Origin of the sequence: Nocardia sp. NPDC057663 (genome assembly GCF_042799895.1) — a bacterium.
In the GTDB taxonomy this organism is placed as follows: domain Bacteria; phylum Actinomycetota; class Actinomycetes; order Mycobacteriales; family Mycobacteriaceae; genus Nocardia.
On record NZ_JBHVHX010000027.1, the window covers coordinates 1 to 57,671 of the forward strand.

The 57,671-nt window shown below is 69.5% G+C and carries 44 protein-coding genes and 1 tRNA gene (1 of these 45 running past the window's edge); 28 read left to right on the top strand and 17 right to left on the bottom strand.

Features of this window, described 5'->3' with window-relative positions; genetic code table 11:
* The first annotated feature begins 190 nt into the window (after positions 1-190).
* The 3 genes from ACFVAV_RS32380 (at position 191) to ACFVAV_RS32390 (ending at position 3,432) form a co-directional block, all read left to right on the top strand.
* Positions 191-892 (top strand): enoyl-CoA hydratase-related protein, encoded by a 702-nt coding sequence (locus ACFVAV_RS32380; RefSeq protein WP_379039395.1) that lies wholly within the window; start codon positions 191-193, stop codon positions 890-892.
* Positions 893-940: 48 nt separating this feature from the next.
* Entirely contained in the window at positions 941-2,143 is a 1,203-nt protein-coding gene (locus tag ACFVAV_RS32385) for a M20 family metallopeptidase (protein ID WP_379039396.1), read from the top strand.
* Positions 2,144-2,268: 125 nt separating this feature from the next.
* Positions 2,269-3,432 carry a M20 family metallopeptidase gene (locus tag ACFVAV_RS32390; RefSeq protein ID WP_379039444.1) on the top strand — a complete coding sequence of 388 codons (1,164 nt, stop codon included), beginning with the start codon at positions 2,269-2,271 and terminating at the stop codon, positions 3,430-3,432.
* Positions 3,433-3,552: 120 nt separating this feature from the next.
* Here the strand turns inward: ACFVAV_RS32390 and ACFVAV_RS32395 are convergent, their stop codons facing one another.
* Complete coding sequence (locus tag ACFVAV_RS32395; protein ID WP_218717701.1) at positions 3,553-4,014, bottom strand: gamma-glutamylcyclotransferase; 462 nt, start codon at positions 4,012-4,014, stop codon at positions 3,553-3,555.
* A 208-nt stretch (positions 4,015-4,222) separates the two neighbouring features.
* Between ACFVAV_RS32395 and ACFVAV_RS32400 the strand changes: the two genes are divergently transcribed.
* The 4 genes from ACFVAV_RS32400 to ACFVAV_RS32415 all read left to right on the top strand — a co-directional run bounded on the left by ACFVAV_RS32400 (position 4,223) and on the right by ACFVAV_RS32415 (position 9,640).
* Entirely contained in the window at positions 4,223-5,623 is a 1,401-nt protein-coding gene (locus ACFVAV_RS32400; RefSeq protein WP_379039397.1) for an NAD(P)H-quinone dehydrogenase, read from the top strand.
* Positions 5,624-5,941: 318 nt separating this feature from the next.
* Positions 5,942-6,946: a hypothetical protein gene (locus ACFVAV_RS32405; protein ID WP_379039398.1), complete on the top strand. Its 1,005-nt coding sequence runs from the start codon at positions 5,942-5,944 to the stop codon at positions 6,944-6,946.
* 70 nt (positions 6,947-7,016) lie between these two features.
* Entirely contained in the window at positions 7,017-8,378 is a 1,362-nt protein-coding gene (locus ACFVAV_RS32410; RefSeq protein WP_379039399.1) for a hypothetical protein, read from the top strand.
* 92 nt (positions 8,379-8,470) lie between these two features.
* Complete coding sequence (locus ACFVAV_RS32415; protein WP_379039400.1) at positions 8,471-9,640, top strand: PLP-dependent aminotransferase family protein; 1,170 nt, start codon at positions 8,471-8,473, stop codon at positions 9,638-9,640.
* Positions 9,641-9,644: 4 nt separating this feature from the next.
* Here the strand turns inward: ACFVAV_RS32415 and glpK are convergent, their stop codons facing one another.
* Positions 9,645-11,141 (bottom strand): glycerol kinase GlpK, encoded by a 1,497-nt coding sequence (gene glpK, locus ACFVAV_RS32420; protein WP_379039401.1) that lies wholly within the window; start codon positions 11,139-11,141, stop codon positions 9,645-9,647.
* Between the two features lie 166 nt (positions 11,142-11,307).
* On the opposite strand from glpK, the gene glpD reads away from it, so the two are divergent.
* On the top strand, positions 11,308-13,098 hold the full coding sequence (glpD, locus tag ACFVAV_RS32425; RefSeq protein WP_379039402.1) for a glycerol-3-phosphate dehydrogenase: 1,791 nt from the start codon (positions 11,308-11,310) through the stop codon (positions 13,096-13,098).
* A gap of 6 nt (positions 13,099-13,104) precedes the next feature.
* Here glpD and ACFVAV_RS32430 read toward each other — a convergent pair whose 3' ends face one another.
* Genes ACFVAV_RS32430 through ACFVAV_RS32445 form a run of 4 tightly spaced genes read right to left on the bottom strand, consistent with a single transcriptional unit; the run spans position 13,105 to position 20,534 of the window.
* A complete protein-coding gene (locus tag ACFVAV_RS32430; RefSeq protein WP_379039403.1) occupies positions 13,105-13,938 on the bottom strand; it encodes an MBL fold metallo-hydrolase in 834 nt (277 codons plus the stop codon).
* A complete protein-coding gene (locus tag ACFVAV_RS32435) occupies positions 13,938-14,498 on the bottom strand; it encodes a TetR/AcrR family transcriptional regulator (protein ID WP_379039404.1) in 561 nt (186 codons plus the stop codon). Before ACFVAV_RS32435 ends, ACFVAV_RS32430 begins: the two co-directional genes overlap by 1 nt.
* Before the next feature lie 32 nt (positions 14,499-14,530).
* Positions 14,531-15,310, bottom strand: coding sequence for an Fpg/Nei family DNA glycosylase (locus ACFVAV_RS32440; RefSeq protein ID WP_379039405.1), 780 nt, complete (start codon positions 15,308-15,310; stop codon positions 14,531-14,533).
* A 4-nt stretch (positions 15,311-15,314) separates the two neighbouring features.
* On the bottom strand, positions 15,315-20,534 hold the full coding sequence (locus tag ACFVAV_RS32445) for a DEAD/DEAH box helicase (RefSeq protein ID WP_379039406.1): 5,220 nt from the start codon (positions 20,532-20,534) through the stop codon (positions 15,315-15,317).
* Between the two features lie 158 nt (positions 20,535-20,692).
* On the opposite strand from ACFVAV_RS32445, the gene ACFVAV_RS32450 reads away from it, so the two are divergent.
* The 6 genes from ACFVAV_RS32450 to ACFVAV_RS32475 all read left to right on the top strand — a co-directional run bounded on the left by ACFVAV_RS32450 (position 20,693) and on the right by ACFVAV_RS32475 (position 23,634).
* The gene (locus tag ACFVAV_RS32450) at positions 20,693-21,007 is read left to right on the top strand and encodes a WXG100 family type VII secretion target (RefSeq protein WP_379039407.1); all 315 of its coding nucleotides are present in this window, start codon (positions 20,693-20,695) and stop codon (positions 21,005-21,007) included.
* Between the two features lie 18 nt (positions 21,008-21,025).
* A complete protein-coding gene (locus tag ACFVAV_RS32455; protein ID WP_379039408.1) occupies positions 21,026-21,328 on the top strand; it encodes a WXG100 family type VII secretion target in 303 nt (100 codons plus the stop codon).
* Positions 21,325-22,185 (top strand): hypothetical protein, encoded by an 861-nt coding sequence (locus ACFVAV_RS32460; protein ID WP_379039409.1) that lies wholly within the window; start codon positions 21,325-21,327, stop codon positions 22,183-22,185. Before ACFVAV_RS32455 ends, ACFVAV_RS32460 begins: the two co-directional genes overlap by 4 nt.
* A gap of 101 nt (positions 22,186-22,286) precedes the next feature.
* Entirely contained in the window at positions 22,287-22,682 is a 396-nt protein-coding gene (locus ACFVAV_RS32465; RefSeq protein ID WP_379039410.1) for a hypothetical protein, read from the top strand.
* Positions 22,683-22,694: 12 nt separating this feature from the next.
* Positions 22,695-23,000 (top strand): hypothetical protein, encoded by a 306-nt coding sequence (locus tag ACFVAV_RS32470; RefSeq protein ID WP_379039411.1) that lies wholly within the window; start codon positions 22,695-22,697, stop codon positions 22,998-23,000.
* A gap of 91 nt (positions 23,001-23,091) precedes the next feature.
* Entirely contained in the window at positions 23,092-23,634 is a 543-nt protein-coding gene (locus tag ACFVAV_RS32475) for a histidine phosphatase family protein (RefSeq protein ID WP_379039412.1), read from the top strand.
* 45 nt (positions 23,635-23,679) lie between these two features.
* Here the strand turns inward: ACFVAV_RS32475 and ACFVAV_RS32480 are convergent.
* Together ACFVAV_RS32480 and ACFVAV_RS32485 are read right to left on the bottom strand one after the other, a co-directional pair.
* Positions 23,680-23,753, bottom strand: a tRNA-Met gene (locus ACFVAV_RS32480).
* Between the two features lie 52 nt (positions 23,754-23,805).
* On the bottom strand, positions 23,806-25,329 hold the full coding sequence (locus ACFVAV_RS32485; RefSeq protein ID WP_379039413.1) for an aldehyde dehydrogenase family protein: 1,524 nt from the start codon (positions 25,327-25,329) through the stop codon (positions 23,806-23,808).
* 115 nt (positions 25,330-25,444) lie between these two features.
* Between ACFVAV_RS32485 and ACFVAV_RS32490 the strand changes: the two genes are divergently transcribed.
* The 3 genes from ACFVAV_RS32490 (at position 25,445) to ACFVAV_RS32500 (ending at position 28,686) form a co-directional block, all read left to right on the top strand.
* Entirely contained in the window at positions 25,445-25,897 is a 453-nt protein-coding gene (locus ACFVAV_RS32490; RefSeq protein WP_071926582.1) for an Lrp/AsnC family transcriptional regulator, read from the top strand.
* Between the two features lie 65 nt (positions 25,898-25,962).
* Complete coding sequence (lat, locus tag ACFVAV_RS32495; protein ID WP_379039414.1) at positions 25,963-27,303, top strand: L-lysine 6-transaminase; 1,341 nt, start codon at positions 25,963-25,965, stop codon at positions 27,301-27,303.
* Positions 27,304-27,483: 180 nt separating this feature from the next.
* Positions 27,484-28,686 (top strand): hypothetical protein, encoded by a 1,203-nt coding sequence (locus ACFVAV_RS32500; RefSeq protein WP_379039415.1) that lies wholly within the window; start codon positions 27,484-27,486, stop codon positions 28,684-28,686.
* An 8-nt stretch (positions 28,687-28,694) separates the two neighbouring features.
* Here the strand turns inward: ACFVAV_RS32500 and ACFVAV_RS32505 are convergent, their stop codons facing one another.
* The 4 genes from ACFVAV_RS32505 to ACFVAV_RS32520 form a co-directional block, all read right to left on the bottom strand.
* Positions 28,695-29,039: a hypothetical protein gene (locus ACFVAV_RS32505; protein WP_379039416.1), complete on the bottom strand. Its 345-nt coding sequence runs from the start codon at positions 29,037-29,039 to the stop codon at positions 28,695-28,697.
* Positions 29,040-29,131: 92 nt separating this feature from the next.
* Positions 29,132-30,100, bottom strand: a complete 969-nt coding sequence (locus ACFVAV_RS32510) for a patatin family protein (protein ID WP_379039417.1) — start codon at positions 30,098-30,100, stop codon at positions 29,132-29,134.
* 206 nt (positions 30,101-30,306) lie between these two features.
* On the bottom strand, positions 30,307-32,112 hold the full coding sequence (locus ACFVAV_RS32515; protein WP_379039418.1) for an acetyl/propionyl/methylcrotonyl-CoA carboxylase subunit alpha: 1,806 nt from the start codon (positions 32,110-32,112) through the stop codon (positions 30,307-30,309).
* Positions 32,113-32,300: 188 nt separating this feature from the next.
* The gene (locus ACFVAV_RS32520; protein ID WP_379039419.1) at positions 32,301-33,191 is read right to left on the bottom strand and encodes a sulfurtransferase; all 891 of its coding nucleotides are present in this window, start codon (positions 33,189-33,191) and stop codon (positions 32,301-32,303) included.
* A 153-nt stretch (positions 33,192-33,344) separates the two neighbouring features.
* Here ACFVAV_RS32520 and ACFVAV_RS32525 point away from each other — a divergent pair, with 153 nt between their 5' ends.
* Positions 33,345-34,118 carry a helix-turn-helix transcriptional regulator gene (locus ACFVAV_RS32525; RefSeq protein WP_379039420.1) on the top strand — a complete coding sequence of 258 codons (774 nt, stop codon included), beginning with the start codon at positions 33,345-33,347 and terminating at the stop codon, positions 34,116-34,118.
* On the opposite strand, the gene ACFVAV_RS32530 is transcribed toward ACFVAV_RS32525, so the two are convergent.
* From ACFVAV_RS32530 to ACFVAV_RS32540, 3 genes are all read right to left on the bottom strand, one after another.
* Positions 34,044-34,679 (bottom strand): Maf family protein, encoded by a 636-nt coding sequence (locus ACFVAV_RS32530; protein ID WP_379039421.1) that lies wholly within the window; start codon positions 34,677-34,679, stop codon positions 34,044-34,046. The two genes, ACFVAV_RS32525 and ACFVAV_RS32530, sit on opposite strands and share 75 nt — an antisense overlap.
* A gap of 5 nt (positions 34,680-34,684) precedes the next feature.
* Entirely contained in the window at positions 34,685-35,014 is a 330-nt protein-coding gene (locus tag ACFVAV_RS32535) for an acyl-CoA carboxylase epsilon subunit (RefSeq protein WP_379039422.1), read from the bottom strand.
* A gap of 164 nt (positions 35,015-35,178) precedes the next feature.
* Positions 35,179-36,819 carry an acyl-CoA carboxylase subunit beta gene (locus ACFVAV_RS32540; RefSeq protein WP_379039423.1) on the bottom strand — a complete coding sequence of 547 codons (1,641 nt, stop codon included), beginning with the start codon at positions 36,817-36,819 and terminating at the stop codon, positions 35,179-35,181.
* 124 nt (positions 36,820-36,943) lie between these two features.
* Here ACFVAV_RS32540 and ACFVAV_RS32545 point away from each other — a divergent pair, with 124 nt between their 5' ends.
* Positions 36,944-37,738 (top strand): biotin--[acetyl-CoA-carboxylase] ligase, encoded by a 795-nt coding sequence (locus ACFVAV_RS32545; protein ID WP_379039424.1) that lies wholly within the window; start codon positions 36,944-36,946, stop codon positions 37,736-37,738.
* Between the two features lie 76 nt (positions 37,739-37,814).
* Here ACFVAV_RS32545 and ACFVAV_RS32550 read toward each other — a convergent pair whose 3' ends face one another.
* A complete protein-coding gene (locus tag ACFVAV_RS32550; protein WP_379039425.1) occupies positions 37,815-38,780 on the bottom strand; it encodes an acyl-ACP desaturase in 966 nt (321 codons plus the stop codon).
* 128 nt (positions 38,781-38,908) lie between these two features.
* Between ACFVAV_RS32550 and ACFVAV_RS32555 the strand changes: the two genes are divergently transcribed.
* From ACFVAV_RS32555 to ACFVAV_RS32565, 3 genes are read left to right on the top strand one after another with little or no spacing between them, the layout of a single operon-like run.
* Positions 38,909-39,439 (top strand): PH domain-containing protein, encoded by a 531-nt coding sequence (locus tag ACFVAV_RS32555; protein WP_379039426.1) that lies wholly within the window; start codon positions 38,909-38,911, stop codon positions 39,437-39,439.
* Positions 39,440-39,479: 40 nt separating this feature from the next.
* Positions 39,480-40,178, top strand: a complete 699-nt coding sequence (locus ACFVAV_RS32560; RefSeq protein WP_379039427.1) for a response regulator transcription factor — start codon at positions 39,480-39,482, stop codon at positions 40,176-40,178.
* A gap of 8 nt (positions 40,179-40,186) precedes the next feature.
* On the top strand, positions 40,187-41,494 hold the full coding sequence (locus ACFVAV_RS32565) for a sensor histidine kinase (protein ID WP_379039428.1): 1,308 nt from the start codon (positions 40,187-40,189) through the stop codon (positions 41,492-41,494).
* On the opposite strand, the gene ACFVAV_RS32570 is transcribed toward ACFVAV_RS32565, so the two are convergent.
* Entirely contained in the window at positions 41,495-42,043 is a 549-nt protein-coding gene (locus ACFVAV_RS32570; RefSeq protein ID WP_379039429.1) for a GtrA family protein, read from the bottom strand. It abuts the gene before it with no gap.
* 39 nt (positions 42,044-42,082) lie between these two features.
* Between ACFVAV_RS32570 and ACFVAV_RS32575 the strand changes: the two genes are divergently transcribed.
* From ACFVAV_RS32575 to ACFVAV_RS32600, 6 genes are all read left to right on the top strand, one after another.
* Positions 42,083-43,306 (top strand): 5-(carboxyamino)imidazole ribonucleotide synthase, encoded by a 1,224-nt coding sequence (locus ACFVAV_RS32575; protein ID WP_379039430.1) that lies wholly within the window; start codon positions 42,083-42,085, stop codon positions 43,304-43,306.
* A 67-nt stretch (positions 43,307-43,373) separates the two neighbouring features.
* Complete coding sequence (gene purE, locus ACFVAV_RS32580; protein ID WP_268241485.1) at positions 43,374-43,880, top strand: 5-(carboxyamino)imidazole ribonucleotide mutase; 507 nt, start codon at positions 43,374-43,376, stop codon at positions 43,878-43,880.
* A gap of 43 nt (positions 43,881-43,923) precedes the next feature.
* Positions 43,924-44,583, top strand: coding sequence for a TetR family transcriptional regulator (locus tag ACFVAV_RS32585; protein ID WP_379039431.1), 660 nt, complete (start codon positions 43,924-43,926; stop codon positions 44,581-44,583).
* Between the two features lie 165 nt (positions 44,584-44,748).
* Positions 44,749-45,906 (top strand): acyl-CoA dehydrogenase, encoded by a 1,158-nt coding sequence (locus ACFVAV_RS32590; RefSeq protein ID WP_379039432.1) that lies wholly within the window; start codon positions 44,749-44,751, stop codon positions 45,904-45,906.
* Positions 45,907-46,430: 524 nt separating this feature from the next.
* Positions 46,431-47,153, top strand: a complete 723-nt coding sequence (locus ACFVAV_RS32595) for a DUF6875 domain-containing protein (RefSeq protein WP_379039433.1) — start codon at positions 46,431-46,433, stop codon at positions 47,151-47,153.
* A protein-coding gene (locus ACFVAV_RS32600; RefSeq protein ID WP_379039434.1) for an amino acid adenylation domain-containing protein crosses the window boundary here: on the top strand, positions 47,150-57,671 show its 5' portion. Its footprint extends 3,014 nt past the window's final position; the window shows 10,522 of its 13,536 coding nt (coding positions 1-10,522); its start codon is at positions 47,150-47,152; its stop codon lies beyond the right edge, outside the window. The genes ACFVAV_RS32595 and ACFVAV_RS32600 overlap by 4 nt, the downstream gene beginning before the upstream one ends.

Here is a 57,671-nt window from a genome sequence, read left to right on the forward strand (position 1 = left end):
CACCGTTGCTTGCTCCTTCGTCGCCTACGCAACGGCGCCTGACCGGCGGGACGGCGGCCGACGGCCGCTTCGCGGCCTGCCCCTCCTCGAGGTCGGGGCGTGCGGGGTCGGGAGTGCTGGAAGCGACGGCGCGGTGTGGTGTGTGTACCCGCGAGTAGGTAGCTCCGAACTGCGGATTATTCTTCCCCGCATGCCGTATTTGGAGCGCTCCGGTGATGTGTTCGTCCTCTACCTCGGGAACGAGGGTGAGACCGACAACGAGAACCGTTTCTCGCCGGACTGGATCGATGCCTTCCACGCCGCACTCGACAAGGTCGAGGGCTCGGAGGGCGCTGCCGCGCTGGTCACCGTCGCGACCGGCAAGTTCTACAGCAACGGCCTCGACACCGACTGGCTGTTCGGCAACCTCGACAAGATCCACGGTTACCTGGACCGCGTGCACACCCTGTACACCCGGCTGCTGACCTTCCCGATGCCGACGGTCGCCGCCGTCAACGGCCACGCGTTCGGCGCGGGCGCGATGCTGGCCTCGTCCCACGACTTCCGGGTGATGCGCGGTGACCGCGGCTTCTGGTCGCTGCCCGAGGTGCACCTCGGCATGCCCTTCACCATCGGCATGAACGCCCTGCTGAAGGGTCGTCTCAGCAACCAGGTGTGCGTGCAGGCCATGACCACCGGCCACCGCTTCAACGCCGACGAGGCGATCGCGGCAGGCATCGCCGACGCCAAGGCCGACGCCGACGAGGTGCTGCCCGCCGCCATCGGGCGCGCCGCCGCCCTGACGAGCCTGCGCAAGCCGATCACCCCGATCATCAAGACCGCGCTGCACGCCGAGACCCTGGCCGCGCTGGCCACCCCCGTCACCCCGGAGAACCTCCCCTTCGGCAGCTGACCGCTCGCCGGTGCGCTCGTGACACCCCGTAATGCAAGACTGGGGGGTATGGCACTCTCGCGCACCGGCGAATTTTCGGCCACCGCCTCCGATGCCGCCATCAGCGCGGCCTCGGCGGAGCTGATCGGCCTCTCGCACGCGATCCACGCCGAACCGGAGCTCGCGTTCGCCGAGACGCGCAGCGTCGCCAAGATCCTCGCCCCGCTGGCCGAGCGCGGTTTCGACGTCACCACCGGCATCGCGGGCCTGCCGACGGCGTTTCGCGCCGTCTACGGCAGCGGCCCGCTGACCGTCGGCATCTGCGCCGAATATGACGCGCTGCCCGAGATCGGGCACGCCTGCGGGCACAACATCATCGCCGCGTCCGCGGTCGGCGCCGCCATCGGACTCGCCGAAGTCGCTGATCAGCTCGGTCTGACCGTCGTCGTCCTCGGCACGCCCGCGGAGGAGAGCGGCGGCGGCAAGGTGCTCATGCTCGACGCGGGCGCCTTCGACGACCTCGCGATGGCGATGATGGTCCACCCCGGCCCCGCCGACATCGTCGGCGCCCGCTCGCTGGCACTGGCCGATCTGTCCATCGTCTTCCACGGCCGGGAAGCCCACGCCAGCGCCGCCCCCGAACTCGGCCGCAACGCCGGCGACGCGGTGACCCTGACCCAGGTTGCCGTTGGCTTGCTACGCCAGCATTTACGCCCTGGCCAGCAACTGCACGGTATAGTCGCTGACGGTGGCGTAGCCCCCAACATCGTGCCCGGACGGGCGGAGTTGCTGTACTACCTCCGCGCGGCCGATTCCGCGTCACTCGACGACCTGATGCGACGAGCGAAAGCGTGTTTCGAGGCGGGCGCCCTGGCAACCGGCTGCACCCACGACATACGGACGCTCGCGCCCACCTATACCGAGCTCACCCCCGATCCGGTTCTTTCGGCTGTCTACCGCGCGCAGATCACCGGATTGGGCAGGGTGCCGATCGCGCCCGAGCTCGAGGTGCTGCGTCCACTCGGGAGCACCGACATGGGCAACGTCACCAACGTGATCCCCGGCATCCACCCGGTGATCGGCATCGATGCCGGTGGCGCGGTGACCCACCAGCCGGACTTCGCCGCGGCCGCGGTGAACGCCTCGGCGGATCGGGCGGTACTCGACGGCGCGCTGGCGCTGGCGCGTACCGCTGTCGCAATAGCACGCGATGAAGTACACAGAGACAGGTTGTTGCAACGGCTGGTCGACCGACAGGAGGACATTCGGTGAGCATTTCCGGCTATTCGGGCACCGCGCGCGCAGGCGCAGAGGCGCTATCGGTGGGCGTGGGCGCCCACTCGATGATGCGCGAGAACGCGGCGTGTCCGACCATGCCGGACACCGGACGAATCGACATGTCAGGATCCGAAATCGTCGACGCGTGGCTGGCCGAGCACACGGCCGACCTCGTGCAATGGCGCAGACACATCCACGCAAACCCCGAACTGTCGCGCGCGGAGTTCGCCACCACCGAGTTCGTCACGGGCTGGCTGAGCAAGGCCGGGCTGACCTGGGAGGTACTGCCCGGTGGCACCGGTTTGATCTGCGACCTCGGGCCGTCCGACAAGCCGCGGATCGCCCTGCGCGCCGATATGGACGCGCTGCCCATGCAGGAATTCACCGGCCTGAGCTTCGCCTCGACCGTGCCGGGCGTCTCGCACGCCTGCGGCCACGACGCGCACACCACGGTGCTGATCGGTACCGCGCTCGCGCTCGCCGAGGCGCAGGACACGCTGCCGGTCGGCGTGCGGCTGGTGTTCCAGCCCGCCGAGGAAGTGATGCCGGGCGGCGCGATCGACGCCGTCGCCGCGGGCGCGATGCAGGGTGTCGACCGGATCTTCGCGCTGCACTGCGATCCGCGGCTCGAGGTCGGCAAGGTCGGGCTGCGGACCGGCGCGATCACCTCGGCCGCCGATACCATCGAGCTGGTTCTCGACTCGCCCGGCGGGCACACCTCGCGCCCGCATCTGACCAGCGATCTGGTCTACGCGATCGGCACCGTGATCACCGGGCTGCCCGGGCTGCTGAGCCGCCGGGTCGATCCGCGTACCAGCACCGTGATGGTGTGGGGCGCGGTGAGCGCGGGCAAGGCGCCCAACGCCATCCCGCAGACCGGCATGCTCACCGGCACCGTCCGCACCGGCGACCACGCCACCTGGCTGCTGCTGGAACCCCTGGTCCGCGAGATAGTCGACGGCCTGCTGGCCCCGACCGGCGTGCGCTACCAGCTCAACTACAAGCGCGGCGTCCCGCCGGTGGTCAACGACCCGACCTCGACCCTGATGTTCGAGAACGCCGTCCTGGCGATGGGCCCCGACGCACTGGCCGACACGCCGCAGTCCGGCGGCGGCGAGGACTTCTCCTGGTACCTGGAGGAAGCCCCTGGCGCGATGGGCCGCCTCGGCGTCTGGTCCGGCACCGGCGAACAGCTCGACCTGCACCAGCCGACGTTCGACATCGACGAACGCGCACTGGCAGTCGGCGTACGAACCCTCACGAACATCGTTCTCCAGGCATAGCTGTTCCGCCTCTCCGCGACTCATGGCCGGACTCGCCAGCCGCTGACGAATCGTCGGCGGCTGGCGGGAGCTGAGGCGGTTGGGTTACTCCGTACCCGGTGAGTTACCCATGTACTTCTTTCAAGCGCCCGGGCCCACGTTCTTGCTGTTGCGGGTGCGCAGGGCGTGCACGTAATCCTCGGGGGCGCCCGCCTTTTCGGCGGCATCGGCGATGACGCCGATGTAGCGCGCCGAGGGGAGCCCGCCCTCGTAGGCGTCGAGCACGTACAACCAGGCCAGCCGGGACTCGCCCTGGGTGCCGGTGACGCGGATCCGGATCTTCTTGTGGATGCCGAAGTCGGAGCCTTCCCAGCGGTCGAGGCGCTCCTCGTCCTCGGGGGAGACGTCGTAGAGGACGACGAATACCCGGGAGCCCGGATCTTCGACGACGGTGGCCAACGGCCCTTCCCAGCCGATGTCGTCACCGGCGAAGGTCAGGCGCCAACCTTCCAGCCACCCGGTCCCGGACATGGGCGAATGCGGGCAGCGTTCCAGCATCTGCGTCGAGTCCATGTTGGACCCGTAAGCGGCATAGATCGGCACCTGACGAACTGTAGCCAATAACCGCAGCGGAATTCCTGTCTCCCACCCAGATCGGCTGACGGTCACAGTCGTGGCGTGGCCGAACACGCCGAACTTGTTCACCGATCCGACCCGGGGCTGTCACTGCGCACCTGAAATGATGGGGCGACAGTACGGGCGGGTCCTCACAAGGGACGCGGCCGATCAGGCGAATACAGGGAGCGTGGCTGTGGCACGGATTGCGATCATCGGTGGCGGACCGGCGGGATACGAGGCGGCGCTGGTAGCGGCCCAGCACGGGGCGTCGGTGACCCTGGTGGACGCCGACGGCATCGGTGGCGCGTGTGTGCTGTGGGATTGCGTGCCGTCCAAGACCTTCATCGCCTCGACCGGTCTGCGCACCGATCTGCGCCGCGCGCGTGACCTCGGCATCACCCTCGACGCCGACCAGGCCAAGGTTCACCTGCCCGAGGTGAACGGACGCGTGAAAGCGCTCGCGCTGGCGCAGTCCGCCGATATCCGGGCGAAGCTGCAGGCCGCGGGCGTGCAGCTGCTGTCGGGCCAGGGCGAATTGGTCGGTCCCGCCCCCGGATTGGCGCACCGCGTCCGCGCGACGTCGGCCGACGGCAGCACCGAGGAGTTCGAGGCCGAGGTCGTGCTGATCGCGACCGGCGCCAGCCCGCGCGTGCTGCCCGGCGCCGAGCCCGACGGCGAGCGCATCCTGAACTGGCGTCAGCTCTACGACCTGCCGGAACTGCCGGAGACCCTGGTCGTGGTCGGTTCCGGTGTCACCGGTGCCGAGTTCGTCTCGGCGTACACGGAGATGGGCGTGCGGGTGAAGCTGGTCTCCAGCCGTGACCGGGTGCTGCCGGGCGAGGACGCCGACGCGGCGCTCGTGCTGGAGGAGGCGCTCGCCGAGCGCGGTGTGGAACTGGTCAAGCACGCCCGCGCCGACGCGGTCGAGCGCACCGCCGAGGGCATCGTGGTGAAGCTGTCCGACGGGCGCACCGTGACGGGCTCGCATGCGCTGATGACCGTCGGCTCCACCCCGAACACCCAGAACCTGGGCCTGGACCGGGTCGGCATCGAACTCGATCGCGGCGGATACCTTCGCGTCGACCGGGTTTCGCGCACCTCGGTGCCCGGCATCTACGCCGCGGGTGACTGCACCGGCCTGCTGCCGCTGGCCTCGGTGGCCGCCATGCAGGGCCGGATCGCGATGTATCACGCGCTGGGCGAGGGCGTGAGCCCGATCCGGTTGAAGACGGTGGCCTCGGCGGTGTTCACCCGCCCGGAGATCGCGACGGTCGGCGTCAGCCAGACCGCCATCGACAACGGCGAGGTGCCCGCGCGCACGGTGATGCTGCCGTTGAACACCAACCCGCGCGCCAAGATGTCGGGGCTGCGGCGCGGCTTCGTGAAGATCTTCTGCCGCCCGGCGACGGGTGTGGTGATCGGTGGTGTCGTCGTCGCGCCGATCGCCTCGGAGCTGATCCTGCCGATCGCGCTGGCGGTGCAGAACAACCTCACCGTCACCGATCTGGCGCAGACGTTCTCGGTGTATCCGTCGCTGACCGGTTCGGTCACCGAAGCCGGTCGTTTGCTGATGCGCCACGACGACCTGGACTGACTCGTGCCCGCCGGAATGTGAGGCGGGTCACCGGCATGGCAGGTTTCGAATTGTCTTGTTCGACAACGTTCGTCGCCGTTCCCCGGCGGTGATCTCCCCGGGTGTTTGCCCAGGCGGCGCGAATCTTACTGCTGCGTTGCCTGTCCCGCGCTCATGTGGTTGACTCACGGCCGAGGCGCGATCAGATTGTGATCGTGTGGTGGAGTAGTGGGGGATTCCCTCCGGGAAAGGGATAAGCGAAAAGTGAAGCATCGTAAGCCGAGTCGGGCGCAGCGAGCGATGGCAAGCACGTCGTTGCCCCTGGCTGCTGCAGCCGCCGTGGCAACCCTTCTTGCGGCTCCCGCCGGCGCGGTCCCCAGCGACCAGCCGACGACGCCGGCCACACCGGCTCCTGCGCAGCCGGGCACCGAGCAGCCTTCGAACGAGGTGCCGGAGACCGGCACCCCCGAGCAGACGCAGCCGGAGACCCCGGAGAATGTGAAGCCGGGCGAGACCAAGCCGACGCCGGCCCAGCCGGGCGTCACCAGCCCCGCGCCGGGTCAGCCGGGCCAGGCCACGCCTGCCAAGCCGACCCCGAGCCAGCCGGGTGTCACCACGCCGCGCGTCGCACCGCTGCCGGTGCCGGGTCAGACCGGCCAGGGCAGCCAGGCGCAGCCTGCCGTGTCGCCGGAGCGCGCGGGCACCACGCCCGAGCAGGAGACCACCCCCGGTCAGCCGGGCACCGCAACCCCCGGTCAGCAGTCGCAGGGCCAGCCCGCGCAGCCGTCGCAGGCGCAGCCGACCGTGCCGTCCGGCCAGGGCGCGGGCGCCGATGCCGAGGACGAGGGTTCCGACAAGCTCGTCCAGACGCCGACCTGGCAGGCGCCGCACTTCTCGGACGCTCCGGCCGCGCCGGTCGTCGAGATGGAAGGCCCGCACCAGGAGCTCGGTCTCTCCGTCGACGGCGGCGGCGTGCTGCCCGGTGTCGTGAACACCCACCACTACAACAACGCCTCGGGCTACGTCGGCACCGTCGGCTACCGCACGCCGACCGGCTACGGTGACGCGGGCGTCTCGGTCGAGTACATCGGCGAGAACTCGGTCAAGGTCACCACCTACAACGGTGGCGACGGCCGTGCCGACAACACCACCGTGACCGTCCTCGACACCACCCAGGCCAACCTGGCCAAGGCGGCGGTCGAGAACTGGATCAAGGCGCAGCCGGGTGGCGTTGCCGCGATGGAAGCCGCCGCGAAGGCTACACTTCCGGTGCCGGGGGAGCTACTTCAGACGGTGAACGTCGCAGGTGTCACCACCCAGTGGGGTGGCTCGCTCCAGTACTGACACGCAGTACGTCGTGTGGGGCGGTCGGGTGCGACCGCCCCACACGTGTGTCCTGGGGAAAGGATTGGACTTGGGCACCGACGGTGACGACAACGAGCGCGGGAATCAACGACCCGCGGCCGGATTCGGTCCTCCCGTAGGCGGTTTCGGGCCGCCGGTCGACGACGAGCCCGCCGGTTTCGGTGGGCCGCTCGCCGCGGCGCCGCCGCCTGCCCCGCCGGGTTCGCTACCGGAGATGGGCTGGCGTCCGGCCGGTCCGCCCGCGTCGGGTCCACCTGCCGCGCCCGCGCCGGGTCCGTTCGGCGCGCCCGTCGCCGGGACACCGCCTGTCGCGCCGCCGCCCGGTCCGCCCACGATGCCGCCGCGACCTCCGGTTCAGCCGCCGCGCAACCAGTCCGCGCCGACTTCGGTCTTCGGCGATGCGGTGGTCACGCCGCCGCCCCAGGGTGTCCCACCGCGCCCCGGGAACGACGCCTCGCCGTTCGGTGCGCCCGACCCGCGAGTCAGCGCGCCGTCGGAGGATCAGACCGTCCGATTCACCGGTGAGCCGCCGCAGCGCCGGGACAGCTCGCCCTTCGGTGACTCGGTGCCGGTGAGCTCGGGTCGCGAACTCACCGAGGTGATCCGGCGCGGCCGGCCGGGACCGCGCGCGGAAGCTCCCGCCGAGCCCGCCTCCGAGACCGTGCGCATGTCCACGCCGGAGATGGTGCGCCAGCCCGCGCCCGAGACCACGCGCGCGCCGATCGCCGAGGAAGCCAAGGCCGAGGACAGGGCCTGGTGGAACAGTCCCGACGAGAGCGGCGGGGTGCCGAAGCCGCCCGCCGAACAGGGGCTGTCCTGGGCCGATGATCCGATCGCCCGCAGGCTCGCGCCGAAGACCCCGGTCGCACCGGTCAGCGAGAAGAAGGAAACCGACCAGCGGCTGCGCTGGATCATCGGTGGCGCGGTGGCCGCGGTGCTGCTCGTTGTCGCGCTGGTGCTCACGATCGCGCTGGTCAAGCGCGGTGGTGGGGACGACCCCGGCGTCACCGCGGCGCCGACCACCTCGGCCGCGATCCCTGGCTTCAGCTGCACACCGATGTCGGAGCAGGCGGTGACAGTCGGCAACGGTCCAGGCGACACCTCGTCGGGTGCCAAGGCGATCCTCGGCTTCCAATACGCGTTCTATGTCGACCGCTCCGGTACGAAGGTGCGCGAGTACGCGGCGCCCGATGGGGTCATTGCGCCGGCCGAGACCATCCAGGGAGCGATCGATGCCCAGATCCCCGTCGGCTCCAAACACTGCGTGAAGATGCGCGAGACCAGCCCGGGCCAGTTCGACGTGGAACTGCGCGAATGGCATCCCGACGGCAACTTGATCACCTATCCGCAGGTGATCACGACCACGAACACCGACGGAAAGTGGCGGGTCAGCTCCATCGCCACTCGATAGCGTCTCATTATTTGGGAGTGCAGTTTCACATTCTGGTGAGCGATATGCAATCGTAGGATGATTGCTTCCCTTGGTGTACCCCGGAGGTTTCCATGTCGCTGACCACTCCATTGGCCGGCAAGCTCGCGGGCTTGCAGAGCTCGGCGATCAGGGATCTGCTCAAACTCACCGCGCGCGCCGACGTCATCAGCCTGGCGGGCGGGCTGCCGGACGCGGCGCTGATGCCGCGCGAGCGGATCGCCGTCGCCGCCGAATCCGCGCTGGCCGATGCCGCGGTCCTGCAGTACACCGAGTCGCCCGGCCTGCCCGCGCTGCGCGCCGTGATCGCGGCCAGGGAGACTGCCAGGATCGGCCGCACGGTGCCGGTGGACGAGGTGTTCATCACCCACGGTTCCCAGCAGGCGCTGTCACTGCTCGCCGAGGTCCTGCTCGATCCCGGCGCACTGGTGATCGTGGAGGATCCGGCGTATGTCGGTGCGCTGCAAGTGTTCCGGGCCGCGGGTGCGCGCATTGTCGCCGTGCCGCTGGACTCCGACGGCATGCGCATCGACGTCCTGGAGGACCTGCTGGCCGCGGGCGAGCGCCCGGCCGTCGTGCACACCGTCTCCAATTTCCACAACCCCGGCGGCGTCACCCTCGCCCCCGAACGCCGCCGCCGTCTCGCGGAACTCGCTGAGGCACACGGCTTCTGGGTCATCGAGGACGATCCGTACGGCGAGCTCTGGTTCGACCGGCCCGCGCCCGACCCGGTCGCCGCCTATTCACCCCAGGTGATCCGCCTCTCCAGCGTCTCCAAGATCCTGGCGCCCGCCCTCCGCGTCGGCTGGCTGGTCGCCCCCGACCGCGTCTGTCGCGCGGTCGAACTCCTCAAGCAGGGCGCCGACCTCTGCGGCTCCGCCCTCACCCACCAGATCGCCACCGACCTGCTGACCGACACCGATTGGCTTGCCGCCCACGTCGATTCGGTCCGCCAGGCCTACCGCACCCGCGCCAACGCCCTGGTCGACGCCGTCCGCACCACCTTCGCCGACCGCGTCCGCTGCACCGACGCCGCGGGCGGCATGTTCGTCTGGGCCGACTTCACCGACGGCACCGACACCTCCGCCCTCCTGCCCAAGGCCCTCGAAGCCGGTGTCGCCTACGTCCCCGGCGCGGCCTTCGCCGTCTCGGACGCCTACCGCAACTCGATGCGCCTGTGCTTCACCACGTCCGACGAGGCCACCCTGGCCGAGGCCGTGGCCAGGCTGGCTCGCGCCCTCTGAGCCCTCAGACCCACCCGTAGGTGCGTTCGACGGCCTTGTTCCATTCGCTGTAGCGCAGGATGCGTTCGTCGTCCGGCATGGTGGGGGACCAGGTGTGGTCGGCGGTCCAGTTGGCGCGGAGGTCGTCGAGGCCGGACCAGTAGCCGACGGCCAGGCCCGCCGCGTAGGCGGCGCCGAGGGCGGTGGTCTCGCGGACTACCGGGCGGACGACGGGCACGTCGAGGATGTCGGATTGGAACTGCATGAGCAGGTCGTTGCCGGTCATGCCGCCGTCGACCTTGAGGGTGGTCAGTTCCAGGTCGAGCTGCTGGGCGGCGGCGTCGGCGCGCATGGCGTCGACGACCTCGCGGGTCTGGAACGCGGTGGATTCCAGTGCGGCCCTGGCCAAGTGGGCCTTGGTGACGAAGCGGGTGAGCCCGGCGATGACGCCGCGGGCGTCGGGGCGCCAGCGCGGGGCGAACAGGCCGGAGAAGGCGGGGACGAAGTAGGCGCCGCCGTTGTCGTCGACGCTGCGGGCCAGCGGTTCCACCTCCTCGGCCGAGGCGATGATGCCGAGATTGTCCCGCAGCCACTGGACCAGCGAACCGGTGACGGCGATGGACCCTTCCAGGGCGTACACGGCCGGTTGGTCGCCGAGCTGGTAGCAGGCGGTGGTGAGTAGGCCGTGCTTGCTGATCACCGGTGTGGTTCCGGTGTTGAGGAGCATGAAATTGCCGGTGCCGTAGGTGTTCTTGGCTTCGCCGGGGGACAGGCACGCCTGACCGAAGGTGGCGGCCTGCTGATCGCCGAGGATGCCCGCCACCGGCGCGCCTGCGAACGGCCCCGCGGTGATCTCGGCGTAGACCTCCGAGGAGCTGCGGATCTGCGGGAGCAGTGACATCGGGATGCCGAACTCGGCGCAGATCTGCGAATCCCATTGCAGCGTGCGCAGATCCATCAGCATGGTGCGTGAGGCATTGGTGACGTCGGTGAGGTGCTCGCCGGTCAGCTTCCACAGCACCCAGCTGTCCATGGTGCCGAAACAGAGGTCTCCGGCCTCGGCGCGGGCGCGGACGCCGTCGACATTGTCGAGGATCCAGCGCAGCTTCGGCCCGGCGAAATAGGTCGACAGCGGCAGTCCGGTGCGCTCGGCATAGCGCTGCGGACCCTGGTCGCCCGCCAGTTCGGTGCACAGCTGATCGGTGCGGGTGTCCTGCCAGACGATGGCGTTGTACACCGGCTCGCCGGTGGCCCGATCCCAGACGACGGTGGTCTCGCGCTGGTTGGTGATGCCGATCGCGGCCAGATCACCGGCCGAGCAGCCACTGTTGCCCAGCGCGGCGCCGAGCACCCATTCGGTATTGCGCCACACTTCCGCCGGGTCGTGCTCGACCCAGCCCGGTTTCGGGAAGATCTGCCGGTGTTCCCGCTGTGCGGTCCCGACGATCCGGCCCTGCCGGTCGAAGACGATGCAGCGACTCGAAGTCGTGCCCTGATCGATGGCGGCCACATAGCGACGCATTGGTGCAGGTTACCGAAAGGCGGGAGGCACGCCCCGCCGAATCCAGCACGAGCGGCGAGGTGGCACTACGTTGAACTTGTACGCAGCGGCGCCGGGAACGTGCACCGGCGTCGACCCACTGTCGGCTGGGACCGGCCGTTCCGCGGTCGGCGGCGAGGAGTCGAGCATGTCGCAGACACCGGAATTTCCGTTCCTGCACCCCGGGGAACTGGTCGCGGGCGGCCAACGGGACCGGCTCGGGCCAGGTCAGCTCGGACCGGACCAGCGGCGCACCGCCTGGGAACGCCTCGGCAAGGATCGGTTCGACGTCCTGGTCGTCGGCGGTGGCGTGGTCGGCGCAGGCATCGCGCTCGACGCGGCGACCCGTGGCATGTCGGTCGGGCTCGTCGAGGCCCGCGATCTGGCATCCGGTACCTCGAGCCGGTCGTCGAAGATGTTCCACGGTGGCCTGCGCTACCTCGAACAGTTCGAGTTCGGGCTGGTCAGGGAGGCGTTGAAGGAACGCGAGCTGGCGCTGTCGACGCTGGCACCGCACCTGGTGAAGCCGTTGCGCTTCCTGTATCCGCTGACCCACCGGGTGTGGGAGCGGCCGTACGTGGCCGCGGGCCTGACCCTCTACGACACCATGGGCGGGTCGAAATCTGTTCCTGGACAGCATCATCTGACCAGGCACGGCGCGATGCGGCTGGCTCCGGGGCTGCGCCGGGACTCGATGATCGGCGGCGTCACCTATTACGACACCGTCGTCGACGATGCCCGCCACACCATGACCGTGGCCCGCACCGCCGCCCACTACGGCGCGGTCATCCGCACCTCCACCCAGGTCGTCGGGTTCCTGCGGGAGGCCGATCGGGTGGTCGGCGTGAAGATGCGCGACACCGAGGACGGGCGCACCGGCGAGGCGCGCGCGCATGTGGTGATCAACGCGACCGGCGTGTGGACCGACGAGGTGCAGGGCCTGTCGCGTCAACGCGGCCGGTTCCATGTGCGCGCGTCCAAGGGCGTGCACATCGTGGTGCCGCGGGACCGCATCGTCAGCGATGCCGCGATCATCCTGCGCACCACCAGCTCGGTGCTGTTCGTCATCCCGTGGGGCGCGCACTGGATCATCGGCACCACCGACACCGACTGGAACCTCGACCTCGCGCACCCGGCCGCCACCAAGGCCGACATCGACTACCTGCTCGGGCGGGTGAACGAAGTCCTGGTCACCCCGCTCACCCCGGCCGATATCGACGGCGTCTACGCGGGATTGCGCCCGCTGCTCGCCGGGGAGAGCGACGAGACCTCCAAGCTGTCGCGCGAACACGCCGTGGCCCGCGTCGCGCCCGGCCTGGTGAGCATCGCGGGCGGCAAGTACACCACCTACCGGGTGATGGCCGCCGACGCGATGGACGAAGCGGCACAGGACATTCCGGCGCGGGTGTCGCCGTCGATCACCGAGAAGGTCGCCCTGCTCGGCGCCGACGGCTACTTCGCCCTGGTGAATCAGACGGTGCAGCTGGCCGAGCACTACGGCGTGCACCCGTACCGGATGACACACCTGCTCGACCGCTACGGCTCGGTGGTCGACGAGGTGCTGTCCCTGGCCACCGGCAAACCCGAACTGCTGCAACCGATCACCGACGCACCTGCCTACCTGCAGGTCGAAGCGGTGTACGCGGCCGCCGCCGAGGGCGCGCTGCACCTCGACGACATCCTGGCCCGCCGCACCCGCATCTCGATCGAGTACGCCGATCGCGGCGCGCACTGCGCCGAACAGGTCGCGCATCTGGTCGCGCCCGTACTCGGTTGGGACGCAGACGATATCGACCGCGAGGTGTCCACCTATCAGGCGCGGGTGCGGGCCGAGATCCAATCGCAGACCCAGCCCGACGACATCTCCGCCGACGCCCTGCGGGCGGCGGCGCCGGAACCGCGACCGCAGCTGCTCGAACCGGTGCCGCAGGATCGGTGAGGACCGCTAGACGCTCGCCGATTGCAGTGCGCGCAGTTCGACGGCATTGTGCGCGCTGAACACCTCGACCTCGTCGCCGTGGCCACGCAGCAGTTCGCGCAGACGCTCCTGGTTGTCGATCCGCGCCGGTCCGACGGTTTGTACGAGACGCTCGAACAGCGCGGTGCCGGGCGGCTGGTGCGGGTGCTCCAGGTCGAGCTGGCCGGGATGGAAGTAGGCGTCGCCGACCGCGAACTTCCAGCCCGCGCCGGTATCGATCGCGATACCGGCATGGCCGCGCGTATGCCCGGCCAGCGGAATGATCAGCAGTTCCGCTGGGAGACCGCGCAATTGACGCACCGCGCCGAAGCCGAACCAGGGCTCGCCGAGTTCGTCGTAGCTCTCCCAGCGTGGGCCGTGCGCGAATTGCGCCGCACGGTAACGGAACTTCTCGCGCGGGCCGAAATGGCCGTCGAGCGCGCGCAATTCCTCGCCGTAGACGTGCACCTTGGCCTGCGGGAATTCGGCGAGGCCGCCCGCGTGGTCGAGATCCAGGTGGGTCAGCACGATGTCGGTGACGTCCTCGCGGCGGTAGCCCAGCGCCTCGATGCGGCGTGCCACGGTGTGCTCGAGGTCGAGGACCGGGCGGGTCATCCGGATGAAGCGGCGGCCGAGCCACTCGTCGGGACGCCGGACCGACCCCTCGCCGATCCCGGTTTCGATCAGGACGAGGCGGTCGTCGAGTTCGATGAGCACGCAGTGGCAGACCATCTCGGCCCGGCGGGTGATGCCGCCGACGCCGTCGAGGAGGCGGCCGCCGAAGGGGCGCATGGTGCCGCCGTCGATGTGGTGGATACGCATCAGGGGAGCTCCTGTTCGAGGGTGGTGCGCAGATGGTCGGCGACCGCGCGCAAGGGGGTGAGGTCGCGTCGGGTGCGGGCGAGCAGCAGCCCGCCCTCGATCATGGCCAGTGCCACCGTAGACAGCTGGTCCGCGCGCTCGCCGGGAATTCCTTTGGCGCGCAGGAAGTCGTCGATGGCGGTGCGCCACGAGTCGAAGCCGGTGGCGCAGGCTGCCCGGATGAGCTCGCTGTCGCTCGCGTCGAGGGCGATGGTGGAGATGGGGCAGCCGCGCTGGAAGTTCGAGTCGGTGAGCATCGCGCCGAGGGCGGTGAACACACCGTCGATGTCGCCGGTGTCGAGCGCTGCTTCGAGCAGGGTTCGCAGCGCGTCGGCCGCCTGGACGACGGCCTCGGCGGCGAGTTGTTCCTTGCCGCCGGGAAAGTGGAAGTAGAAGGAGCCCTTGGGTGCGCCGCCGGCGCTGACCAGCTGGTTGACGCCGGTGGCGTGGTAGCCCTGGGTGTGGAACAGGTCGGCGGCCGCGTCGAGGAAACGCTGCCGGGAGTCCGTGCGGGGGGTCACCGGATCAGCGTAGCTCGAGTATGACGACCGGTCTAGTTAGTTGGCTGCGGCTGGCACCGGGGGCAGAAGTAGATGCCGCGTTCGCGCTGGGTGATGCGGTCGGCGTCGTCGTCCTCGCCGAGCAGGCGGGAGACGATCGCGGTGCCGCAGCGTGGGCACGGGCGACGGGTGCGGCCGTAGGCCATCGGTCGCCAGGGCGGTTGGTGTGCGGCCTTGCCGAGGACCCGATGGGCTTCGTCGACCAGCGCGGGCAGATCGGCGATGTCGCCGACCGGGGTCGCCGGGTGCACCCGGCGCAGGAAGCAGATCTCGCTGCGGTAGATATTGCCGATGCCGGCCAGATTGCGCTGGTCGAGCAGGGCCAGGCCGATGGGGCGGCGCGGATACCCGGAGAGTCTGCGCAGGGCCTCGGCCGCGTCCCAGTTCGGGCCGAGCAGGTCGGGGCCGAGGTGGTCGACGACGGTGTGTTCCTCGGCGCGCGGCAGCACCTGCACCTTGCCGAGTGCGAAGCCGACCGCCTCGGCCTCGTCGTTGGCCAGGACCAGCCGCGCGGTGACCCGCGGTTTCGTCCAGCGCTGGCCGCAGTGGAACACCCGCCACTCACCCTCCATCTTCAGATGGGTGTGGATGCTCACCCGGTCGGTGCGGATGAACAGGTGCTTGCCGTAGCTGCCGACCTCCGTCACCACGTCGCCGACCAGGTCGACCGTCGCGTACCTGGGCACCCGGAAGTCGCTGCGGGTGAGAGCCTTACCGGCCAGCGCCGTGCGGAGCCGCTCGGCGGTGCGGAACACGGTGTCGCCCTCGGGCATTCGGCTACACCTGCCTGCGCAGTCGCAGGCCGCGCGGTGTCATCGAGAACCCGGCCTCGACGAGGACGTCGGCGAAGGTGTTGCCGTGCACGGTTTCCCCGTTGACCTTGTCGATCACCAGCCCGTCGACCCTGCGGTCGTGCACGAGACCGGCCAGGGCGGTCGCGGCCATCCGTCGCAGGCCGGGGTCCTCGGTGAAGCTGAGCAGGGTCTTGCCGCCGCGTTCCACGTAGAGCACCAGGTCGCCGCCGACCAGCACCACCAGTGCGCCCGCCTTGCGGCCGGGGCGGTGTCCGCCCTCGGCGTCGCCCTTCGGCCACGGCAGCGCGGCACCGTACGGGTTGGCGGGGTCACACGAGGCCAGGGCGAGCGCGACGCCGGGCCCGGCGGTGCCGCGGTCGGTGTCGAACGAGCGCAACCGGTCGACGGTGTCGGTGGTGGAGAACTGGGCGCCGCCGAGGGTGTCGACGAAATAGCCGCGGCGGCACCGGCCGCGGTCCTCGAACTCGGTGAGCACCCGGTACATCAGTGCGAAGCCGCCCGGCACACCCTCGTTCTGCACCGAGCCACGGGTCAGTACGCCGTAGCGTTCGAGCAGCTGGTCGGCGGTGGCGTGGGCGCGAAGGGTGTTGTCCTGCACTCGTTCCGGCAAGACCGACCAGCGGCCGGCCAGGGTCGGTGGGCCGGTGCGGGTCGGCATGGACGGGCGCGGGAGGTAGGCGCGGCCGCGGGGGGCCCGGCGTGGGGTGCGGTGCGCGGTGGTGCTGCGTGCGGTGCCGGACAGCAGGGCGCGCACCGGGGCGAAGGTGTCGCCGGAGACATAGCCGGCCCAGACGAGTTGCCACAGTGCCTCGCCGACGGCCTTGTCGTCGAGCAGGCCGGTGGCGTCGGAGAGCTGGCGGAAGAAGTAGGCGCCGCCGCCGTGCAGGGTGGCCGGAAGTCGTCGCGGGTTGTCCTGCTCGGCTGGCGGAGTCGGAGGGAGGTCCTGGCCCCGTCCCCCGTCCCGGCTCTGGTTGAGACCTGTGTCTCCGTCGCGGTCGAGGTCTGCGTTCCCGTCCCGGTTGAGGTCTGCTTCCCGGTCTCGGGCCAGGCGATCTGTGTCCCCGCTGGATGTTCGGTGGGTTGGGGCGTCGCTCTCGGATGCTGCGTTGCGGCTGTTGGACTTGCGGCCAGTGGTGGGCGGAGTGTGGCCGGGGGCGTCGAGGTCGACTGTCGGCGTTCGCTCGGCGCGTGGGGGCCAGGGTTCGAGCGAGGCGCCGAGGGCTGCCAGGAGGCCGAGCTGGATGTCGGTGGGGTCGATGTCGTCGGGCGGTGGCAGGGTGAAGGGAGCCTGATCGGCCAGGTGCAGGGCGATCCAGCCGTCGCGGGCGGTGATCGCGCCGTGGCCGGACCAGATCACCTCGCCGCTCGCCATCAGTTCGTCCAGCATGGCGGGGGAGTAGTCGCGTACCCGCATCGGCAGGATCAGCGATTCCCAAGCCGAGGCCGGGATCGGTACGCCCGCAAGCTGTTCCACCACGGTGGCGACACCGTCGATGCCGCGCAGTTCGCCGGAACCGACGTGCTGCCAGGCAGGCAGGAAGCGGCCGAGGGCGGCGGTGGACACCGGCTCCACCTCGTGCCGGGCCGCGGCCAGCGACCGGCGGCGCAACCGGCGCAGCACTTGGGCGTCGCACCATTCGGTGCCCGCCGTCGCGGGCGTGAATTCGCCTTCCACCACGCGTTTCTCGGCCAGCAGCCGGTGCAGTGCGGTCGCGGCGACCGCGGATCCGAGGCCGAAGCGGGCGGCGACGTCGGCGGTGGTGAACGGCGCGTGGGTGCGGGCGTAGCGGCCGACGAGGTCGCCGAGCGGGTCCGGGACGGGTTCGATGAAGGCGGCGGGTACGCCGATCGGCAGGGGCACACCGAGTGCGTCCCGCAGGCGGGCGGCGTCCTCGATCGCCACCCACCAGGTCCGGCCCGCGAACGAAACCTCCAGTGCGCGACGGGCATCACGCAGTTCCGCGAACCAGGCGGGGGCATCGGAGTCGGCGAGGATGTCATCAGCGGTCTGGTCCTCGGCCGCGTCGTCGACTTCGGGAGTGTCCGCGTTCGACGCTCGGAGGTCCGCCCCGGAGAGGAGGTTGTCCTCGGCCGCGTCTGTGTTCGGCGGCCGGAGGCCAGCCCCGGTGTGGAGGACGTCGGTGCTCCGATCCGCTGCTACGTCGAGCGCTCTGGGGCCGTGTGTGCCTATGCCAGGAAAAGATTGGTCAGCGGGGCGAGGTAAGCCGTCGGCCGCCGGATCGCGAGCGCTCGCGCTATCGGCATCGCTGTCCTGCGGTTCAGCGCGGTGAGTGGCTGCCGGGGCGCCACTGCGTCGCACGCAGCGGGCGGCTGCCTCGGTGGGGGTGAGTGGGCCGAGCAGGCGCAGGAGGTCGGCCAGGCCTTCCGCGTCGCGGGCCCAGCGTTCGGGGGTGAGGCGCTGGAGTTCGCGTTCGGTCAGGGTGATGACCGCGGGGTCGAGGAGCTCACGCAGTTCGACGCGGCCGAGCAGTTCGGCGAGCAGGCTGGAGTCCAAAGCCAGTGCGGCGGCGCGGCGTTCGGCCAGTGGGCTGTCGCCGTCGTAGAGGAACTGGCCGATGTAGGAGAACAGCAGGGCGTTGGCGAAGGGGGACGGGCTCGCGGTCTCGACATCGATCAGGCGTATTTCGCGGCGGGCGACCTTGGTCAGCAGATCGCGCAGCGACGGCAGGTCGTAGACATCGCGCAGGCACTCGCGGACTGTCTCCAGCAGGATCGGGAAATCCGGGAACTTGCGTGCCACATCGAGCAATTGGGCCGAGCGCTGCCGCTGCTGCCACAGCGGTGCGCGCTTGCCCGGGTCTCGTCGCGGCAGCAGCAGCGCCCTGGCCGCGCATTCGCGGAACCGGGACGCGAACAGCGCGGATCCGCCGACCTGTTCGGTGACGATGTCGTCGATCTCGTCGGGTTCGAAGGCGAACAGTTCGGCGCCGGGCGGATCGTCGGTGGTGTCGGGCAGGCGCACCACGATGCCGTCGTCGGAGGCGGTCGGCGCGGCGTCGATGCCGAATCGTTCCTGCAACCGGGCGCCGACGGCCAGTGCCCACGGTGCGTGCACCGGGGTGCCGTAGGGGGAGTGCAGGACCAGGCGCCAGTCGCCGAGTTCGTCGCGGAAGCGTTCGACGATCATCGTGCGGTCGGTGGGCAGCTGGCCGGTCGCGGCGCGCTGTTCCTCGAGTAGCCCGACCAGGTTCGCGGTCGCGTTCTGGTCGAGGCCCGCTTTCCGGACCAGTTGGTCGAGGCGGGCGGCCGGCTTGCTCAGTTCGTCGGCGGCGGGGATGGCGCCCATCCCAGCGACGATGCGGGTGAGTTCGTCGGCGGATACCTGCCCTGCGTTCCGCACGAATTCGCCTAGGGCAGTGCCTAATTCGGCGGGGCGGCCGAGGCCGTCGCCGTGCCAGAAGGGGAGCCGGCCGGGCAGGCCGAAGGCGGGCGACACCAGCACCCGGTCGAAGGTGATCTCCTCGATCCGCCAGCTGGTCGCGCCGAGCGCGAAGACGTCACCGACCCGCGACTCGTAGACCATCTCCTCGTCGAGTTCGCCCACCCGCGAAGCCTTTTCGCCCACCATGAACACCGCGAACATGCCGCGGTCGGGGATCGCGCCGCCGGAGGTGACGGCCAGACGTTGCGCGCCGGGGCGGCCGGTGAGGGTGCCCGCGTCGCGGTCCCACACCACGCGGGGGCGAAGTTCGGCGAACTCGTCGGACGGATAGCGGCCCGCGAGCAGGTCGAGGACGGATTCGTAGGCCGAGCGGGGCAGGTTCGCGTAGCTGCCGGTGGCCCGGACGATGTCGAACCAGGCGTCGACGTCGATGGGTTCGAGTGCGCAGGCGGCCACGGTCTGCTGGGCGAGGATGTCGAGCGGGTGCGCGGGGATCTGGAGTAGTTCGATCTCGCCCGCCAGCATGCGCTGGGCGGCGACGGTGCAGTGGATGACGTCGGTGCGGTGCTTGGGAAACAGCACACCCCGCGAGATCTCGCCCACCTGGTGCCCGGCCCGGCCGACCCGCTGCAATCCGCTGGCCACCGACGGCGGCGCCTCCACCTGCACCACCAGGTCGACCGCGCCCATATCGATGCCGAGTTCGAGGCTGCTGGTGGCGACCACGCAGCGCAGCCGTCCGCTCTTGAGGTCGTCCTCGATGATCGCCCGCTGTTCCTTGCTGACCGACCCGTGGTGGGCCCGGGCCAGTAACTGGTCGGCGCCGTGGATCACCTCGGTGGACGGCCCGAGCTGGGCGGGCGGTGCGTGCTCGGTGTCCACCGGCTCACCCAGCCGGGCGGCGTAGGCCTCGTTGAGCCGCGCGGTGAGTCGTTCGGCGAGCCGCCGCGAGTTCGCGAACACGATCGAGGACCGATGCTCGAGCACCAGGTCGACGATGGCCTCGTCGACGTGCGGCCAGATCGAGCCCGGCTGGTCGGAGTCACCGGGATCGGTCATATCGGCCACCGGCACCCGCACCGACAGATCGAACGTCTTGGGCGCGGGCGGCCGCACGATGGTGATCGGCGCCGAGCCCACCAGGAACCGCCCGACCTCCTCGGGCGGCCGCACGGTCGCCGACAGCCCGATCCGCTGCGCCGGTCGCTCGGTGAGCTGATCCAGCCGGGCCAGCGACAAGGCCAGATGCGCGCCACGCTTGCCGCCCGCGATGGCGTGCACCTCGTCGACGATCACGGTGTCGACCTGGGCCAGCGTCTCCCGCGCCGCGGACGTGAGCAGCAGGAACAGCGACTCGGGCGTGGTGATGAGAATGTCCGGTGGCGTGCGCTGCATGGCCCGCCGCTGCGCCGGTGTGGTGTCGCCGGAGCGCACACCCACGGAGATGTCGAGCGGCTCGAGCCCCAGCCGCTTGGCGGTCTGCGTGACCCCCACCAGCGGTGCCCGCAGATTCCGCTCCACATCCACGGCCAGCGCCTTGAGCGGCGACACATACAACACCGACGTCCCGCGCGGCGTCCCCGGCTCCGGCGCTGCCCGCGTGGCCAGCTGATCGATGGCCCACAGGAACGCCGACAACGTCTTGCCCGACCCGGTGGGCGCGACGACCAGCGTGTGCTTCCCGTCCGCGATCGCCTTCCACGCCCCGAGCTGGGCCGACGTCGGCCCGGCGAAGGCCCCGTCGAACCACTGCGCGGTAGCGGGAGAGAACCGATCCATAGGTTTCAGTGTGCACCGGGCCACCGACAATCCCACCAAGGGCAATAGCGGAATGCTTCTGGTTACACTGCCGGCCGACCTTGTATCCGGGAGATGGTCTTCCGGCAACGATCTGTGAGAGACCGCGCCCGGCCTGGGCAGTTCGATGGGGGATTTTGATGACTACGGGAGATCCTTCGACCCTTTCGGTCGAGCCTGAGGAAGTCAAAGCGCTGGAGCGTTTGGCGTTCCAGGTGGCGAAGGAGTGCCAGGCCGGATACGCGTCGTTGGTGACCGATATGCGGGCCACGATCGAGACGTGGACCGGGAACAACGCGGGTGTGTTCACTGCGGGGTGGGAGGAGTTCCATCTGGGTGCCGATCAGGTGTGGGATGCGTTGTTCGAGCTGGCGGACAAGTTGGGGATCACTGCAGAAACCCTGCTTGCGGTCGATGAATCGAATGCCGCGGCGACCTACACGCTGAACCTCTGAAGCCGGAGCTGACATCTGATGGCTACCGAACCTCCCGCGTTCTCGGTCGACCTCGACCAGCTCGAGCAGTTGACCACCCGCATGCGCGGATACCTGGCCGCGGTCGCCGATGTCCTGACTGCGCTCGATACCAAAGCCAAGGAGGTCGAGGGCGTGTGGTCCGGTGACGCGGCCGCGGCCTATACCGAGGCGCACACCGAGTGGCGCGCCGGTGTCACCGATATGCAGGAAGGCTTGGCGGCATTGGAGACGGCTGCGAAGACCGCGCACCAAAGCTACACCGATGCTGCCTCGACGACGCTGAAGATCCTGGGCGTATGACGCTGACGGTCACCAAGCTGGAAGTCGATCCCAAGGTCTATTACCAGGCGGCTACCAACTGCTTCGACGCGGCCGCATCGCTGTTCGACAGCTTCACCTATATCTTCGGTGAACTCAACGGTTACGGCATGATGGCTGGCCGGGACGAAGATGGTCGAGCGTGGGCGACTTCCTACGACCAGTCTGCTCGGGATGCTGTCGCGTTCTACGGGCAGACATATAAGACGCTGCGTGCTTACGGCACGGCGCTCAACGACCTCGGTTTCGAGCACGCGAAGTCCGATGCCGCGATCAAGGGAACAGCACAACCGGAAAGACCGGCGGATTCGGCGTCGACGGCGACGTTCGGACCGTATGCTCTGCCCGCGTCGGCGGCGGGCGGGACTCCGCAAGGTCTTGCAGAGACCGCGATCGATGTTCTCGACACGATCAATTGTCCGCTCCCGGATGGTAATACCGACACTCTCGCGAAAGCGGCGGACGCGTGGGATCGTCTCGGCAGGATCTATCAGAACACCAACGCCAAAGACAAGATCACGATCGCGGCCAGCCTGTTCGATGGCGTGACCTCCAATGATGCGATGCAGGTCCGCGAAGACCTGAAGAAGATCGAGAAGTCGATCGCGGCGCTGCTTGACACCTGTAAACAGATCAGCAAGTCGTGCACCGACTACCAGGGCGCGATCCAGGAACTCCGTAACGAGATCAAGGAGTTCATCGAAGCCATCATCACCGAGGCTGCTATCGATGCAGCGGTCACGGTGATCGCCACCTGTCTGACCGGTGTCGGTGGCCTGATCGCCGGCGCCAAAGCGGTCGAGTCGGCTCGTCGGTGGTCTGTGAAGATCACCGGCTAGGAGGCAAGGGCGACCCTGATCGGACGCCCAAGGCTGCCGGGCTGAGCGACGATGATCGCCGGGCCCTACTCCAAGGGCCGAGTGACCTTCGCGGCCGGTCCTTGACCGACATCCTGCGCACCGGCGAAACACCGACACCCGACCAACAGCGCCAGATCGATGCGCTCAACGAAGCACTCGGAAAGATGCCTGCCCACGAAGGGCTGGTCACGCGGAATACCAATCTGACCCCCGAGCAGCTCGCCCGATACGAGCCGGGGCAATCGGTCACCGAGAAGGGATTCACCTCGGCGAGTACGAACCCGAGCGGGGTGAACGAACTCACGGTGCAGAACTCGCAGGTCGAGTTCCTGATCGTCAGCAAGAACGGTCGTGACTACAGTGAGTACGGAACCCCTGACGAGGTGCTGTTCTCATCGGGGACCAACTTCTTCGTCCACAGCAAGACCACCGATCCGGCAACGGGCCGGACCGTGATCAAGATGACGGAAATGTAGGGAGAAACCCACATGCCGGAAGACTTCGGTGGCAAGGTCTTCTATTCCGCTGAGGAAACCGAGCAGCAGGGGCTGCGACCTTCTGCGGAGGATATCGCACGCAGCGAACGGATGTTCGCCGAGTTCGAGGAGAAGCGCCGAACGCTCGGCCCGGCCCCTGCAGGGACGACGCCAGGGTTCGGCGGTCGGTTCTCCGATGACTTGGGTGGTACGGAGTTCGAGGGCTGGACCCGCGATCCCAGCACCGGTGCATGGTTCGACAAGGAAGGTCGACCGGCTTACGACAACGACGGTCGGCGGATCAGCTACCGCGAATAGTCCCTGAGTCGGTCGCACACCCACAGGGCTATGCGGTAGATCAGTGTCCTCGGTCACGCCGTCATTCCGGTCGGCGCTACTCTGGGATCTCGTGCAAACGGTGCTCAGAGTCGACCTCGTCGGCCACGGCCTGACCGAGGCGGTACGGAAGGCGCGATTCCCTGTCGACGAACCACTGGACGAGTCGGGGCGCGGTGCGCTGCGCGCGGACGCGGTGCTGGCCGGTGCCCGGGTGCGGACCGGGCCGGAACGGCGGGCTCGGGAGACGGCGGAGGCGCTAGGGCTGGTCGGTGAGCTGGATGCGCGATTACGGGATCTGGATTCCGGCTCGTGGCGGGGGACCGAGATGGGCAGTCTCGCACAGGATCAGCTGTTCGCGTGGCTCACCGATCCAGAATTCCGCGGGCACGGTGGGGAATCGGTGACCGATCTGGTGGACCGGGCGCGGTTCTGGCTGGCCGAGATCGCCTCGGCGGGGCGGGACACGGTGGCGGTGACGCATCCGGCGGTGATCAGGGCGGTGCTGCTCGTCGTGCTCGACGCGCCGCCGAAGTCGTTCTGGCGCATCGATGTTCCACCCGCGAGCGTCACCCGGCTGCACTACCGCGGGAACTGGACACTGCGCCTCGGCTAGAAACGACGAAAGCCCCGGAGTCGAAACTCCGGGGCTTTCGCCTAGTAGCGGGAACAGGATTTGAACCTGCGACCTCTGGGTTATGAGCCCAGCGAGCTACCGAGCTGCTCCATCCCGCGTCGTAAACACCACTGTACACGGCGCGGCACGGATGACGAAATCGGTTTCTGATCAGGCGAAATGTATCCCCTGGGCCAGCGGGAGCTCGGTCGAGTAGTTGATGGTGTTGGTGGCCCTGCGCATGTAGGCCTTCCATGAGTCGGACCCGGATTCGCGTCCGCCGCCGGTGTTCTTCTCACCGCCGAACGCGCCGCCGATCTCGGCGCCCGAGGTGCCGATGTTGACATTGGCGATGCCGCAGTCCGAGCCGGCCAGGAATCGTTCGGCCTCGCGCTGGTCGAGGGTGAAGATCGACGAGGAAAGGCCCTGCGGCACATCGTTGTTGAGCGCGATCGCGGTATCGATGCCGTCGTAGGTGAGCACGTAGAGAATCGGCGCGAAGGTCTCCTCGCGCACCAGCTCCGTCTGCGCGGGCATCCGCACCACCGTGGGCCGCACGTAGTAGGCGTCGGGGCCGACCAACTCGATGCGCTCACCGCCGCAGACGATCTCGCCGCCCTCGTCCACGGCGCGCGAGAGCGCCTTCTGCATCGAGGTGAACGCGCGCTCGTTGATCAGCGGCCCGACCAGCACGCCGTCGTCGAGCGGATTGCCCACGCGCAGTTGGCCATACGCCGCCGCGAGGCGCTCGACGAGCTGATCGGCGATCGAACTGTGCGCGATCAGCCTGCGCAGCGTGGTGCAGCGCTGCCCCGCCGTCCCCGCCGCGGCGAAGACGATGCCGCGCACCGCCAGGTCCAGATCGGCGCTCGGCGCGACGATCGCGGCATTGTTGCCGCCCAGTTCCAGCAGGCAGCGGCCGAACCGGCCCGCCACTCGCGGCGCGACCACACCACCCATCCGCACCGAACCGGTGGCGCTGAGCAGCGCGACCCGCGAGTCGTCGACGAGCGCCGCACCGACCGCGGCGTCACCCTGGATCAGCTGGTGCACTTCGGGATCCGCGCCGACATCGACCGCGGCGCGACGCAGCAGTGTGTGACAGGCCAGCGCGGTCAAGGGTGTGGTCTCCGACGGCTTCCACACCACCGTGTCACCGCAGACCAGCGCGATGGCGGTGTTCCACGCCCACACCGCGACCGGGAAGTTGAACGCTGAGATCACGCCGACGACGCCGAGCGGATGCCAGGTCTCCATGAGCCGGTGGCCGGGCCGCTCGGAAGGCATCGTCGCGCCGTAGAGCTGGCGCGAGAGGCCGATCGCGAACTCGCAGACGTCGATCATCTCCTGCACCTCGCCCAGCGCCTCGGGCCCGATCTTGCCCGCCTCCAGCGTGACCAGTTCGGCGAGCTCACCCTGATGTGCGACCAGCAGCTGGGCCAGTCGGCGCACCAGCGCGGCACGGACCGGGGCGGGGACCGTGCGCCACGCATCGAACGCGGCGGCGGCCCGGCCGATCGCGGCGTCGACCTGGGTGGGTGTGTCAGCGGCCAGCGGCAGCAGGGTGCCGCCCGAGATCGGCGTGCGCGCGAGCAGCGGTCCGGACTCCGGGACGCTCGCGCCGAGGCCGTGCAGCAGGGCCCTGGCGCGCAGCGCGAGCTGCTCGGAGAAGTGCTCGGTCACGGTGTTGGTCATCGCTGCTCACCTTCTGCTGTTTTGGTACGGCTCACGGAAAAGTTCGGTGGAATTCGGTGGGGGAACAGAAAGAAGTTTTCCCCGCGCAACCCCCGTGCTGCGTTAGCCTTCGCTGATGGCGGATACACCGGCTAGACCCCAGCTCGACGACATCGACCGACTATTGATCAAAGAACTGATGAGCGATGGTCGCGCCACGTTGTCGAACCTGGCGGAGAAGGCCAGCCTCTCGGTCTCGGCAGTGCAGTCACGGGTGCGCAGGCTCGAAGCGCGCGGGGTGATCCGCGGGTACGCGGCGCATGTCGATCCCGAAGCGCTCGGGCATCTGTTGTCGGCGTTCGTCGCGATCACTCCTCTCGACCCGTCCCAACCCGATGACGCACCCGCATTGTTGCAACACATCCCCGGCATCGAGGCGTGCCACTCGGTGGCGGGCGAGGAGAGCTACGTCCTGCTGGTCCGGGTCGCCTCGCCGCGGCACCTGGAACAGCTGCTGCAGGAGATCCGGGCCACGGCGAATGTGCGGACGCGCAGCACCATCATCCTGCAGACATTCTATGACAGGTAACGATTCCTCGTAATAGTTCCGCGATTCCGTAGAGGTTCCGTAAATATTTGCGTACCCTCGGTTTTGTGACCATCGAACTGGAGCGCCCCGGCGCGGCGGTCACCCCCGCCAACCGGGTCCACGAAATCCTGTCCTCGCACATCCTCGCGGACGGCTTCGAACTTGTGCTCAATCTGCACAAGTCACACGGCCGCACGCTCATCGACGAGCGCGACGGCACGGCCTACCTAGACATGTTCGGCTTCTTCGCCTCCAACGCGCTCGGGATGAACCATCCCGCGCTGGCCGGTGACGAGCGATTCCGCGCCGAGCTGGCCACCGCCGCGCTGAACAAGCCGAGCAATTCCGATATGTACACCGTGGAGATGGCTCGCTTCGTCGAGACCTTCGTCCGCGTGATCGGCGATCCGCGGCTACCGCATCTGTTCTTCATCGACGGTGGTGCCCTCGCGGTGGAGAACGCGCTGAAGGTCGCGTTCGACTGGAAGAGCAGGCACAACGAGTCGCACGGCCGCTCACCCGAACTCGGTACCAAGGTGCTGCACCTGACCGGCGCCTTCCACGGTCGCAGCGGCTACACGATGTCGCTCACCAATACCGATCCGATCAAGACCGCGCGCTTCCCGAAGTTCGACTGGCCGCGCATCGAGACACCGCACACCATGGCGGGCCCCGACATCGAAGTGCTCGAAGCCAGGGCCATCGCGCAGGCCGCGCAGGCCTTCGCCGACCAACCGCACGACATCGCTTGCTTCATCGCCGAGCCGATCCAGGGCGAGGGCGGTGACCGGCATCTGCGCGCGCAGTTCCTCGGGGCGATGCAGCGGCTGTGCCACGACAACGACGCGCTGTTCGTCCTCGACGAGGTGCAGACCGGCGTCGGGATGACCGGAACCACCTGGGCCTACCAGCAATTGGGGCTGGCGCCCGATGTGGTGGCGTTCGGCAAGAGGACGCAGGTCTGCGGTGTCATGGCGGGCGGGCGGGTCGACGAGGTGCCCGACAATGTCTTCCGGGTGCACTCCCGCCTGAACTCCACCTGGGGCGGCAACCTCACCGACATGGTGCGCACCCGGCGCATTCTCGAAGTGCTGGAACAGGATCGGCTGATCGAGAAGTCGGTGGCGCTCGGGGCCTATCTGCTCGACCAGCTGGGTCAGCTCGCCGCCGCGCATCCGGACAAGGTGAGCGAGCCGCGCGGGCGCGGCCTGATGTGCGCGATCACGCTGGCCACCCCGGATCTGCGGGATCGGGTGGTGACGGCGATGCGGGAGCGCCAGCACGTGCTGCTGCTGGGGACCGGGGAGCGTGGCATCCGGTTCCGTCCGCCGCTGACGGTCACCGAGGAAGAGCTCGGGCAGGTCGCTGATGCGTTCGATGCCGTGCTGACGCGAGAACATAGGTAACTCGTCGGGTACGGGCTGCGTCGGCGGCTGCATTGCCGCCGGCCGCCCGTATTGCCGTGGTAGCGCCTGAGTCTGGCTGAAATCGCGGAGAGGCGGGATAGCTAGCTTTTCGCTATCGCAGCTTCTAGGCTTCGCTTTCATGTCATCTGGATGTCAGTACGGCATGGAACGGTGCTGCGCATGATCCGTCGAATCGAGCGAGTCGGACAAATTGCTGCCGCCTTGCTGCTCGCCGTCACGGCAGGCTGCGCGAACAGTGAAGCCGTAACCGTCGATACGCCGACGGCAGCGCCCACGTCGACCACCTCGCCGACCGCCATGCCGCCGCACATGACCGACCTGCTGCCGGGGATGCCGCCGCCGCTGTCGCCCACCGACATCTACGCGGCCAACCGGGAACTCAGCCCGTCGGTCGCCGATCACCGGCCGCTGGTCTACGTGCCCAACAGCAAGTCCAACACGGTGACCGTGATCGACCAGAACACCTTCCAGGTACTCGACACATTCTCCGCGGGCGGTTCCGAACCCCAGCACGTGGTGCCGTCCTACGACATGCAGACCCTCTACGCCACCAACGATCTGCCGATCGGCGGCGGCAGCCTGCTGCCGATCGATCCGCGCACCGGAGCGCCTGCGGGACCGGTGATTCCGGTGCGCGACCCGTACAACATGTATTACACGCCGGACGGCAAGTTCGCCCTGGTCGTCGCCGAAGCGGACAAGTCGCTGGACTTCTACGATCCGGTGACCTGGCAGAAGCTGCACGCGCTCGCGGTGCCCGAGTGCGCTGGTGTCGACCACATGGATTTCACCGCGGACGGGCGCTTCGCCCTCGCCAGCTGTGAATTCATCGGGCGGATGGCGGTTTTCGATGTCGCGCAGCGCACGCTGATCACGATGATCGACCTGCCGGGCGGGCGCGGCGGTATGCCGCAGGATGTGAAGCTCTCACCCGACGGGCACGTCTTCTTCGTCGCCGACATGATGGCCGACGGCGTCTACACGTTCGACGCGCACACCTTCGTCAACACCGGCTTCATCCCCACCGGCACAGGGACGCACGGACTTTACGTGACGCGTGACTCCGCGCAGATGCTGATCACCAACCGGCACGAGGGCAGCATCTCGGTGTGGGACTTCGGCGCCGCCAGGCTGGTGCACAAGTGGTTCATCCCCGGTGGCGGTAGCCCGGACATGGGCAATATCTCCGCCGACGGGCGGGTGTTCTGGGTGTCGGGCAGGCACAACAACGAGGTGTACGCGGTCGACATCGTCCACTGGAAGCTGTTGGCGCGCATCCCGGTCGGCCATGGGCCGCACGGGTTGACGGTGTGGCCGCAGCCGGGTCGCTACTCCACCGGGCACACGGGGGTCATGCGGTAGACCGCGGGTCAGGCGGGTACCGGAGTCAGCCCGAGCGCGCCGGCGACGAAACGGTGGACCGAGGCCAGGCCCGCCGCCAGCGCTTCGTCCTCGCCGGGACGGGCCCAGCCGGACACGGTCGCGGTGTTGCCGGGGCCGGGTGTCACGCCGATCTCCGCGACCAGTTCGGCGGTCGTGGGGACGCAGACGGCCCAGGAGAAGTGAGACTCGTCGGCCCATTGCGCCGAGCGGGTGGCCACGTACCCGGAATCGGTGATGCCGCCGTCGGCCAGGGCAGGCCGGTCGTCGATGCGCTCGTCGGCTCGCAGGGCGCGCAGGTACCAGGAGCCAGCGTTGATCTCGATCGGTTCCACGTCAGCAGTGTATTTGGAGCGCTGGTGCGCTCGAGGTCGCGGCCCCGTCGGGGCGTGCGGGCTGGATGGTGGGGCGCCTCGCGTTCGCCGAGTCAGGCGAGGCGGGGGGTGGCGCCGAGGAGGGTGTGGACGGCGGTGCGGCCGATGTCGAGGGCGCGGGTGAGCAGGTCGGTGTCGCGGGCGGCGCTGTCGATGGCGGGGGCGCCGGCGGGCGGGTGGACCTGGAGGACGCGGTCGCCCAGGTCGGCGAGGAAGCTGTCCTCGACGGCCTGCTGGCCGGGGCGCTGGGACCAGGCCCGGAAGGCGCCGGGCGCGATGGCACGCATGTAGCCGCCGCCCACGATGCGGTGCAGCAGGGGTGCGGGCGGGCGGACTTCGTCGGTGCGGCGGGTGCGCAGGACCAGCGCGTGGGTGGTGCCCGCCGCCACGGCGGTGCGGATCGGGACGGTCTCGGAGAGGCCGCCGTCGAAGTAGCTGCGGCCGCCGAGATCGACCGGGGGACCGGCGAGCAGGGGCAGGCCCGCGGAAGCGCGTAGCGCGGTCATCAGGGTGGTTTTGTCCACGATGTGCGGCCCGAGGTCCACCGACCGGCCGGTGCGGACGTCGGTCGCGATCGGGTGGAAGGTGGTGGGGTTGGCCAGGATCGCCGGGAAGTCCATCGGCTCGATGCCGTCGTAGACGTGGTGCACCAGATAGCGCAGATCGAAGACCGGGCGGCCGCGCAGGATCCGCACCGGATCGACCACCCGGCGCATGATCGTCGCGTCGGTCCAGGACCGCATGCCCGTCGCCGCGCGCCCGCACAGCAGCCACGCGCCGTTGATCGCCCCCGCGGAGGTGCCGTAGACGGCGTCGAACACTCCGGCCAGGCCGAGCTCCTCGAGCGCCTGCACCATGCCGCTGGAGTACACGCCGCGGCTGCCGCCACCCTCGATCACCAGTGCCAGACGATGGCCGTCGCTGCGGTCCCCGGCCTCACGTCGAGCCCGGATCACCTCGGCGACCGTGGCCGGGCCCGGTGAAGCCGTCGGATCCTGATCGATGCGTGCAGTGCTGGTCACCAGTTCACGATAAGCCTGAACGCCGAAGACCCGCTGCCCGAGGCAGCGGGTCTTCAGTTTCCGTTCACACACGGACCAACTGATTTCGTTGATACATGGGTAACTCGCCGGGTACGCCCAGTCCGCGACTGCGTGCGTGTCAGGCGGCCCGGCGGCAAACGTGTGCGGGCCTCACGACCGGCAGAAGTCGCGGGGAGGCGGGGGAGCTACTTGATCTCCGCCAGGACGGTGCCCTGGGTGATCGCGGCGCCCGCTTCGACGGCCAGCCCGGTGACGACACCGGCCTTGTGCGCGTTGACCGGGTTCTCCATCTTCATGGCCTCGAGCACCACGATCAGGTCGCCCGCCTCGACGGTCTGGCCCTCTTCGACCGCGACCTTCACGACGGTGCCCTGCATGGGCGCGGTGACCGCGTCACCGGAGGCCGCACCGGCACCGGCGCCGCCACGCTTGCGCGCCTTCGGCTTCTTGCGGATGACACCCACGCCGTTACCGGCCGAACCGGCGGCACCGCCACCGAGGGTGAACTGACCGGGCAGCGACACCTCGACGCGACGGCCACCGACCTCGACGACGACCTTCTGCCGGGGCAGGTCCTCCTCGTCGTCCTCGGCGACGCCACCGGCCGTGTACGGCTCGACGGTGTTCTTCCACTCGGTTTCGATCCACTTGGTGTAGACGTCGAACTTCCCGCCGTCACCGATGAACGCCGGGTCCTCGACGATCGCGCGGTGGAACGGGATGACCGTCGCCAGGCCGTCGACCTCGAACTCGGCCAGCGCGCGACGGGCGCGCTGCAGCGCCTGGTCACGGTTCTCGCCGGTGACGATCAGCTTGGCCAGCATCGAGTCGAACTGACCGCCGATGACGCTGCCCTCGACCACGCCGGAGTCGACGCGCACGCCGGGGCCGGTGGGCTCGCGGTACACCTTGACCGGGCCGGGGGCGGGCAGGAAGCCGCGACCGGCGTCCTCACCGTTGATCCGGAACTCGAAGGAGTGGCCACGCGGGGTGGGGTCTTCCTTGATCGACAGCTCTTCGCCGTTGGCGATCGCGAACTGCTGACGCACCAGGTCGATGCCCGCGGTCTCCTCGGTGACCGGGTGCTCGACCTGCAGACGGGTGTTCACCTCGAGGAAGGACACGGTCTCGCCCTGCACCAGGTACTCCACGGTGCCTGCGCCGTAGTAACCGGCCTCGCGGCAGATGCGCTTGGCGGAGTCGTGGATCTTGGCGCGGACCTCGTCGGACAGGAACGGCGCCGGCGCCTCCTCGACGAGCTTCTGGAAGCGGCGCTGCAGCGAGCAGTCGCGGGTACCGGCGACGACCACGTTGCCGTGCTGGTCGGCGATGACCTGGGCCTCGACGTGGCGCGCCTTGTCCAGGTACTGCTCGACGAAGCACTCGCCACGGCCGAAGGCGGCGATGGCCTCACGGGTCGCCGACTCGAACAGCTCGGGGATCTCCTCGATGGTGTGGGCGACCTTCATGCCGCGGCCACCGCCACCGAAGGCGGCCTTGATGGCCACCGGGACGCCGTACTCCTTGGCGAACGCGACGACCTCGTCGGCGTTCTTGACCGGGTCCTTGGTGCCCGCGGCCATCGGGGCCTGCGCGCGCTCGGCGATGTGGCGCGCGGTGACCTTGTCGCCCAGGTCGCGGATGGACTGCGGCGAGGGGCCGATCCAGATGAGCCCGGCGTCGAGGACGGCCTGGGCGAAGTCGGCGTTCTCGGAGAGGAAGCCGTAACCCGGGTGGATCGCGTCGGCGCCGGACTTGGCGGCGGCGTCGAGGATCTTGTCGAACACGAGGTACGACTCGGCCGAGGTCTGCCCGCCGAGGGCGAACGCCTCGTCGGCGAGCTTCACGAAGGGAGCGTCGGCATCGGGCTCGGCGTACACCGCGACGCTGGTGATCCCCGCGTCCTTGGCAGCCCGGATCACGCGGACCGCGATCTCGCCGCGGTTAGCTACGAGTACCTTCGTGATCCGTGCGCTGGCATGGCTGGGCACTGAGCCTCCTGTGTGCAATCTTTGGTCGCTTCGGGGGACGGGTCGCCGTGTAGGCCCCGTGCCCGGTATCGACAACTTTCGTCTCGGGCGAGTGTAGGCAGTCTGCCAATTCGGCCCGAACTCGGCTAGCCCTACTGTCGAGTAGGTCGCAGGTCACACTACGCGGCACCCTGTGATGTGAACATGTTTCAATTGATTCGGTTCGGAAGGCCCGGCTCTGCGCCTTGCGCGATCGGCAGCCGTATCGAGTTGCCCCATTCGATCCAGGAACCGTCGTAATTGCGCACCGACCTGCGGCCGAGCAGAAATGTCAGGACGAACCAGGTGTGGCTGGAGCGCTCGCCGACCCGGCTGTAGACGACCAGGTCCTCGGCCGGCAGCGCGCCGTAGACCTCGTCGAGGTCGGCCCTGGACCGGAAACGGCCGTCGCTGGTGCAGGCCTGCGCCCACGGGATGTTCACCGCGGTCGGCACGTGCCCGCCGCGCAGCGTGGCGTACTCCTGGTTCAGCGGCTTGTCCTCGAGCTCGCCCGAGTACTCCTGCTCGGAACGCACGTCGACCAGGGGGCCGCCGAGCCGGGCCAGCACCTCGTCGCGGAACGCGCGCGCCACCGTGTCGTCGCGCACGACGTCGGGATAGTCGCTGGTCACCGGGTAGGGCAGGTCGAAGGTGGTGTCGCGTTCCTCGGAGATCCAGGCGTCGCGGCCGCCGTCGAGCAGGCGGACGTCCTCGTGCCCGAAGAGGGTGAAGATCCAGGCGGTATGCGCTGCCTGGGCATTGCCGCGATCGCCGTAGATCACCACGGTGTCGTCGCGCTGGATACCCTTGGCGCGCATCAGCTCGGTGAAGCGGGGGCCGTCGACATAGTCGCGGGTCACCGGGTCGCTCAGGTCGCCACGCCAATCGATTTTGACCGCACCGGGGACATGGCCGATGTCATAGAGCAGGATGTCATCGTTCGACTCGATGATCTTCACACCGGGCATCCCGATGTTTGCGGACAACCATTCTGTGGTTACCAATCGATGCGGGACTGCGTAGGAACCGAAGGCGGGGTGCGGATCCGGGGCGACGGGCACGGTGTGGTCCTTCACGCGAGAGTATGGGCGGGTGCGACAGTGTGCTGAGGTTGCAGCCGATGGTATGTCTGTGTCGGCACATCACGAATCGACACAATGGTCGAATAAAGCGCAGAGCTGTCCGATAAAGTCTCTGGAGAGGAGGGGTGAGCTATGTCCGATTCTTGGCCGCGACGGCGACTGCTCGCGATCCTACGTGGCGCCACCGAGCCCCTCGACGCCCAGGAACTGGCCAGAATCACCGGACAGCATGTCACCACCGTCCGATTCCACCTCGATGTGCTCACCCGCGAATCGCTGGTCCGGCAGTTCCAGCAGCCGCCGCGCGGCCGTGGCCGCCCGCGGATCGGCTATCGCGCCGTGCAGCGCTCGGTGGGATATCAGGAGCTCGCCCAGGTCCTCGCCGACCACCTCGGACCCGACCCGATCACCCGGTCCGCCGCCGCCGTCGCCGCAGGGCGCGCCTGGGGGGCGCGAATGGACATCAGCACGCATCCGGTGGAGACGCTGGCCGATGCCAGGGACATCACCATGTCGCTGATGTCGGAGCTCGGGTTCGCGCCGGAGAAGGACCCGGTCGGGGAGACCGCCGAGCACGTGCAGATCAACCTCACCGCCTGCCCGCTGCGGGAACTGGCCCGCTCGCACTCCGAAGTGGTGTGCGGGGTGCACATGGGCCTCATGCGGGAAGTGCTGGAGCGCAACGGCGCCCGCGGCCGGGTCGACGTACGCCTGCACCCGTTCGTCGAGCCGGAACTGTGCACGGCGCGGCTGGAACTGACGCTGGGCGCCGAGAACTCCGCGCAGGCGGCCGGATCATCGACTACCGCAGAACAGCAGATGATCGCGCCGTCAGGCCCGCGAATCCCGCCACAGCTGCGTGACACCGACGCCGACGTCTTCGAGCAGCCTGCGCAGCAGCGGTAGCCCGATCCCGATGACGCTGGACGGGTCGCCCTCGATCCGGTCGACGAACCAGCCGCCCAGCCCGTCCAACGTGAACGCGCCCGCGACCTGCAGTGGTTCGCCGGAGGCGATGTAGGCGTCGAGCTCGTCCGGGCCGGGTTTCGCGAAATGCACCGTGGTGCTGCTGCACTCCTCGGACTCGGCGACGATCGCGCCGTCGCGCAGCCGCAGCACGCAATGTCCGGTGATCAGATCGGCGCTGCGGCCCGCCATCCCCGCCCAGCGGGCGCGGGCCACCTCGGGCGTGTGCGGTTTGCCTTGCAGCTGCCCGTCGACGAGCAGCATCGAATCGCAGCCGACGACGACACAGTCGGCGGCGAATTCGGGAATCGACGCGGCGACGTCGGCGGCCTTGGCGCGAGCCAGGGCGATGACGACGTCGTGCGCGGAGGTATCAGGGGGTAGCGCGGCCGACACCGCGTCCTCGTCCACGCCGGAGACGCGCACGACGGGGTCGATACCCGCCGTGCGCAGGATCCCGAGACGGGCGGGAGACGCGGAGGCCAAGACCAGCCGGGTCACCCGGATCAGCGCAGGTGCGACAGCATCGGGTACGCGTACGGCGAGAACGGGGACGTACCCCGGTGCAGCAGCGTCGCTTTGCCCCAGTTGTCGCTCGGACCGGACGCGCCGCCCGCAGGGGCGCTCGCGGCGGCCGCGCTCAGCACGGCGACCAGGGCCGCGATGTCCGCGTCGGTCGGCGAGCCCTTGAGGATGCGGAACATCGGCTCACCGAGGCTCTCCGCGGGCTCGTCGGCAACCGCGCTCACAGACAGTTCGACCTCGTCGACGAGTGGTTCGACGGCGAGCTCCAGCTCGGCGGCGGTCAGCACGTCTTCTTCTGCCACAGTTGTCACAGTGCCAGATCCTTCCTGCCTCGTCCGGGAGATTTCCCCGGTGCGAAGCTTGGGTACTTCGATGTCTACAGCGCGGTTGACGCGATCATTCCCGGTAGGGACGCGACGATCAATAGTTGCGTCATTGCAACCAGTGTGCGCGGCCTACCGGGGATATCGCACGATCACAGCGGAATGTTGCCGTGCTTCTTCGGCGGCAGGGTCACCATCTTGCGCTCGAGCAGGCGCAGGGCCGACACGATCTGGCCGCGGGTGTGCGACGGCGGGATGACCGCGTCGACGTATCCGCGCTCGGCGGCGACGTACGGGTTCACGAGGGTGTCCTCGTACTCGTTCTGCAGCTCGAGGCGCAGCGCGTCCACATCGGCGCCGTTCTTGGCGGCCTCGGACAGCTGCTTGCGGTAGACGAATCCGACGGCGCCGGAAGCACCCATGACGGCGATCTGGGCGGTCGGCCACGCCAGGTTCACGTCGGCACCCATGTGCTTGGAACCCATGACGTCGTAGGCGCCGCCGTAGGCCTTGCGGGTGATGATCGTGATCTTGCCCACAGTGGCCTCACCGTAGGCGTAGAGCAGCTTCGCGCCGCGGCGGATGATGCCGTTGTACTCCTGGCCGGTGCCGGGCAGGAAGCCGGGCACGTCGACCAGGGTGATGATCGGGACGTTGAAGGCGTCGCAGGTGCGCACGAAGCGCGCGGCCTTCTCCGAGGCGTCGATGTCGAGGCAGCCGGCGAACTGGGTCGGCTGGTTGGCGACGATGCCGACGCTGCGGCCGTCGACGCGACCGAAACCGCAGATGATGTTCATCGCGCGCTCGGCCTGCACCTCGAGGAACTCGTCGTCGTCGAGCAGACGGCGGATGACCTCGTGCATGTCGTAGGGCTGGTTCGGCGAGTCCGGGATGATCGTGTCGAGCTCGATGTCCTCGTCGGTGAGCGAGTCCTCGATCGCGCCGCTGATCGGGTCGGTGGGCGCGTGCCGCGGCGCCTCGGCGCGGTTGTTGCTCGGCAGGTAACCCAGCAGGTCCTTGACGTAGTCGAGGGCGTCCTGCTCGCCGGAGGCCACGTAGTGGGCCACGCCGGACTTGGTCATGTGGGTGTGCGCGCCACCCAGGTCCTCCATGGTGACCTCTTCACCGGTGACGGTCTTGATCACGTCGGGACCGGTGACGAACATCTGCGAGGTCTGGTCGACCATCACCACGAAGTCGGTGAGCGCGGGGGAGTACACGTGGCCACCGGCGGCGGGGCCCATGATCAGCGAGATCTGCGGGATCACGCCGGAGGCCTGCACGTTGCGGTGGAAGATCTCGCCGTAGAGGCCGAGGGAGACGACGCCCTCCTGGATGCGCGCGCCCGCGCCCTCGTTGATGCCGACGAGCGGACGGCCGGTCTTGAGCGCCAGGTCCATCACCTTGACGATCTTCTCGCCGTACACCTCGCCGAGCGAGCCACCGAAGACGGTGACGTCCTGGGAGAAGATGCAGACGTCGCGGCCGTCGATGGTGCCGTAGCCGGTGACGACGCCGTCGCCGAGCGGGCGGTTGTGCTCCAGGCCGAAGTTCACGCTGCGATGCTTGGCGAGGGCGTCGAGCTCCACGAAGGAGCCTTCGTCGAGCAGGGCGAGGATGCGCTCACGCGCGGTCATCTTGCCCTTGGCGTGCACCTTGTCGACCGCGGCCTCACCCATCGGGTGTTGCGCTTCTTCCAGCCGATTCCGCAGGTCAGCCAGCTTCCCGGCGGTGGTGTGGATATCGGGGGCGCCCGCCGATTCCGATGCGGGCTGCTGCTGGACACTCGTCATGGGTTGCGAGTGTAACGAGTGACACCACGTCGCACTACGGCAGTCTCGCCTACCGGCCAGTAGAGAAACCCCAGCTAGGTACGGCCCCCAGGCCTATTCGCCCTGGCCTAGTAGCGTGCCGGGAATGAACAGGGCACCGCTCGATGCGCAGCGTCTCGACAGCTCCTCGGCCGGCGGGCCACTGTCGTTCTACGACCGGATCGAGGTCGTCGAGTCGACCGGATCGACCAATGCCGACCTCGTCGCCCGGGCCGCCGATTCGACCGTCGACCGGCAGGCGCTGCTCGCCGAGGAGCAGCTGAGTGGTCGCGGCAGGCACGCCCGTACGTGGGTGAGCCCGCCGCGCGCGCAGATCGCGCTGTCGATCCTGGTGCGGCTGCCCGATATCGATCCGACCACGCTCGGCTGGCTGCCGTTGCTCACCGGCGTCGCGGTGATCGACGCGCTGCGCCGCTCGACCGGTGCCGCCGCGGAACTGAAGTGGCCCAACGACGTTCTGCTCGACGGCCGCAAGCTCGCGGGCATCCTGGCCGAGGTCGCCGCGACCGGCGCCGCACCGGCCGTGGTGGTCGGTATCGGACTCAATGTCGACCTCGACGCATCCGAACTGCCTGTCCCGCACGCGACTTCGCTGACCCTGGCCGGTATCGACACCGACCGCACCGAGCTGGTCGCCGCGATCCTGACCGAGTTCGCCGCCCGGTTCACCGCCTGGCAGCGAGCGGGCTGGGCGACGACCGAGATCGCGGCCGCCTACCGCGAGCGCTGCGCCACCGTCGGCGTCGAGGTGCGCGCCGAACTGCCCGGCGGCCAGGTGGTCACCGGTGTCGCGTCTGGCATCGACGACACCGGCAGGCTGCTCATCGGCGACCGGGCCGTCTCGGCGGGCGACGTGTCCCACCTGCGCGGACAGTATTGACGGCGGCTGGTGCCGCGTGTTCGCGGCCCCTGGTGGCCCGGCGGTCAGGCACCGCGCCTGACCACCAGGCCGGGATTCAGCGGGCAGCGACCCCCGTGTTGCGCTCGGCGACCTCGCGTTCGCGTGCCAGCAGCCGGTCGCGCTGCTCCTCGAACTTGAGCACGTCCTTCTCCAGCTTGGCCACGAACTGCGCGAGGTCGTCGCGTGCCGCCTCGCCCGCGGGCCCGAAATCGGTGCGGTCGAAGACGTTCCACTGCTTGAGCACCGGCAGCACGACCTCGTCGAGATGCTGGCGCAGGTCGTAGATGCCGTGCTTGGCCATCAGCACGCCGTTGCGCCGCCAGTTCGGCATGCCTGCGCCGGGCATCTGGAAGTTGGTGAGCACCTTGGTGATCGCGGGCATCGCCTGATCGGGGACCAGGTCCAGCGCCGCGGCGCACAGGTTGCGATAGAAGATCATGTGCAGGTTCTCGTCGGTGGCGACGCGGGCCAGCATGCGGTCGGCGACCGGGTCGTCGCAGACGCGACCGGTATTGCGGTGGCTGACCCGGGTGGCCAGCTCCTGGAACGTCACATACGCGACATTGACCAGGAATCCGCCCCAGTTCGCCGGCGCGTGCGCGCCCTGGGTCATGTGGATCATCCTGGCCTCTTCCAGGGCGACCGGGTCGACGCCGCGGGTGACCACCAGGTAGTCGCGGATCACGATGCCGTGCCGGTTCTCCTCGGCGGTCCAGCGACCGACCCAGGTGCCCCAGGCGCCGTCCTGGGAGAAGTTCTCGGCGATCTCGCGGTGGTAGGAGGGCAGGTTGTCCTCGGTGAGCAGGTTGGTGATCATCGCCGCCTTGGCGACATCGGTGAGCCTGGATTGTCCTGGCTCCCAATCGACTCCGCCCATAGCGGCGAAATTGCGGCCCTCGTCCCACGGGACGTAATCGTGCGGATTCCAGTCCTTGGCGATCGAAAGGTGCCGGTTGAGATTCTGTTCGGCCACCGGCTCCAGGGCGATGAGGATTTCGAGCTGAGTCAGAGCTTTGGTCACGCGTGCCTCCACTGTCGGGTGTCGAGCAAGCAGAATTGGGCAAAACCTGGCATCTAGCGTGGAATCAACAGTATCGCCTCGGCCGTGGCATCGGGAAATGCGGCCTCGCAACGGGGTATCGTTCGGCCATGGGGTACCCGGAGGACGTTCTCGCGCCCGACGAACAGTTGATTCTGCATCGTCACCCGCATTGGAAGATGCTGGTGTGGCCGGTCGTCACGCTGATCGGCGGCACCGCGATCGCCGGTTTCCTTGGCGGGCTCGCCTGGCGCAACACCGAGGGTTCGGTGCGCACCGTGCTGTTGCTGCTCATCGGGCTGATCTGGTTCGGGCTCATCCTGTGGCGCTGCGTCGGCAAGGTGATCAGCTGGAAGTCCACGCATTTCATCATCACCGACCGGCGCGTGCTCGTGCGCCAGGGCGTGATCACCCACACCGGCATCGATATCCCGCTCAGCCGCATCTCCAGCGTGCAGTTCGAGCACGGGGTGTTCGACCGGGTACTCGGCACCGGCACGCTGATCATCGGATCGTCGTCGGAGGAACCGCTCGAATACGACGACATCCCGCAGGTGCAGCAGGTGCACGCGCTGCTCTACCACGAGGTGTTCGAGGCGGGCAGCAGTCGCCGTGACCAGTCGTGGGGCGGTTATCGGTGAGCATGCGGCCCGCCGCGATCATCATCCGTAATCTGAGCACATGACCGCCGTACTGCTCGCCGAAGACGATGAGGCGATCGCCGCGCCGCTCTCGCGCGCCCTCGGCCGCGAGGGTTACACCGTCACCGTCGAGCGATTCGGCCCCGCGGTGCTGCGCCGCGCCCTCGAAGGCAATCACGACCTGCTGATCCTCGACCTCGGCCTGCCCGGCATGGACGGGCTCGAAGTGTGTAGGCAGGTCAGGGCCAGCGGCGCCGATCTGGCGGTGCTGATGCTCACCGCACGCACCGACGAGGTCGACTTCGTCGTCGGTCTCGACGCGGGCGCCGACGACTACGTCGGCAAACCGTTCCGGCTGGCCGAGCTGCTTGCCCGGGTGCGAGCCCTGCTGCGGCGCAGCGGAATCGGTGACGACGCGGTGGAGGTCGGCGGGATCCGGCTCGAGCCTGCGGCGCGGCGCGTGCTGGTCAACGGGGCCGAGGTGAACCTGGCCAACAAGGAGTACGAGCTGCTCAAGGTGCTCATCGACCGGGCCGGTCAGGTGGTGGCGCGCGAGACCATCCTGCGTGAGGTGTGGGGCGACGCGGATCTGCGCGGCTCCAAGACCCTCGACATGCATATGTCCTGGTTGCGCCGCAAGATCGGCGACGAGGGGCCGATGGCGGAGCGGCGCATCGTCACGGTGCGCGGTGTCGGGTTCCGGCTCAACACCGACGGTCCGTCCGCGGCCAGAGGCTGACCCGGGCAGTGCGCCGCCGCATCCTGCGCTCGATCCTGACCGTGCTGACCATCACCACGGTGGTGCTCGGCGTGCCGCTGATCTACACGGCATGGCTGTGGGTCGAGGACATCACCCGCAACGATCTGCAGAGCCGCCTGGAACGGGTCGCCGCCGAGGTGATCGCCCAGGAGCGTGTCGACGGGACCGTGCCCGACGGCCTCGACGTGCGCGCCATGCGGGCCCTGGTGCCCGAGGGCGGCAAGCTCACGATCGTCTACCCGGCGCCGCACGACAATGCCGCGCGCACCGATATCGGCGTCGAGCACGTCGAGGATCCGCTGGTCGAATCGCTGTCGATGGGCACCTCGGGTTCGCTGCGGCTCGAAGTGCCCGCCGGGCCGATGCACTCCCGGCAGGAGCAGGCCGTGGCCGCGGTCGCGCTGGCCGTGCTCGCCTCGCTCGGCGCCGCGTTCTCGGTCGCGGTGGTGACCGCGCGCCGGGTCGCCGACCCGCTGCGTGACGTGGCCGCCCGCGCCGCCCGGCTGGCGATGGGCGACTTCCGGCCCGACCCGCGCAGGCACGGCATCGCCGAACTCGACCGCGTCTCCGACGTGCTCGACTCGGCGACGGTCGAGATCGCGGGCCGCCTGCAACGCGAGCACGCGCTGGTCGCCGACGTCTCACATCAGCTACGCAGCAGGCTGACCGCGGTGCGCCTGCGCCTGGACGAGCTGTCCACGCACGCCGATCCCGAGGTCGTGCACGAGGCCGAGGAGGCGATGGCCCAGGTCGACCGGCTCACCGAGGCGATCGACGACCTGGTCCGCGCCTCCCGCGACGAGGACGCCGCCGACCGCGATCCCGTCCCGGTGATGGCCGAACTGCGCGGCGTGATGGCCGAGTGGGCCCACCCCTTCACCGAGGAGGGCCGCGAACTGCGCCTGATCGGCGACGAGTCCCTGCGCGCCCCCATCACCGGGTCACGGCTGCGTGAGGCCGTGGCGGTACTGGTCGACAATGCCCTGATGCACGGCGGTGGCACCTGCACGGTGTCGGTGCGCACGGTGCCGACGATGAGCTCACGCGATCCGCTGATCTGCGTCGAGGTGGCCGACGAGGGTGAGGGCATCCGCGACGAGCTCGCGCCACACATCTTCGACCGTGGGTTCTCGGCGGGCGGGTCGACCGGCGTCGGCCTGGCCCTGGCTCGTGCCCTGGTGGAAGCGGACGGTGGCCGGTTGGAGCTGCAGCGTCGCCGGCCTGCGCTGTTCGCGGTGTTCCTCGGCTCGAAGGTCAACCGGCCGCCGAACGCGACACTCACCGAGCCCCGCTGACTAGCTACGGCCGAGAGGCTCTTGCTCTTCCTCGATCAGGTCCTCGAGCTCGGCGACGATCTCGTTCATCTCGTCGGGGAACACCCAGCGGCGCATCGCCCAGAACCGGAACGCCATCTGCAGCAGGTTGCCGATGATGAACGCGCTGACGAAGTCGGCGACGTTCTCGGTCAGGAAGCTCACGTTCGGCTGACGCAGGTCGAACACGTAGCTCGAGATCCACAGCGGGATATTGCTCAGGATCACGCCGACGCCGCTGACACCGAAGAACAGCAGTGCCTCGTGATGCTTCTCTCGCCCGCCGCGATTCTTGAACGACCATTCGCGGTTGAGAATGTAGGAGGCGATCACCGCGACCACGCCGGAAATGATCTTGGCGGTGACCGGTTTCTCGGCCAGCACAGTCCATTTCAGGAGGTAGAACAGGCCGCTGTCGATCACGAACGTCGTGGCGCCGACGATGGCGAACTTGATCAGCTCTTTATGCTGGAACGCTAGCTCGCGCAGGCGCGAGGGAAGGACGCTGACCACGTCGTCGACGATTGACACGAGTTCCGAGTGTACCGGTAGCAAAGATTCGCTTTCGACATGACAACATTGCACGACGTGAGTGCACGTTCGTTCGATCCGTCTGCCATGCCCACCGTCACGATGGTCGGTGGTGGCCAGCTCGCGCGTATGACACACCAGGCCGCGGTCGCCCTCGGCCAGCGTCTGCGGGTGCTGGCCGAGCGTCCCGACGACCCCGCCGCGCAGGTCACCCCTGACGTGGTGCTGGGCAGCCACGACGACCTGTCCGCGCTGCGTCGCGCGGCGAACGGGTCGCACGCGCTGACCTTCGACCACGAGCACGTGCCGACGGCGCACCTCGAGATCCTGGTCGCCGAGGGCGTGAACGTGGCGCCGCCGCCGCAGGCCCTGATCTTCGCCCAGGACAAGCTCGCCATGCGTACCAAGCTGTCCGCGCTGGGGCTGCCGGTGCCCGCGTTCGTCGAGGTCACCGCGCCCGCCGACGCGATCGCCTTCGGCGACGAGCACGGCTGGCCGTTCGTCCTCAAGGCGGTGCGCGGCGGGTACGACGGCCGTGGCGTGTGGATGCCCGCCGACGCGGCCGAGACCGAGCGGCTGGTCACCGACCAGCTCGCGCACGGCGTGCAGCTGCTCGCCGAGGCGAAGGTCGACCTGAAGCGCGAGCTGTCGGCGATGGTGGCGCGGTCGCCGTTCGGGCAGGCGGCGACCTGGCCGGTGGTGGAGACCGTGCAGCGCAACGGTCAGTGCGCCGTGGTCATCGCGCCCGCGCCCGACCTGTCCGAGGAGCTGGGCGCGCGCGCCGAGACGATGGCGCTGGAACTGGCGGCCGGTCTGGGTGTCGTCGGGGTGATGGCCGTCGAGCTGTTCGAGACCCAGGACGGCGAGGTGCTGGTCAACGAGCTCGCGATGCGTCCGCACAACTCCGGCCACTGGGGCATGGACGGCGCCCGCACCGGCCAGTTCGAGCAGCACCTGCGTGCCGTCCTGGACTATCCGCTCGGCGACACCAGCCCGCTGGCGCCGGTGACGGTGATGGCGAACATCCTCGGCGCGGCCGAGGCACCCGAGATGTCGATGGACGAGCGGCTGCACCACCTGTTCGCCCGCCTGCCGCAGGCGAAGGTCCACCTCTACGGCAAGGGCGAGCGGCCCGACCGCAAGATCGGGCACATCAACGTCCTCGGCGACGATGTCACCGCGGTGCGGGAGCAGGCCGAACGCGCCGCGCACTGGATGTCGCACGCCGTTTGGACCGACGGCTGGGATCCGCACGGGGCCTGAGACCCGGCCACCTCACCTCGACCGCCGAAAACCCGCGGCGCCAGCCGCCGACAACACAGGAGCGCATGTGACCACCACCGGACCCCAGGTCGGCCTGATCATGGGCAGCGATTCCGACTGGCCGACGATGGAGGCCGCCGCCGAGGCACTGGCCGAGTTCGGCATCCGCTTCGAGGTCGGCGTGGTCTCCGCGCACCGCACCCCGCAGCGCATGCTCGACTACGCCAAGGACGCCGCGGGCCGCGGCCTGCAGGTCATCATCGCCGGCGCGGGCGGCGCCGCCCACCTGCCCGGCATGGTCGCCTCGGCCACCCCGCTCCCGGTCATCGGCGTCCCCGTCCCGCTCAAGTACCTCGACGGCATGGACTCGCTGCTCTCGATCGTCCAGATGCCCGCCGGTGTCCCGGTCGCCACCGTCTCCATCGGCGGCGCCCGCAACGCCGGCCTGCTCGCCGTCCGCATCCTCGCCGCCCACGACCCGGCGCTGCGCACCCGCATGGAACAGTTCCAGGCCGGACTCGAGCAGATGGTCCTCGACAAGGACGCCGCCCTGCGCACCAAGCTGCTGGGCTAGAACCCGGTCGGGACCTGTCGTGGCCGGTGACTACGGTGGTCGGGTGGCACACGACGATGCGGCGCAGTTCCGGCTCACGGTGGTGGATCAGGCGTTGCGGTTGTTCGCCGAGCGGGGGTACGAGGCGACGACGGTGGACGAGATCGCGGTGGCGGCGGGGATCTCCCGGCGGACCTTCTTCCGGCAGTTCCGGTCCAAGGAGGACGTGATCTTCGCCGATCACGAATTCCAGCTCGCGCTGGCCGAGGCATCGCTGGCGCGGGCGGAGGGTGATCCGTGGGATGCGGTGTGTGAGGCCGTGATCGGGGTGTTCGAGCGGTTCACGCAGTGGCGTGACATCGCCGCGCGCCGGTATCAGGTGGTGCGGCTGGTGCCCGCGTTGCGGGAGCGCGAGATCGTGACGGTGTTCCGGTACGAGCGCCTGTTCACCGACTTCCTGCGCGCGCAGCTGCCGGACGTGCCGGATCTGGCGCGCGTGCAGTTCACCGCGGCGGTGACCGCGACGCACAACTATCTGCTGCGCCGGATGGTGCGCGGCGAGTCGGCGGCGGGGGTCGCCGATCTGCGCACCGAACTGGCCCTGATCCCGCGTGGCAGGCAGGAGCGGGCACCGCGTGAGGAGCTGGTGGTCGCGGTGTTCCCACGGGACATGCCGCCGCGCAAGGTGGCGGACCTGATCACCGCCCAGCTCGGTAGCCTGTGAGCGCCGCTTCGGCAGCTCGAGCATGACGTGACACTGAGTGCCACCGGTATATCCCCATGTAGCGCTAGAGTGCCGGGCGTATAATCAAGTCGGATTGGCACTCGGTGCCGATGCAAGACGCGCTGTTGACCGCAGCGATCACCACCACGACCAGGAGTGTGCCCGATGGCGGGAAACCCGGATTTCAACCTGTTCCAGCTCGAGGACTTCCACGATGAGCTCCGTGCGGCCATCCGCGGCCTCGCCGAGAAGGAAATCGCTCCCTACGCCAAGGACGTCGACGGCAACGCCCGCTTCCCGGAGGAGGCGCTGACCGCGCTCAACGCCGCGGGCTTCAACGCCGTGCACGTGCCCGAGGCCTACGGTGGCCAGGGCGCCGACTCCGTCGCCACCTGTATCGTGATCGAGGAAGTCGCCCGCGTCTGCGGTTCCTCCTCGCTGATCCCCGCCGTCAACAAGCTCGGCACCATGGGCCTGATCCTCAACGGCTCCGAAGAGCTGAAGCACAAGGTCCTCGGCGACCTGGTGAACGGCAAGATGGCCTCCTACGCGCTGTCCGAGCGCGAGGCCGGTTCCGACGCCGCGGCCATGCGCACCCGCGCCAAGGCCGACGGCGACGACTGGATCCTCAACGGCTCCAAGTGCTGGATCACCAACGGCGGCCGCTCCGAGTGGTACACCGTCATGGCCGTGACCGACGCCGAGAAGGGCGCCAACGGCATCTCCTCGTTCATGGTCCACAAGGACGACGAGGGCTTCGTCGTCGGCCCGCTCGAGCACAAGCTGGGCATCAAGGGTTCGCCCACCGCCGAGCTGTACTTCGAGAACTGCCGCATCCCCGGCGACCGGATCGTCGGCGAGCCCGGCACCGGCTTCAAGACCGCGCTGCAGACCCTCGACCACACCCGCCCGACCATCGGCGCGCAGGCCGTCGGCCTGGCCCAGGGTGCGCTCGACGCCGCGATCGCCTACACCAAGGACCGCAAGCAGTTCGGCAAGGCCATCGCCGACTTCCAGAACACCCAGTTCATGCTCGCCGACATGGCGATGAAGGTCGAGGCCGCCCGCCTCATGGTCTACACCTCCGCGGCTCGCGCCGAGCGCGGCGAGAAGAACCTCGGCTTCATCTCCGCCGCCGCCAAGTGCTTCGCCTCCGATGTCGCCATGGAAGTCACCACCAATGCCGTCCAGCTCTTCGGCGGCGCCGGCTACACCACCGACTTCCCCGTCGAGCGCATGATGCGCGACGCGAAGATCACCCAGATCTACGAGGGCACCAACCAGATCCAGCGCCTGGTGATGTCCCGCCAGATCCTGCGCTGATCCCCACCACCTCAGCGCCTTCGCGGCCCCTCGATGGACTCATCGAGGGGCCGTGCCGTTTCTGGAGCATCGCCGCGACGCAAGGCAGGCACTGCACGGCAAAAAGGCCGGTCACGGGCCGATTCCGGGGCGTTACCTCGATCGTGCGAGGTTACTGGGGGAATGACGATCGAAATGTGTCCACGAATTAAACGGACACTCAACCAATAGATTCAACCGATACCGGAGGGTTATTTATTCGTAGCTTTGCGGCGATTCGTTTCGACCCTTGAATGCAATATACCAAGACAGGTGGGATCAAACTGAGCCGTCGGGGTGCAGGTATGTGGCCGATGTCGATCCTCCTGACTAGTGAAGGGCTGTGACCAGGCCCTTCGGCCGTCTACAGCAGGAGTCGACGACATGATGCAGAGCGCTGGAACCTTGTCCGCGAGGGCTGCCCTCGGAATTCGAGTGGCCCCCTACTCGCGTGTTCAGCGGTGTACTGGGAGAATGCTCGACCTCGTGATGTGGCGAGGTGAATCATGACCGAAGTAATTTTCGGATCCCGTTCGGGAATGAGCTGGCTCCCGCTGTCCACTTCCGGGGAGAACTCCCGATGCACGCAGGAAATGCTCGACCGGATGCGCACCTGGGCGAAGGACTATCTGACCCAGCCGCTGGACGAAATCGGCCGTGACGGTCCGGTCTGCCCGTATGTCAGGCCGTCGATGCGCCGAGACCTGATCTGGGTCGGCCGGGTGGCCGGTGTGCAACCGTGGCCCGCGTATGTGCGGCTGGTGCTCTCGGACGCGCTGGAGCTGTTCCCGAAGTTGCCACCGGACGATGGCGGTGCCGCGGTACTGCGCTGCATGGTGACGGCCCTGCCCGACCTGCACGACTACTCGCTGATCGACGACCTGCACGACGAGCTCAAATCGGAGTTCGTGGAGCGCGGCCTCATGCTCGGGCAGTTCTATCCCGGCTGCTCCCAGCCCGGCCTGTGGAACAAGGACTACCACCCGCTCGACGCGCCGATCCCGATGCTGGTGGTGCGCACGATGATGGCCACCGATTTCCCGTTCCTGCTCTCGCGGCCGGAGTGGATGTCGGCCTACGTCAAGAAGTTCGCGCCCGCCCTGCCCGCGCATGTCCGCAACATCGTGGTGGACAGGCTCATCGCGGGTACCAGCACCGAGGTACCCGAGTACCACATCGTCGAGGATCGGGAACCGCTGAAGGTCGGTGCGGAGAGACGACACGGATGATCCGCGAATTGTCCACCGCGCCGGCGGCCGAGCCGGCCGTGGTCGAGGAGTTTCCGCTCTCACCGGCCCAGCTCGGCATGTGGTACGCCCAGCAACTCGATCCGGCGGTGCCGCTCTACGAGGCGCTGTACTGCGACATGCGCGGTCCGCTCGACATCGACACCCTCCTCGCGGTCTCCCAGCAGGTGAATCGCGAGTTCGAGTCAGGCCAGCTGCGGCTGGTCGGCACCGAGGACGGGCCGCACCAGGTCGTCGACCGGCGGATCGAGCTGGCGGTGTCCTATCTGGACTTCAGCGATGCCGCCGACCCCGAGTCCGAGGCGATCCGGTGGATGCGTGCCGATATCGAGGCGCCGATCGATCTGCTCGGTGACTCTTTGGGAAAGTTCGCGCTGATCCGGATCGGACCGCAGCGGGTGCTGATGTACTCCCGCGGCCATCACATCGCGATCGACGGCTTCGCCGCCGCGACCGAGATGTACCGGGCTGCCGAGCTCTACAACGCGGCGCTGTCCGGGCGGGATCCGCCGCCATGCAAGGCCGCGAGTCTGCGCACGGTGTACGACGCGGAGATGCGCTACCGCAACAGCACGCGCTTCACCGCCGATGCCGACTACTGGTCGCAGCGGATAGCGGACATGCCGCAGCGGTGCAGTCTGGTCGACGCCGCCGCGCCCGCACACGCGCTCGGCCGCGAGCACCGCGCGGAACTGTCGGCCGCGACGAAGGCGCGCCTGGGCGCGGCCGCCGCGCGGTTCGATGTCGGGACGCCGGGGCTGGCGATGGCGGCGCTGGCGGTGTACTACGCGCAGGCGACCGGCACCGAGGACGTCGTGCTGAGCCTGCCGGTGTCCGGCCGCACCACGGCGGTACTGCGCCGATCCGGCGGCATGCTGGCCAATGTGGTGCCGTTGCGGGTGCCGGTCCGGGCCGACAGCACCGTCGCCGACCTGGTCGACGCGATCCGGGTGGAGGTCTCGGGCGCGCTGCGGCATCAGCAGTTCCGCCACGAGGAGATCCGTAGCGGCGACGCGGACGGTCAGGTGACGGGTGGGCGTGGCTTCGTCGGTCCGGTGGTCAACATCATGCTGTTCCCGACCGATGTCGACCTCACCGATGTCGAGACGAGCCTGCATCTGCTGACCTCGGGGCCGATCGAGGACCTGTTCGTCAACTTCTATCAGAGCGGCGCGAACGCCCCCATCCACGTCGACTTCACCGCGAACCCCGACCTCTACGACTCGCAGACCCTGGCCCGCCATCACCGGCGGTTCCTGGCGCTGTTCGAGGCGATGATCGACGCCGACCCGGACACCCCGGTGCGTTCACTCGGGTACTTCCTCCCTGATGAGCTGCCCCTGCGCGCGGGTCTGCGCGGTGCGCCCGCGCCTGCCCCGCGGTTGCTCGCCGACGTGCTCGACGACGGACTGTCGACCGCGGGTCCCCTGGCGACGGCAGTGGTGTCCGGCGAGCGCGAACTCACCTACGGTGCGCTGGATCAGGTTTCGGCCCGGCTGTCGCGGCGGCTCAGCGCGGCGGGCGCCGGTCCGGAGTCCGCCGTGCTGGTGGCGCTGCCGCGGTCGACGGAGTCGGTGGTGGCGTTCTGGGGCGTTGCCCGATCGGGCGCGGCCTACGTACCGGTCGGCGTGTCGAACCCGGCCGAGCGCTTGGCGACCATGGCAACGGAATGCGGTGCGCGGCTTGGTATAACGACGTCGAGCCTGCGGACCGCGTTGCCCGACTCGGTGACTTGGATCGTGCTGGACGACGAGGGGCTCGCCGCCGGCGAAGTCACCGCAACTGCCGACCACACCGGGCCGCTGCCGCGCCCGCGGCTCGAGAATCCCGCCTATATCGTGTTCACCTCGGGCGCCACCGGCACTCCCAAGGGCGTCGTGGTCACCCACGCGGGGATCGCCGCGCTGGCCTCGGCGGTGCGCGACGCCTATGGCGCGGATCGGCAGTCGCGCGTATTGCACTGTCTCAATCCGAGTTTCGACGCGTCCCTGCTCGAACTGCTGGTCGCCTTCACAGCCGGCGCGACGCTGGTGATCGCCGACGCCGACTCGGGGGCGGGCGCGGAACTGGCCGCGGTGATCCGGGACTCGTCGATCACCCACCTGTGCTCCACGCCCGCCGTGCTGACGACGCTGCCGCCCGGTGCCCTCGACGGTGTGCGCGCGGTGTCCACCGGCGGCGAGGCCTGCCCGCCGGAGGTGGTTGCGCGTTTCGGACCCGGTCGGGCCATGGTGAATTCGTACGGTCCGTCGGAAACCACTGTGGCAGCGACGTTCACAGCGCCCTTGACCCCGCACCTCGAGGTAGGAATCGGCTCTCCGGTACCCGGCGTCACGCTGCACGTCCTCGATCACCGGCTCCGCCCGGCGCTCGCCGGAACCCCGGGCGAGCTGTACATCGCGGGCCCCGGCCTGGCTCGCGGGTACGCCGGCCGCACCGGCGCGACAGCGCAACGCATGATCGCCAATCCATTCGGCGCGCCGGGAACCCGCCTGTATCGCAGTGGCGACCTGGTCCGCTGGCGCGCGGTCGAGCAGGCCGACGATGCCCCGGTCTCCTCCGCCGGGCTGGATCGCGCCGGTGATCCGGTCGGCGACCACGGTGTCGGGGCGACGCCGCGTGCCGACGAACCGGCGGGGTCGTTCGTCCTGGAATTCGTGGGCCGCAGCGACTTCCAGGTGAAGCTGCGCGGCATGCGGGTGGAGCCGGGCGAAGTCGACGCCGTGCTGACCACCTGTCCCGGTGTGGAGTTCGCGGTGACGGTGGTGCGCAAGGGTGCGTCGGGCCGGGCCATGCTCGCCTCGTATGTGGTGCCCACGCACGAGTCGGGCGAGCTCGACGCCGCGGCGCTGCGGGAGTTCTGCCTGCAACGATTACCCGCGCACCTGGTTCCGGGCAGCATCACGATGCTGGACGCGCTGCCGCTGACCGGCAACGGCAAGGTCGATCGGCGCGCACTGCCCGAGCCCGACACCACGCCGACGACACCCCGTGCGGACGCCTCCGCGGTCGAGCAGACGCTGAGCGGACTGTTCGCCGAGGTGCTCGGTGTGCCGGAGGTCGGCCCCGAGTCGTCGTTCTTCGCCCTCGGCGGCGACTCGATCCTGTCGATCCAGCTGGTGGCCCGCGGACGGTCCGCCGACCTGGTCTTCTCGGCGCGTGACGTGTTCGAGCATCCCACTCCGGCCGGGCTGGCCGCGGTCGTCGGCGCGCCGGGGGAGCGGACCGTCCTGCGTGAAATACCCGGCGGCGGTGTGGGTCCGGTGGCACGGACGCCGATCGTGGACTGGCTGCTGACCCAGCCCGGCTGGCAGCGGTTCGCGCAGACGATGGTGCTGGCGCTGCCGGATGCCGTCGAGCGCGGCCGGCTGGTGCGCACGCTGCAAGCGCTCATCGACCGCCACGACATGCTGCGCTCGGGGGTCGTCGACGGTGATCAGCTGGAGGTCGCCCCGCCCGCGACGATCGACGCGGCCGACATTGTCGACCATGTCGTCTGCGTGAGCGCCGCGGCCGAGCCGGCGGCGAGTGCCCCTGTCTCGCCGATCGATTCCGCCACCATCGAAAGGGCGACCGCGGCGGCGGTCGATCGGCTCGACCCGGGCGCGGGGGTTGTGCTCGCCGCCACCTGGCTCGACCCCGGCGGTCCCGGCGGACGACTCGTGCTCGCCGTGCATCACCTCGCCGTCGACGCCGTGTCCTGGCGCATCCTGATCGCCGACCTGATGGCAGCCTGGGCCGCGGTGGCCGAGGGCGGGGCCCCGCAGCTGCCGCCGGTCGGCACCTCCATGCGCACCTGGGCGCACGCGCTCGACGCCGCCGCGAGCGCCGCGGAATGGACCGATGAGCTGGACTACTGGTGCGGCGTGCTCGACACCGCGCAGCCACGGCTGGGTGCCCGCCCGCTCGATCCGGCCCGCGACGTCGGAGCGGCCGTCGACCGCATCGAGATCCGGATTCCGGCCGCGACGAGTGCCCCGCTGGTCAGGCACCTGCCGACCGCACTGCGCTGCGGTGTCGAGGAGGCGCTGCTCGCCGCCCTGGTGTCGGCCGTGACCGAGCACCACGGCGCGCCGGGAGCCACGCTGCTCATGCTGGAGCGGCACGGCCGCGACGAGACCGTCGTACCCGGCGCCGACCTGTCGCGCACCGTCGGCTGGTTCACCAGTCAGTTCCCGATCGCGCTCGACCTCGGCGCCGACCCCGATCCGATGTCCGCGGTGGCCGCGGTCAAAGAGCAGCTGCGCGCGGTGCCGCACGGCGGCCTCGGCTTCGGCCTGCTGTGCCACCTCGGCGCCGACGACCGCCTGCGGGCCGCGGGCACGCCGCAGGTCGGGTTCAACTACCTGGGCCAGAGCTCGGGCACCGACGCGGGCATCCCGTGGCTACCGGTCGACGTGGCCGGCCAGCTCGGCGGTGCTGTCGACGCCGAGCTGCCCGCGTCGGCGGTCATCGCCGTCGACGCGGTGACCATGGACGAGCCCGACGGGCCCGTGGTGCACGCGGTGTGGCGGTTCCCGGCCGGGGTCATCGCCCGCGACGAGGTGGAACAGATTGCGCGGCACTGGGTCTCGACACTGGAGACGATCGCGCATGCCGTCGCCGAGCCGGGTGCGGGCGGACTGACACCGTCGGATATCGCGCTGGTGCCGGTCACCGCGACTCAGCTCACCGAGTGGCAGCGCCGCTACCACGACATCGAGGACGTCTGGCCGCTGGCGCCGCTTCAGCAGGGCCTGCTGTTCCACACCCGGCTCACCGCCGGGCACACCGACAAGTACGCCGTGCAAGCCGTCTTCGAACTCGACGGCGAGGTCGATCTCGATCGCCTCGAATCCGCCGCGACGACGCTCGTGCGCAGGCACCCCGCGCTGCGCACCGCCTTCGTGACGACCGCGAACACGGCGGCGCAGCTGGTGCTCGACGAGGTCACCGTGCCGTGGCAGGTGCTCGAGGCGAGCCCGGCCGACTGCGCCACGATCGCCGCGCACGAGCTCGCCCGCCCGTTCGACCCCGAACGGCCGCCGCTGCTGCGCTTCCTGTGCGTGCGCTGCGGACCGCGCGACGTCCGGCTGATCGTCACCAATCATCACCTGGTGCTCGACGGCTGGTCGATGCCGGTGCTGCTGGGTGAACTGCTCGCGCTGTACGAAACCGAGGACAGCGAGCTCGGCGAACCGGTGTCGTATCTGCGGTATCTGGAGTGGCTCGGCCGCCAGGACGCGGCAGGCGCGCGCACGGCGTGGTCCGAAGCGCTGGCCGGACTGGCCGGTCCCACGCTGATCACGGCGGTCCGCCCCCCACTCGACTACGACGGTGAACCCGGCGAGCTGCGCCGGGAGGTGCCGCTGGCGCAGGGCGTCGTCACCGCGCTCACCCGCCATCGCACCGAGCGTGGCGTCACCATGAACACGGTCGTGCAAACCGCGTGGGCGCTGCTGCTGGCCGAGCTGACCGGGCATACCGACGTCGTCTTCGGCACCACCGTGTCCGGACGTCCGCCGGACCTGCCCGGGGCGGAACGGATCGTCGGCATGCTGGTCAACACTGTTCCGGTGCGGATCGGCCTGGTCCCGGACGAGCCGGTCGGCGAGCTGCTGGCCCGCGTACAGCGTGAACAGGGCGTTCTCGTCGACCGGAAATTCCTGGGGCTCACCGAGATCCAGTCGCTCGCCGGGGTCGGTCCGCTGTTCGACACCAGCATGGTCTTCGAGTCGTATCCGATGGACGTGCAGGCGCTGCGGTCGGCCTCCGAGCAGGCGCGCCTGCGGATCCGCGACTTCCACGGCCGCGACGGCACCCACTATCCCCTGTGCCTGTCCGCCGAGGCGCGCGACGGACTGCGGCTCCACCTCACCTGCTCGGACCGGTACTTCGACGACACCGAGGCCACCGTGCTGGCGAATCGGCTGGCCCGCATCGTCGCCCGGCTAGCGGATCCGGCACTACCGGTCGCGGCGGTGCGTGGCGTCGACGGGGCCGAGGTTGTCCGGACCCGGCCGCCGTCTCCGCGCCTGCTGCCCGAGCTGCTCACCGCCGGGGTGCGCACCGGCGGGGTCGCCGTCGTCGGGGACGGCGCGGAGCTCGGGTACGCCGAACTCGACGAGCGGTCGAATCGACTGGCGCGCAACTTGATCGCCGCCGGCGCCGGTCCCGAGGGAGCCGTGCTGATCGCCGTGCCACGCTCGCCCGAATGGCTGCTCGCCGCGTGGGCGATCGCCAAGTCCGGTGCGGCGTTCGTCCCGGTGGACGTCGACCATCCGGCCGAGCGCATCGCCACCGTCGCGCACGACTGCCGTGCCCGCCTCGGCATCACCGTCGCCGCGCACCGGAAGGACTTGCCCGACACCATGTCCTGGCTGGTCATCGACGACGAGTCGTTGGCCGACCGGGTGGCGGCCCGCCCCGCGGGGCCGGTGACCGACGCCGAACGGGTCAGTCCGCTGCACGCCGGGCATCCCGCCTACCTGATCTACACCTCCGGCTCGACCGGTGTCCCCAAGGGCGTGATGGTGACCCACGCCGGTCTCAGCGGACTGGTCGACGGCGTCGCCGCGCGCCTACGACCCGCACCCGGCGACCGCCTCCTGCTGTGCATGAACCCCGCCTTCGATGCCTCGATCCTGGTATGGCTGACCAGCTGTCATGCCGGAGCCACGCTGGTGGTCGCGCCGCCGCAGGCCACGGCGGGCGAACCGCTCGCCGAGGTCATCGCCGCCCACGCGGTCACCCACCTCGTCGCGCCGCCCGCGGTCCTGACCACCTTGCCGACGGCCGCCGTCGCCGGGGTGCGCACGATCGTGACCGGCGGCGAAGCCTGTCCGCCCGAGCTGGTCGCGCGGCTGAGCGAGGGACGGACGATGCTCAACTCCTACGGTCCGGCCGAGGCGACCGTGGCGGTGACGTTGAGCGCCCCGCCGGCCGAGGACGACGCGGGCGATCTCGGTGCGCCGCTGCCGGGTTGCGGCCTCGCGGTCCTGGACGGGTGGCTGCGGCCCGTGCCGCCCGGCGCGGTCGGCGAGCTGTATCTGACGGGCCCCGGCCTGGCTCGCGGATATGCGGGCGCGGTCGCGCGCACCGCGGAACGCTTCGTGGCCAACCCGTTCGGCGCGCCCGGTGAGCGCATGTACCGCACCGGCGACCTGGTGCGCCGGGCGTCGACGGACCGGCTGAACTACGTCGGGCGCAACGACTCCCAGATCACACTGCACGGAATCCGGGTGGAGCCGGGCGAAGTCGACGCGGCGCTGCTCGCGGCGCCCGGTGTCGCGCTGGCTGTCACCGTGCCGCGGCGCGGGCCGAAGGGCGAGCAGACCCTGGCGTCGTATGCCGCCCCCGTCGCCGGCGTCGAGCTGACCCCGACCGCGCTGCGCGAGTTCCTGGTGCGGCGGCTGCCCCGGCACCTGGTGCCCGCGACGGTCACGGTGCTGGACGCGCTGCCGGTCACCGGCAACGGCAAGGTCGACGTGCGCGCGCTGCCCGAACCTCGGCCCACCGTCGCCCCCTACGTCGCTCCGACAGGTGCGGAACGGCTGGTGGCGCAGGCCTACGCCGCGGTGCTCGAGCACCCCGAGGTCGGCGCCGACGACGATTTCTTCGCCCTCGGCGGCGACTCGTTGTCGGCGACGCGGGTGGCCGCCCGGCTCGGCGCCGAACTCGGCGTCGAGGTGCCGGTGCGGCTGCTGTTCGAAGCGCCGACCGTGCACGGCCTGGCCGCCCGGCTCGACAGCGACACCTTGCTCCCCGCAGGCGCGCTCGGCGGCCCGCACGCGGGACAGCGGCCGGAGCGGATCCCGCTCGCCCCCGCGCAACGGCGCATGTGGTTCGTCAACCAGTACGACCCGTCCTCGGGCGCCTACAACATCCCGGCCGTCCTGCGGCTGACGGGACGACTCGACCTCGCCGCGCTGCGGGCGGCGCTGGCCGATGTGGTCGGCCGACACGAGGCGCTGCGCACGATGTACCCCGATCACGACGGCATCGGCTACCAGGTCGTCATCACACCGGCGGAACTCGGTGGCCACGTCGAGGCGATCGACATCGCCGCCGCCGACCTGCCCGCCGCCGTTCTAGACTGCGTCACCGAGGGTTTCGACGTCGCCACCGCGGTCCCGCTGCGGGTGCGGCTGTTCCGGCTCGGCCCCGAGGAGCACGTCCTGGCTGTGGTGGTGCATCACATCAGCGTGGACGGGTACTCGATGGGAACGCTGGCCCGCGACGTGATATCCGCCTACACCGCCCGCGCGGCGGGCACCGCACCGCAGTGGCCGGAGCACGCGGTGCAGTTCGCGGATTACACACTCTGGCACCGTGATCGGCTCGGCGACGCCGACGATCCGGAGTCGCTGGCGGCCCAGCAGCTGGCGTACTGGACCGAAACCCTGGCCGGACTGCCGGATCGGCTCGAGTTGCCCGCCGACCGGCCGAGACCCGCCGTCGCGTCGCTGCGCGCGGGCACCGTCGCGCGCACGATGGAACCCGACCTGCGCACCGGACTGGAACAGCTTGCCGCGCAGCGGCAGTGCTCGCTGTTCATGGTGTTGCACAGCGCCCTCGCCGTGTTGTTCGCCCGGCTCGGCGGCACCGCCGACGTCGCCGTCGGTACCCCGGTCGCCGGACGCGGGGTCGCCGAACTCGACGACGTGGTCGGCATGTTCGTCAACACCGTGGTGCTGCGCACCGAGGTGCCTGCCGCGCTGTCGTTCACCGACCTGCTCGACCGCGTGCGCCGCACCGACCTCGACGCCTTCGCGCACGCCGAGGTCCCCTTCGAGCAGCTCGTCGACCTGCTCGAACCCGTTCGGTCGGCGGCACGGCACCCGCTGATCCAGGCCATGCTGGTATTCCAGAATCTCGGCCGCCGCGAGATCACCCTGCCCGGACTCCAGGTCGAGGTGGTGGACCTGGACCAGCAGAGCCTGCGGTTCGACCTGAGCGTCACGGTCGGCGACGACGCCGCGGACGGGCTGTCGGTCCGGTTCGGCTATGCCACCGACCTTTTCGACGCGGGCACCGCCGCGAGCTTCGCCGACCGCTGGCTCACCCTGTTGCGTGCTGTCGTGGCGAATCCCGATGTGCCGGTGGGTGATATCGATCTGCTCGACGAGCACGAGCACGAGGTACTGCCCGGCACGGCACTACCCGCCGTCGCCGCTCCCGCCGTCCTCGCCGATCTGCTGGCCGCGGCCGTCACCGCGAACCCGGCGGGCGTCGCGATCGTCGACGGGTCGACCAGGCTCACCTACCGCGAACTCGACGAACGCTCGAATCGTTTGGCCCGGAAGCTGATCCAGGCCGGAGCGGGCCCGGAGGAGCTGATCGTCATCGCCGTCCGCCGCAGCGCCGAACAGGTCCTCGCGGTCTGGGCCGTGGCCAAAACCGGCGCCGCGTTCGTCCCCGTCGACCCCGCCTACCCTGCCGAACGCATCGCCCAGATCCTCGCCGACTCCGGTGCGTCCCTGGGCATCACCACGATCGAGGCTGAATCGATCCGTCCATGGACCGACGCCACGCGTACCGATGTCGGGCCCGCGGATTCCGCGCACTGGTTGCTGCTAGACGACCCAGGTTTCGCGACGCAGCTCTCCGCCACCTCGGACGCGCCGATCGATCCCGGCGAACGCCACGGCACACCGCAGTTCGCACACCCGGCGTATGTCCTCTTCACCTCCGGGTCCACCGGCCGCCCCAAAGGCGTGGTCGTCACGCATGCGGGGCTGGCGAACCTGGTCGCTGCGCAACGGGAACGGCTGGACACCACGGGCGAATCGCGGGTGCTGCACGTCGCCTCACCCAGTTTCGACGCCGCGGTGCTGGAACTGCTGCTGGCCGCGGGTGCGGGCGCCACGCTGGTGGTCGCCGGACCGACCGCCTTCGGCGGCGCGGAACTGGGCGAGCTGCTCGCCCGCGAACGGGTCACCCACATCGCGCTCACCCCTTCGGCACTGGCCTCGGTGGATACCGTGGCGCACGAGGACCTGCGGGCGATCATCACCGGCGGCGAACCGTGCCCGCCGGAGCTGGTGCAGCGGTGGGCCGCGCCGGGCCGCGTGCACTTCAACGACTACGGCCCCACCGAGGCCACCATCTGGGCCACCGGGGCGGGCCCGCTCGTGCCCGGTGCCGAGATCACCATCGGCACCGGGATTCCCGGCCTGGCCGCGCTCGTGCTCGACGAGCGGCTTCACCCGGTCCCCGACGGCGTCGCCGGCGAACTGTATCTGGCCGGACCAGCACTCGCCCGCGGCTACCATGGTCGCCCCGACCTCAGCACCGCGTGTTTCGTCGCCGACCCGTACGGCGCACCGGGCGAGCGGATGTATCGCACCGGCGATCTCGTGCGCAGGCGCGCGCAGGGCCTCGAGTACCTGGGCCGCTCCGACCTCCAGGTGAAGCTGCGCGGCCTGCGCATCGAGCCGGGCGAGATCGAAGCGGCGTGCACCGCCGACCCGGCGGTGCACCAGGCCGTGGTCACCGTCCACACCGATGCCGCGCTCGGCG

Bases quoted from the DNA above. Each gene is read 5' to 3' on its own strand.
- ACFVAV_RS32380 (WP_379039395.1), top strand. From the start codon at position 191: ATGCCGTATTTGGAGCGCTCCGGTGATGTGTTCGTCCTCTACCTCGGG.
- ACFVAV_RS32385 (WP_379039396.1), top strand. From the start codon at position 941: ATGGCACTCTCGCGCACCGGCGAATTTTCGGCCACCGCCTCCGATGCC.
- ACFVAV_RS32390 (WP_379039444.1), top strand. From the start codon at position 2,269: ATGTCAGGATCCGAAATCGTCGACGCGTGGCTGGCCGAGCACACGGCC.
- ACFVAV_RS32415 (WP_379039400.1), top strand. From the start codon at position 8,471: ATGTCGCTGACCACTCCATTGGCCGGCAAGCTCGCGGGCTTGCAGAGC.
- glpK (WP_379039401.1), bottom strand. From the start codon at position 11,141: ATGCGTCGCTATGTGGCCGCCATCGATCAGGGCACGACTTCGAGTCGC.
- glpD (WP_379039402.1), top strand. From the start codon at position 11,308: ATGTCGCAGACACCGGAATTTCCGTTCCTGCACCCCGGGGAACTGGTC.
- ACFVAV_RS32430 (WP_379039403.1), bottom strand. From the start codon at position 13,938: ATGCGTATCCACCACATCGACGGCGGCACCATGCGCCCCTTCGGCGGC.
- ACFVAV_RS32440 (WP_379039405.1), bottom strand. From the start codon at position 15,310: ATGCCCGAGGGCGACACCGTGTTCCGCACCGCCGAGCGGCTCCGCACG.
- ACFVAV_RS32445 (WP_379039406.1), bottom strand. From the start codon at position 20,534: ATGGATCGGTTCTCTCCCGCTACCGCGCAGTGGTTCGACGGGGCCTTC.
- ACFVAV_RS32450 (WP_379039407.1), top strand. From the start codon at position 20,693: ATGACTACGGGAGATCCTTCGACCCTTTCGGTCGAGCCTGAGGAAGTC.
- ACFVAV_RS32455 (WP_379039408.1), top strand. From the start codon at position 21,026: ATGGCTACCGAACCTCCCGCGTTCTCGGTCGACCTCGACCAGCTCGAG.
- ACFVAV_RS32460 (WP_379039409.1), top strand. From the start codon at position 21,325: ATGACGCTGACGGTCACCAAGCTGGAAGTCGATCCCAAGGTCTATTAC.
- ACFVAV_RS32470 (WP_379039411.1), top strand. From the start codon at position 22,695: ATGCCGGAAGACTTCGGTGGCAAGGTCTTCTATTCCGCTGAGGAAACC.
- ACFVAV_RS32485 (WP_379039413.1), bottom strand. From the start codon at position 25,329: ATGACCAACACCGTGACCGAGCACTTCTCCGAGCAGCTCGCGCTGCGC.
- ACFVAV_RS32490 (WP_071926582.1), top strand. From the start codon at position 25,445: ATGGCGGATACACCGGCTAGACCCCAGCTCGACGACATCGACCGACTA.
- ACFVAV_RS32500 (WP_379039415.1), top strand. From the start codon at position 27,484: ATGATCCGTCGAATCGAGCGAGTCGGACAAATTGCTGCCGCCTTGCTG.
- ACFVAV_RS32525 (WP_379039420.1), top strand. From the start codon at position 33,345: ATGTCCGATTCTTGGCCGCGACGGCGACTGCTCGCGATCCTACGTGGC.
- ACFVAV_RS32540 (WP_379039423.1), bottom strand. From the start codon at position 36,819: ATGACGAGTGTCCAGCAGCAGCCCGCATCGGAATCGGCGGGCGCCCCC.
- ACFVAV_RS32545 (WP_379039424.1), top strand. From the start codon at position 36,944: ATGAACAGGGCACCGCTCGATGCGCAGCGTCTCGACAGCTCCTCGGCC.
- ACFVAV_RS32555 (WP_379039426.1), top strand. From the start codon at position 38,909: ATGGGGTACCCGGAGGACGTTCTCGCGCCCGACGAACAGTTGATTCTG.
- ACFVAV_RS32560 (WP_379039427.1), top strand. From the start codon at position 39,480: ATGACCGCCGTACTGCTCGCCGAAGACGATGAGGCGATCGCCGCGCCG.
- ACFVAV_RS32575 (WP_379039430.1), top strand. From the start codon at position 42,083: ATGACAACATTGCACGACGTGAGTGCACGTTCGTTCGATCCGTCTGCC.
- ACFVAV_RS32590 (WP_379039432.1), top strand. From the start codon at position 44,749: ATGGCGGGAAACCCGGATTTCAACCTGTTCCAGCTCGAGGACTTCCAC.
- ACFVAV_RS32595 (WP_379039433.1), top strand. From the start codon at position 46,431: ATGACCGAAGTAATTTTCGGATCCCGTTCGGGAATGAGCTGGCTCCCG.